Genomic DNA, 57,671 nt, shown 5'->3' on the forward strand with positions numbered 1-57,671 from the left:
CATATACGCCGGCGGGGTCAAATACCTGCTGCTCTCTGCCCTCCTCTATGCCCCCGGTGTGCTCTTTTTCGCCAAAGCCAAAATCGAGGCAAAAAAGCCGGTATTTACTGCTGTGGAGAAGATGATTTTTGTCACCGTTCTTATCGGCGCTCTTATAGCAGCGTGTGGGCTATATGACGGCTTCCTTACCCTATAACGCTTTATTGGCTTGATATTTAAAGGATAATCTCAATGCTCACAGAAAATGTTAAATTCGGCGTCCATTCCGAATGCGGAAAACTTCAGAAAGTCCTGGTGTGTTCTCCCGGCCTGGCGCATCAACGATTGACGCCTTATAACTGCGACGCCCTATTGTTCGATGATGTGCTATGGGTGGCCCAGGCCAAGCGCGATCATTTTGACTTTGTCACCAAAATGCGCGAGCGCAATATCGATGTTCTGGAAATGCACAATCTGCTGACTGACATTGTCGCGATGCCTGACGCGCTAGACTGGATTCTTGAACGCAAAATCACTGCCAACTCGGTTGGCCTGGGTCTGGTCAATGAAGTCGCTGCCTGGCTACGTAGCCTGGAGCCACGCAAGATCGCCGAGTTTCTGATTGGCGGTGTTTCGGCTGATGACTTGCCGGACAGTTTCGGGGGCCAGGCCATTCAAATGTTGCGCGAGTTTGTGGGTCATTCAAGTTTTATCCTCCCGCCGCTACCGAACACCCAATTTACCCGTGACACCACCTGCTGGATTTATGGCGGCGTGACGCTGAACCCTATGTACTGGCCGGCACGTCGCCAGGAAACCTTGCTGGCGGCGGCTATCTACAAGTTTCACCCTCAGTTCACAAGCGCCGACTTCGAGATCTGGTACGGCGACCCGGATCAGGATCACGGAAACGCCACACTTGAGGGGGGTGATGTTATGCCGATCGGCAATGGCGTTGTATTGATAGGCATGGGCGAGCGCTCATCCCACCAGGCTATCGGCCAATTGGCGACCCGTCTTTTCAAGAGCAAAGCGGTAGAGCGTGTGATCGTTGCCGGCCTGCCCAAATCCCGCGCGGCAATGCATCTGGATACGGTGTTCAGTTTTTGCGATCGCGACCTGGTCACGATATTTCCGGAAGTAGTGAACCAGATCGTCGCCTTTAGCCTTCGCCCAGATGAAAGAAAGCCAGGTGGCATTGATATACGCCGCGAAGAAGGCACGTTCCTCGACACGGTTGCCAAAGCCCTCAACCTGAAGGCGCTACGCGTAGTGGAAACGGGAGGCAATAGCTTTGCCGCCGAACGCGAGCAGTGGGATGACGGCAACAACGTTGTGGCGCTTGAGCCTGGCGTAGTAATCGGCTACGACCGAAATACGTACACCAACACGCTGTTGCGCAAGGCAGGAGTGGAAGTCATCACCATCAGTGCCAGTGAGCTCGGCCGCGGCCGCGGCGGCGGCCATTGCATGACTTGCCCGATCATTCGCGACGCTATCGATTATTAAACCCGGTCACTGGCATGCGATTTTAAAGCCGCATCCAGGCTGACAATCCAGATTGAGGATATCCAACATGGCTTTCAACATGCGTAACCGCAGCCTGCTCTCTCTCATGCACCACACCCCTCGCGAGCTGCTGTACCTTTTGGACCTGTCCCGTGATCTCAAACGTGCGAAATATACAGGCACCGAGCGTCAGCACTTGAAGGGCAAGAACATTGCGCTGATATTCGAGAAAACCTCAACGCGTACCCGTTGCGCCTTTGAGGTCGCCGCCCACGATCAGGGGGCTCACGTCACCTACATCGACCCTGTGTCTTCACAAATCGGCCACAAGGAAAGTATGAAAGACACCGCTCGCGTACTCGGGCGGATGTTTGATGCCATCGAGTACCGAGGGTTTGCACAGGAAATTGTGGAAGAGCTGGCTGATTTTGCCGGTGTGCCGGTGTTCAATGGTCTGACCGCCGAGTTTCACCCGACGCAGATGATTGCAGACGTACTGACCATGCGCGAGCACAGCGATAAGCCGCTGCACGAGATCAGCTTCGCTTACCTCGGCGATGCGCGTTACAACATGGGCAACTCGCTGTTAATGATCGGTGCCAAGCTGGGCATGGATGTGCGTATTGCAGCGCCTGAAGCACTTTGGCCACACACTGATTTTATTGCCCAGTGCAAAGCCTTTGCTGAAGAAAGTGGCGCGCGTATTACGATCACCGAAGACCCGCTGCACGCCGTCAGAGGCGTGGACTTTATTCACACCGACATCTGGGTGTCCATGGGCGAGCCGGTAGAGGCCTGGGACGAGCGTATTGGACAGTTGCTGCCCTATCAGGTGAATCCGCCGATGATGAAAGCCTCTGGCAACCCGCGTGTAAAGTTCATGCACTGCCTGCCTGCCTTTCACAACAGCGAAACCAAGGTCGGTAAAGACATCGCAACGCGCTATCCGAATCTGGCCAATGGCGTTGAAGTGACCGAGGACGTGTTTGAGTCGCCCGCCAATATCGCGTTTGAACAGGCGGAAAACCGCATGCATACCATCAAGGCCATTCTGGTCTCGGCGCTCGCCGATATTTAAGCGTCAGCCCCTCAGCCACAAAACTGTCCAGCTGCGTCACACCTCTCATGCTGCAGTGGCTCTTGAACTCTTACAGGACTGTACTTATGCGTATTGTCGTAGCGTTGGGCGGTAATGCTCTGCTTCGCCGTGGTGAACCGATGACGGCGGAAAACCAGCGTGCCAATATCCGGGTCGCCGCTGAACAAATCGCCAGGATCTATCCCGGTAATCAACTGGTCATCGCACACGGCAACGGACCCCAGGTAGGTTTGCTGTCTCTGCAAGCTGCGGCCTACACACCTGTCTCGCCCTACACACTCGACGTATTGGGTGCCGAAACGGAGGGCATGATCGGCTACATGATCGAACAGGAACTGGGCAATCTGCTGGACGTCGAAGTGCCCTTCGCTACCTTGCTCACGCAGGTCGAAGTGGATCCTGCAGATCCGGCGTTCAAGCACCCTGGCAAACCTATCGGACCGGTATACACCCGGGCTGAAGCGGAACGACTGGCAGCCGAAAAGGGCTGGGCCATCGCTCCGGATGGTGACAAATACCGACGTGTAGTGGCGAGCCCACGACCCAAACGCATCTTTGAAATTCGCCCTGTCAAATGGCTGCTTGAGAAAGGCTGCATCGTTATCTGCGCGGGCGGTGGCGGCATCCCGACCGTTTATACCGCGCCTGGCAAACTGGAGGGTGTCGAGGCCGTAATCGATAAGGATCTGTGCTCGGCAATGCTGGCTGAAGAACTCGACAGTGATTTGCTATTGATCGCCACTGACGTCAATGCGGCCTACGTTGATTTCGGTAAACCAACCCAGAAAGCTATCGGTCAGGCGCACCCTGACGAAATGGACAAACTAGGGTTTTCCGCAGGCTCCATGGGCCCAAAGGTTCAGGCCGCCTGCGAATTCGCACGCCATACCGGAAAAGTCGCGGTGATTGGTTCACTTGGCGATATTGAAGCGATCGTCCAGGGGCACGCAGGTACGCGCATCAGTACCGGGCAACCCGGTATTAACTACCGGTCAGCAACCTGACCTTTTTAAGCAGGTCATTCATTGTTTATCGTTTAAGCATCTGTCGAATATCTGCAAGTGCCCTATTGGCAGGTACGTTGAACTTGATCGATACATGGGTACTTTCCGATCCTGCTGGAAAGTGCCACAACGCGATAGTATCCGGCAGATGAGTCACATTGCCTTAACGCCACTGGAGTGTTGCAGATGACTACGGATGAAGAGTTGTACCAGCAGGTAATGGCAGAGCTGGACTGGGATCTGGCTTTGGAGGCAAAGCGTATTTTGGTGCATGTCAGAGATGGAACGGTAACGCTTTCCGGCGAGGTGAGCAGTCATGCCGAAAAATGGCACGCTGAAGAAGCCGTCTCCCAAGTATCAAGAGTAGTAGCGCTGATAAATAATATTGAAGTGATCGTCTCTTCTAATCATGTTCGCACCGATAACGATATTGTGTCGGCAGCGGTTAATGCGCTGGAATGGAATACCTCACTCGCCGGTCATGAAATAAGCGTCAATGTATCAGATGGCTGGCTGGTGCTCTCCGGCGAAGTGGGGTCTGACCATCAGCGACAAACTGCCGGTTATGCCGTGCGATACCTGCAGGGTGTCAGAGGGATTAACAACGATATCACCGTAAATGCTCATGCTTGCCCTGATACGATCAAGGCGGATATCGAGTCGGCATTCAGGCGCAGAGCCAGTATTGACGCTCATGGTATAGAGGTTCTGGTCAACCACGGCGAGGTCACCCTGACCGGGGCGGTAGCGTCACTTCCCGAGCTGGAGATGGCACGCTCGACTGCATCGGGTACTGCCGGAGTACAGAGGGTCGTCTCTCGCCTGATCGTCTCATCGCACCGATAAAGGTCGCTGCATCACCGAGCCAACGCGCTTGCCTCCAAGGCAAGACGGGCCAGCTCAGGGATAGATTTTGCCTCCGTTCGCAACATAATTGATGCTCTATGCTTTTCAACAGTCCGCTGACTGATGCCCAGGTTGACGGCTATATTCTTGCTAGGCTGGCCAGCCAGTACCATGGCCATGATCTGACGCTGACGCACGGTAAGATGAGCAATATGGTCGATCGCTGATTGGCGGCTGGCTCTCAGGGTTTCAGTCTTTTTATACGTAAGCAAGGCGTTGGCCACACGGGTCAGCAAGTCCTGGCGACGGAATGGTTTTTCTATAAAGTCGCAGATCCCGACGTTCATGGCGTCCACGACGGATGAAATGCTGCTATGACTGCTGATCATGATGATTGGCAGCTCGTCACCATCAGCCCTTAGTCGCCTGGCCAGTTCCAGTCCGTTCATACCTGACATATGAGCATCTACAATCAGACAGGCTTGTCGGCCCGGAGAATAACTGGCGAGGAATTCCGCACAGCCAGAATAATCCTGAACTTCGTAGCTGTCGGCCTCCAGTGACGTGCGTAACGTTGCTTTTAACAGCCCGTCATCGTTCACCAGAAATACAATCGGCGGGCGATCTGACTTTGCAGATAATTCGATCTTTTCCTGGAGCGCTGTCCTCAGCAGTGCGCTGATGATAAAGGTGAGCATATTCAACCCGACGGGCTTTCTAAGCAGCGTGCAGTTACCTGCCCAAATCAGCTGACACACCCGTTCATGGTTCTCTGTGCTCAATACGATCGCAGGTATAGCCCTATGGAACTGCTCGCGCATTTTTTGTACAAGCTGTACACCGTCTATCTGCTGCCCAAGTGCGTAAGCTGTCAGGATGAGGTCCGGCTGGACGCCCGAGTGAGCGATACACTCAAGAGCAGTGCATGCGTTGCTGGCAGCGGCAATCTGGTAGCCAAGCTTGCCAAGGGCGAAACTCAGCAACTCCCGCAAGCGATCATCGGGTTCAACGATCAACAGCATGCCGCTCGACACACGTATTTCAGGTTTTTCAGAATTTTTGTAGCTGATCAAGCGAGTGTGTGAGCGCGAAAGCGGAACGCTGATGGAGATGAGCGTCCCTTTTTCCGGCTGCGTCTTGACCCGCAACTGGATGCCTGGAATGTACATGCTTCGACTGTCGGAGACTCCGCCCATGGGGCCTTCCCCATATGGCGTGGACAACATTCTTAATGCGTCAGCGCGCTTTCCCTGTCCCGTGTACCTGAGCTCAATGTCCACCCATTCAGAGTGTCTTCTGCACCCCAGCGACAGTCGCTCACAGCTGATATGGCTGATGATATTGAACATCACGTTGCCCAGTATCCTTGCCAGTCCATCCGGGTAACTTCTGACCCGCACCTTACTCGCGACTATTCGCGCCCTGATTTTCCGTACTGACGCCAGAGGCCAGAGATCCCTGATCAAGCCGTCGAATATGTCCTGAATTGAAAAATCCAGTGCATCCGCAATGTGTATGTCCTCGTCTTCACCAGTCGTTTCCGGTTGGGTGCCAAGACGACCGAAAAAAACCTCCATGTGTTCACTCAACTGCTCCACCAAGCCAAAAGCTGAACCGTCAGGCCCGTATTGAGTCGCCGCGAGCTGACCTGCAATGAGGGCGACGGCTTGCGCAGACTGGCGAAGCTTTTGATCCGAGGAGTTCCAGCGCCCCAAACGGGTTAGGTGCTGGCGCGATGCCTGCTCGTAAACACTAGCAAGTGTACTGCCCAGGCGACGCTCTTCCGTCGTTTCGGTGAAAACCACCACCACTGCATTCTTTCCGCTTTCCCACGGCGGACATTGCGTGATGACACAGTCGAAACAACGGCCATTACTCAATGTGATAAGCGTTGTGCAGGCTGCCCCGCTGTTTAGCGTTTTCTGAACTTCGGACAACAGATGGATGGTCGTCATCCGGGAGCAAAGATCAGCCAACGGACGGCCTATATCGCTGGGCAACATATTGAACAAGAGCGTAATTGCCGGCGTGAAAAATACTATATTCAGGTCGCTGTCGAGAAACAGAACCGGCGTAGCTATTTGGCACAGCACCTCTTGTATCGAGCGTTGATTGAAATCATTACTTTGATACAGCGCCTTCGAACCCGGGGGCTTGTCGTCAGGGTGCGCGCTCGACAGGACGGTTAGCGATGTTGATCCTTCGGGGATGGATCGGTTTACGCGCATGCTGAATATTCCTGACAAGACCTGCTGCGGATTGACGCTGCCGCCGATACTACGCCGTTTCTGTCTGGATACCCCTTGTCGTTGACTTTTCACCGCTGGCCGGTCTTTTCAGTCCGGCAGGCTTGGCCTGCCAGCCTGCAATAGCAGGTGAGCACGGCGGGTATGAGTAGTTTCCGACTCTGGCAGCGAGCCAGTGTCGGGTACAAGGTAATGGAGTCATTGCAAGGCGAAACAGGTGTTCAAACCCGTAGCTTGCTGATACTCCATCCTCACTCAAGGCACCCGTTATGGCCTATACGACGATCAATCCCTACAACGGCAAGTTACTCGAACAGTTCGAGACGCTGAGCGATCAACAGCTTGAGCAAAAGCTCACAACGGCGGCGGGATGCTACCTGTTCTGGAAAAATCAGACGTATGCACAGCGTGCCTTGATCATCGCCAAAGCCGGTGAGCTGATGCATGAGCAATTCGATATGCTGGCGCGCAAGGCGACTCTGGAAATGGGCAAGCGCCTGAACGAGGCCAGAGGCGAGGTAAAATTCAGTGCCGCCATTCTGGAGTACTACGCCAGTAACGCTGAGCATTTTCTTGCGCCGGAAGTCCTTCACCCGTCGCAAGGTGACGCGCACATGGAAAGTAGCCCTATTGGCGTGATTTTCGGGGTCGAGCCCTGGAATTTCCCGTTTTATCAGCTGGCACGTGTTGCGGGCCCACACCTCATGGCTGGAAACGTGCTGGTAGTCAAACACGCGGGTTGCGTTCCTCAATGCGCAATTGCTTTTGAGCAGATTCTTCTTGATGCAGGCGCCCCGGCAGGTCTTTACACCAATCTGCTGATCTCCCACGAACAGTCCAATAGAGTGGTCGATGATCCACGTGTCAAGGGTGTCGCGTTGACTGGCAGTGTCAGCGCCGGTCGTAGTCTGGCTTCGCGGGCCGGGCAAAATCTGAAACCCTCCTCTATGGAATTGGGAGGCAGCGATGCGTTCATCGTTCTGGAAGACGCCGACCTAGAACTCGCAATCAAATGGGCGATCTGGGGACGGATGTATAACTGTGGTCAAACGTGCTGTGCCGCAAAGCGTTTTATCGTCGTAGACGGGTTGGCTGACGCGTTTCTGGATGGGTTCCAGGCCGGTCTGGAGCTGTTGAAAGCCGGTGACCCAATGGACGAGAAAACGACCCTGGGCCCGCTGTCCTCGGAAGAGGCGTTAGTGCAATTACTGGCGCAAGTGCAGACGGCCATTGACCATGGTGCCAAGGTACTACTGGGAGGCGCGCGAATGGATCGCCCAGGCGCCTTCATGGCGCCGACCATTCTGACTGAAATATCCCCTGACAACCCTGCATACCGAGACGAGTTCTTCGGGCCCGTTGCGCTATTTTTTCGAGTGGCCGACGAAGAAGCCGCGATTGCTCTGGCCAATGACTCCGATTTTGGCCTCGGTGGTTCGGTGTTTACTCGCGATCTCGCCAGAGGCCGTCGTGTTGCCAGCCGTATCGAGACCGGAATGATGTTCATCAACAACATCAGTTGGAGCGATGCGGAGCTGCCGTTTGGGGGCATCAAGGACTCGGGATACGGCCGTGAGCTTGGCGATATGGGCATTCAGCAATTTGTAAATAAAAAACTCGTGCGTTACGTGGACGCTCAAGCGCCTGCCTGAGGTCTCGCATCCAGAGATATTCCAGGTGTCCGGCACTTGCCGGATATTTCCCCGAAGGAGCGCACGATGTACGTCAAAGTTGCTGTATTGAAAGAGACTCACCCGCACGAACGACGTGTGGCATTGATACCGCCCCTCTGCGAAAAGTTGCGTGCGCTTGGTGCCCGACTTCATATGCAGTCGGGAGCTGGTGATGCCAGCTTCCTCCCGGACACGGCTTATCAGGACGTTTCTTTTCTGTCCGGCGCGGGACAACTGGTGCACGAAGCCGACGTCGTGCTGGCCGTGCAGGCGCCCTCTCTGGAAGTCGTGGACAAAATGAAACCAGGCTCAGTCCTTTTGTGCTTTGTATACGCGCAAAAGAATACTGCACTGGTACAGCGATTATTGGAGCGCCGCATCACCTGTTTTGCCATGGAGCGTGTGCCACGCATCACTCGCGCTCAGTCAATGGATGCCCTTTCAAGCCAGTCCGCCTTATCGGGTTACTACGCGGTGCAACTCGGGTCGGCTCATATGACACGCATCCTGCCCAAGCTCACCACTGCGGCAGGTATTGTCGGACCCGCATGCGTGCTGGTACTCGGCCTGGGGGTGGCCGGTCTTGAGGCCATTGCCACTGCACATCGCCTGGGCGCCATCGTGGAGGGCTATGACGTCAGACCGGAAACCGAGGAGCAGGCCAAATCACTGGGCGCCAGCTTCGTCAATGTAGGCGTCGATGCTCGCGGCAAAGGTGGCTACGCACGCGAGTTGAGCGCGGCGGAAAAAACCGAGGTTGCCCGAGTCCTGACTGAGCATATCCAGAAGGCTGACCTGGTTATCACCACGGCAGCCATACCGGACCGCCCTTCTCCGCGTCTGATTAGTGCCGAGCAGCTGGCAGGCATGAAACCCGGAGCTGTCGTGGTCGACCTGGGTGCCGAAGGCGGTGGTAACTGCGAAGGCTGTGTGCCCGGGAAGACCATCATGATCGGTCAGGTCACCTTGATGGCACCGCTTAATCTGCCCTCTTCATTGAGTCAGGACGCCAGCACGCTGTATGCGAAAAATCAGTTCAACCTGTTGGCCCTGATGCTGAAGGACAACGTCATCCGTATCGACTGGGATGATCAGGTTCTGTCGCAAACGGCCCTGACCCATGCAGGCAAACTCGTGCATCCGCCGGAGAAAGTCGCCGCAGACCTGAACGCCATGGCTAAGGAGCAAGCCTCTTGAGCATTGTCGGCTTCGTAGGACTTTACATTTTCATGCTCGCCGCATTTACCGGCTGGGTCATCATCGGTCGGGTTCCGGCCATTCTGCACACGCCCTTGATGTCGGGCTCCAACTTTGTTCATGGCATCGTCGTGGTCGGCGGTCTTATTGGATTGCTCGGCGCGGCGACAGCTGCCGAGCAGGTCGCCGGTTTCGTCGCGGTATTGCTCGGTGCAGCCAATGCTGCGGGCGGGTATGCCGTCACCGTTCGAATGTTGGCAATGTTTCAAACAAGCGCACCTGAGATCAAGCGGCGCAAAGCCCATCATTCCGCTACCAAAAAGCCTGAAAAGGCCTGAGGCACAAGCATGCTTATTATCACGTCGCAATGGCTGACAGGGATCGTGTATCTGCTTGCTGCCTTTCTGCTCATCTATGGGTTGTGGCGGATGTCTTCGCCGGTGACTGCAACTGGAGGAATCCGCGTCGCTGGTTGGGGCATGATGGCCGCCGTATTGGTGAGTTTCCTCTACGCTTTTTCGGTCAGCGAGGCCGCTCGACCCGCCCTGCCCGTCAATATCAGTCTGGCCCTTCTGGCGTTACTGCTGGGTGGCGGAGCTGCGTGGTGGAGCGGACGCAAGGCGGCAATGACATCCATGCCGCAAATGGTCGCGCTCTACAACGGTGTAGGTGGTGGTTCAGCGGCCTCCATAGCCGCCATGGAACTGCTGGGCAGTCGAGTACATGATCTCACTGCAATGACCGGAACGTTGCTGGGAGCGTTGATAGGCGCAGTTTCGTTATCGGGCTCCCTGATCGCCTGGGCAAAGCTGGATGGCCGGATCAATAAGCCACTGCGTATCAAAGCGCTGCAACTGATCAATGCGGTGCTGATGCTTGTGACACTTGCCGTGGGTGGCTGGTTGATTTTCGTCATGCGGGAAACTGGCGCCGCGCCAGGCGTCGCTTTCTGGCTTATCGGTCTGTTCTTCGCCTGTGCGCTACTGTTCGGGATTCTCATGACCCTGCCTATAGGTGGCGCGGACATGCCAGTGGTCATCTCCATCTACAACGCATTCACCGGTCTGGCGGTCGGTCTTGAAGGGTTTGTACTGCAGGTTCCGGCGATGATGATTGCCGGCATGCTGGTAGGGGCAGCCGGGATTTTGCTCACGTTACTGATGGCCAAGGCCATGAACCGTACGGTGGCCCATGTGCTATTCGCCCGCTTTGGTGATCAGCCCATCAAGAAAGGCATCGCGATCAAGGGCGAGCTCAAGCCTTCGGCTTCAAGCGACGCGGGCGTCGCCATGCGTTACGCCAGCAAGATCATCATCGTTCCAGGATATGGGTTGGCTGTCGCTCAGGGTCAGCAGAAGCTCTACGAGTTCGTGAAATTGTTGCAGGCGGCTGGCGTGCTGGTGCGCTTCGCCGTACACTCGGTTGCCGGGCGGATGCCTGGGCAAATGGACGTGCTATTGGCAGAGGCCGGCGTGCCCTACGACCTGATTTTTCAGCTGGAGGATATCAATGCAGACTTTCCCGACACCGACCTGGTGCTGGTAATCGGTGCCAACGATGTGGTCAATCCGGCTGCACGCAGTGACAAGTCGTCCCCCATTTACGGCATGCCCATTCTCGATGTCGACAAGGCCCATCACGTGTACGTGGTCAAGCGTGGTGAAGGCAAGGGTTATGCCGGCATCCAGAATGCGCTGTTTTATGCAGACAACTGCAACATGGTTTACGGCGACGCGCAGGCCGTACTGGTGAAGATGATCGAAGCGGTCAGAGGCTTGGGTTAAACGTATTCGATCACAGTTTTTTTGCCGGGCTGGCATTTGCTGACCCGGAAAGCACCACTCATTAGAGGGAGCGTAATGAAAAATACAATGAGAGCGGCGGTTGTCGAAGCCTTTGGAGAACCCTTGGTCATTAAGCATCTGGACATACCCTCCCCAGGCCCCGGGATGATTCTGGTCAAGGTTGAAGCATGCGGTGTGTGTCACACGGATCTGCATGCAGCGCACGGTGACTGGCCTTCGAAGCCCGGTTTACCTTTTACACCGGGGCATGAAGGTATCGGCACGGTTGTGGCGCTGGGCAGCGGAGTAACCGCTGTTCAAATGGGCGAAAGAGTCGGTGTGCCATGGCTGTACTCAGCGTGCGGTCACTGCGAATATTGCCTTCAGGCATGGGAAACCGTTTGCGCGAAAGCAGAGTTCGGCGGCTACACACGCAACGGAGGATTTGCGGAGTACATACTGGCTGATCCGGACTATGTCGCGCACATACCAGCCGGACTCGATCCCTGTGAGGCTGCGCCCATTATCTGCGCCGGGGTCACAACCTACAAAGGCATCAAGGAAGCCGAAGTTCGCCCGGGGCAATGGATTGTCATTTCGGGCGTTGGCGGGTTGGGACATCTTGCCGTCCAGTACGCCAAGGCAATGGGCTTGCGTGTTTGCGCTGTAGACATTGACGAGCAAAAGCTGGCTCACGCAACCGCACTGGGTGCTGAGGCGGTTGTGAATGCCAAAGGCGATGATCCTGTGTCGGCAGTCATTACGGCTACGGACGGTGGTGCTCATGGTGTGCTGATCACGGCGCCATCATTGGGGGCATTCAAGCAGGGTGTAGCGATGACCAGGAAGCTCGGCACGTGCGTTCTGGTAGGTCTGCCTCCCGGTGATTTTCCCATGGCTTTATTTGACGTGGTCGCCAACTGCATCACCGTGCGAGGCTCATTCGTGGGTAACCGTCAGGACATGGCCGAAGCCCTGGCGTTTGCCGCCGAGGGGAAGGTCAAGGCGGACATCGAACGCCAGCCGCTGTCGGCTATAAATGACGTATTTCGCAGGCTGGAAAAGGGTGATGTGGCGTCCAGAGTGGTGATCGACTTCAGCCTTGGCTGATGACCCTCAACGCGGCGTCAGTTCATGTGCGAAGTATCTTTGATCGAAGGCGAGTGCCTGGCCTGCGCCCTTCTTGCCGGCCGGGCACTCGGTCGGTGCTACAAAGGACGGCCTTATGTTAAGAAGTATGCAAGATCTTGAGGACTACATGCTTATTGCTACGGACGGTGACATTGGTAAAGTCAAAGACTTCTATTTCGATGATGAAGCGTGGGTCATCCGCTACCTTATCGTTGACACCGGTTCACGGCTGTCGAGTCGCAGTGTATTGATCTCGCCACTTTCAATCCGACGGCATGATTGGGCGTCCCGACAATTACTCGTCATGGCCGACAGGGACCGCATCAAAAACAGTCCGAGCGTCGGTACCGACGAGCCCGTGTCCCGGCAACATGAAATACAGTACCTGGACTATTACGGCCATCCCTATTACTGGAACGTATCAGAGGTCCGTTCGTCTGCATTCCACCCTGCAGACAATCCTGCACAGGAAGGCAGTCCGGATCATACAAATGCCGAGTGGTCGGATCATCAGGACAACGACCCCCATTTACGCAGTTGCAAGGCGCTCATCGGTTATCACATAAAAGCCACGGATGGCGAGGTCGGACACGTCGAGAGCCTGCTGATCAACGAAGATACGTGGGCGGTTCAGTACCTTGTGGTCAATACCCGGAACTGGTGGGTTGGACAGCACGTACTGATTGCGCCCGAATGGATCGACAGGGTCTCGTGGCAGGATAAGTGGGTGTCTCTGGATCTGGATTGTGCCGCTGTCAGGTCCTCACCCTATTATGAATCGTCCGAGCAGCTGAATCGTGAACGAGAGGCTGCTCTGCATGCGCATTACGGGCGCGTGGGTTATTGGCACGTGTAGGCACCTGGATTGCACTGAATGCCATCGCATAGCGTTAATCCATCGAGCAGCGCCCGCTCCAGCAAGTTGACTACTGGTTTGAATCCCCTCCCCCCGTATGTTGCCGCGATCAACCGATAGCGGCAATGTCGTTGCAGCTGCACCGGCGATAACACGTTATTCCTGATACATATTCGGATGCTTCATGCGGCCAACCATGGCTCTGATCTGCATCATGTCCACTCCAGCGATAATCATCACAATGACACCAGGGTATCAAGCACCTGCAACTGTCCGATTGAATATTGGACGGACCAAACCGGATGATCTTCGAGGTCATTGTGACTGACTCAACGTGTCTGATACTGATCGCATCCCTTCTTCACGAGCGAACACCCGCTTTAGAGCGCGCTATTGCACTAGTGAACGCGGGGCGTAACACCTTGGCCGTAATAGTTCATGATCACCTCAAGTCAAAAAAAATCGACGGTTTCACCCAAGACACCGCTGTCGGTGCGCGCCCTCTCTCACGTCATACCGACGCATTACAGGGCTGGATCGAATCCCTGGCCGCAGAGGAGCGAAGCCTGGGACTTGATGTCAGTGTGCTGAGGATAGAGGGCGATGGAGCATGCACGGCTACAGGGAGTTATATCAATACCATCAGGCCTGCCATGGTGATAAAAGACATTCATCATGAACCTTCGATCAGGCGATATTTCTTGTCTCCGCTGGACTGGTATTTACTGCGTCGATGCCTGTGCCCTATCCAGTTTGTAGCGGGAAGATCACACCGCCTGCCACAAAAGATTCTGGTGGCGGTGAATCTATTCCGCATTGACGATAACAACCTGCACTTCAACGATCAGTTACTCAGGAATGCCTCACGTATGGCTGAGTTATGCCTGGCAGGTCTGCACGTTGTGTATGTGTACGATTGGTCGTCGATTTACGCGTCTGCAAAGCCGGTGTTCGGCCCCCTGCCGATCGAAAGTGAATTTCAACAGGCGTTGAGCGACGGTCTTGAAGCGTCTTTGGTGCAGCTCTGTGAACGCCGCGGTATTCAACAGGATAACCGTCACTTCCTGGCGGGCTCTGTGACGTCAACGCTGCAAGCGTTTGCCGAACGTGGGAATTTTGATCTGCTGGTCATGGGGATCCTGCCCCCCCGTAATGTCAGGAAGGTCATTGGAGGTACCGCAGAGGCCATACTGGTTCATGCGCCGTGCAGCGTGCTGGTGGTGAAGCCCTCAGTCAAAGCGCCCTGAGGCCGTGGTCCCGACCATTAATAAGTGCGCGTAAACTCACAAGGTCGAGGATTTCCACTGCTCGCCCGGAAATCCTGACGATGCCGTGCTCACGCAAATTCGCGATAGCGCGACAGATTGTTTCCAGACGTAACCCCAGGTACGAACCTATGTCTTCCCGGGTCATTCGCAACACAAACGCAGTGTGCGAATAGCCTCGTTTGGCCATGCGGTCCGACAGGTTGAGTAAAAAAGCTGCCATGCGTTCGTCAGCATTTAGGTTGCCCATCAGCAACAACATTTCATGGTCACGGACAATTTCCTGACTGAGTACGCGATTCAGATTGTGTTGAAGTGAGGGAAGCTCGCGGGACAGGCGTTCAAGCTGCGGGAAATGAATAGGGCATACTTCGCTGTCCTCAAGCGCAATCGCGTCGCACATATGTCGGGAATGGCTGATTGCATCGCAACCCAGTAACTCCCCGGACATTTGAAAGCCCGTCAGTTGATCACGGCCGTCTTGCGACGAGAGGGTCGTTTTAAAAAAACCAAAGCGAACCGCGTAAAGTGATAGGAATGGATCACCTGCGTGATAGAGCGCCATGCCCTTCCTGACCTTTAACCGTTGAGGAATAATGGCCGATAAACGATCCGTGTCATTAATGCTCATTCCCACTGACAGGCACGAATCACCGACGCTGCAGTTGGAACACGCTGCCTTGATATATGAAGCTGGAGCGAAGACCTGATGGGCTGTCATATACATATCCTTATTTAATTAAGTCGGCGGCGTGATCGTTGCCGGTTTGCGCTGTCGTTGAACACTTTCCGGACGCTCGACAGTGGGCATGCTCAAACTGACCGTCGGTGCCAGACGTGACGCCTGCACCGCGCTCAAGATCAGAACAGGACAGGACAGGACAGGACAGGACAGGACAACAATATTGTTCTGCACACGTTTAACGCCTGCAGTACTCCATGCCGTAAGCATGGCCAGTTCACGCTCAGTAACATTAGGCGGAGGACTCGCCATTGGGTAGCCTCGGAAACTACCTATGGCTCAACTTACGACAGCGCTGGTAGCCGACTGGGATTCTGCATATCACGGGCTCAGTAGCTCGTTGAGAAGCGCTACGATGCCCTCGACAAGTATGATGCCCCGCTTCTTCGCCTGAGACAGGCTTCGATACGCTTGATGATCGCAGTGAATCATCACGTCTCGCCCCCTGCGCCCAGGAAGTTTGACAGTTACGTCCAGCCCCCTGGGCACCGGGTTTTTCTTTTTGCCCCAGATAAAGTGTATCGTCGCTTTTGTACCATCTGAATTGACATACAGCATGTCGTCTGCGCGTCCGCGTTTTTTACTCCTACTGTCTGGCCTTCACTTCAGGTTACTTAAAAAGAACATGCAGTGGTGCATGCCTGCACAGTAGCCATCTGTCTGCCCCCCAAGGCAGGGTCGGAATGTACCTACAAGAAACGATCACGCCGCGACATGACTGCTCGCCAGCGTCAGACCCTGGATAGGGTCCTCAAAGCCGGCCGACAAAAAACCGAGTCAGAAATCAGCAACCTTGCCCCAGGCAGACGACTGAAAGCGGTCCGGGTGATAAGGCCGCGGGTCGACAATAGGAACAGCACCGCTGACGATGTCGGCGATCAGGTGGCCGGCGCCCGGACCAATTCCAAAGCCATGCCCGCTGAACCCTGCCGCCAGCACCAGGCCTGGCAAACTGGACATTTCGCCGATCCCTGGAACACCGTCAGGCGTGCTGTCAACGTAGCCTGCCCAGGCGGCTTTCACAGATGACGCTTTCAACAACGGGATGAGCTCTACCGCACGCTTGTAGGTCAGCTCGACAGCAGAAGCATCCGGCTTCGGATCGAGAATTCGCATTCTCTCCATCGGCGTCGGCTGGTCCAGCCGCCAGCGCTTCCAGCTTTCATGACCCGAACGCAGCCCATCCAGCCCCCCAGGTGCCAGGTTGCGCCATCTGCGCTGAAACATCGGCAGAAATTGCGTGGCGAAACCGAGTAACTGGGGCGTCAGGTCAACACGGCCACGGCCACTGATGGCCAGCGTGTAGCTGCCATCGAAACGGCGTGTCATCGAGACGCCAGCCGTGTGCAATGCGCTGGGTATTTCTCCGTTCGGTGGTGATACGGAAAGTACGGTCTGACGAATGCTCGCCTGCGGAAAGCGAATACCGTATTGGCGGCAGAAGGACGAGGCCCAGGCGCCAGCGGATAGCACTGCGGTCCTGGTGCGGATCGTGCCTTTTTCAGTCACCACCGCAGACAATCGACCGCCTTCGGTCTCGACGCCACGAACAGCGCAGCCCTGATGCACGGTGCTGCCCAGAGCCATGATTGCGCGCGCGACCGCTGGCGCGGCACGCGACGGGTCAGCAGTACCGTCGGACGGTGAAAACACCCCGCCTTTCCAGTGTTTCCCGGTCGCCCTGCCGTGTTCAGCGGCTTGCGCAGCGCTTAGCATGTGGGTCTCGACGTTGACGGTGCGGGCAAACTCGCCCCATTTCGCCCAGCCGGCAAGTTCCTTTTCGTCGTTGCTCAGATAGAGCAGGCCGCAACGCGTGAATCCTGTCTGCTCACCTGTTTCCGCGCCGAATTGTTCCCACAAGTCCAGGCTTTTAGTGGCCATCGGCAGCTCACGCGCATCGCGATTCTGCTGACGACACCAACCCCAGTTACGACTCGATTGCTCGGCACCGATGCGACCCTTTTCGACCAACGCGACCTTCATGCCACGTTTGGCGAGGTAATACGCGGTAAAGGCACCAATGATGCCGCCGCCAATCACCACTACATCAGCCTCCGTCGGCAGATCGGGAGAGGTTTCTACAGAAATCAAAGGTGCTGGCATCTTCTGGGTATCCGTTGAGAATCTATGTCGGTGATGATGGCACCACATTGTTTTGAACCGGCTCAGGCTCAACTCGGGCAGCCGGCACCATTGCAGTGCAGCACACGAGCCTTCGATCCCGTTCCCTGAACGTATTACAACACCATGAAGCCATACGCGGGAGGTGAAAATAGGGGGCGTGGTGGCACGATCCACCGTTTGGCAAACCAGCCTCGGCATACTGTGCGGAAGAGACTGGTCGGCTGACTGCACATCGGTAACTCTGGCGTTGGCCTCTTTCATGCTGCGCCGAAGATCTACGCAAGGCTTGCTGATTTCGCCGTCCTCAGGTGCACGTTGCAGCACCGTGTCTTCAACTGGCTCGTTTTCTTATTCGAGAACAAGTGTGCCGAGATATTTTTGACCTTGTTAGTCTCCTGTTTATATGGCGTGATTGCAGTTGGCTACTTAATGAGGGACATGGCAAATGCATTGCAAGACACCGGGTAGACATGCCCAACAGAAACGCCCAGAAAACAGAATGACGGAACAGCAAGCCGTAATGATCAAGGGGGCGAGCTGATGTTTCACGTCATGTTCAGCCTGCCTTGCCTGTATGTCATCGTGCGTTATCTATGGCCAATGCCATGGGCGTCACGGACCAGAATTGCCGTCGCCCTGCTGCTGGTCCTTGCCTCGCAATACCACCTGTATTGCCGATTTTCGTCCGGCAGCGTCTTTTCACCGGAATTTCCACGCGACGTTGTGATGTTGTTCAACTGGGCATTTGGCGCGATTCTATTGCTCGCCGTGCTGCAAATCATTGTCGACCTGGGCACGTTGCTGACCATGCTGGCCCGGCGGCGATGGCTGACTGTCCCGACAAAACTGCGCTATGGCATCGGCGTGGCTGCCTTGCTGCTCGCCGCGATCGGCGTTCAGCAGGCCGTGCGTGTGCCGCCGGTGAAGGATATCGAGATCGCAATCAGGAACCTGCCCCCGCAGTTCGATGGCTACAAGGTATTGCAGCTGACGGACATGCACATCAGCCGACTGTTTGATGCGCCGTGGACGCAAGCCGTGGTCAAGGCATCAAACGCTCTGGGGGTCGATCTGATCGTCATCACGGGGGATCTGATCGATGGCTCGCTCAGCAACCGCAAACAGGATATCGATGCCTTGCGTAACCTGCGTGCGCCGGACGGCGTTTATGTGATACCCGGCAACCACGAGTATTTCTTCGATAATCAGGCGTGGATGCAGCATTTCGTCTCCTTGGGAATGGTGCCCCTCGCGAACAGCCACACCCTGATCGAACGCGACGGCGCCCAGATTGCACTCGCTGGCGTCACGGATGTGACGGCACCGAAAACCGGATTCCCCGCTCCTGATGTTCAAAAGGCCATAGCCGGCATAGCGCAGGACATGCCGATCATCCTGCTCGACCATCAACCAAGGAACGCGCGGGAAACAGCCACTCAAGGAGTGGCGCTGCAACTCTCCGGCCATACCCACGGTGGAATGATCTTTGGTCTTCACCGACTGCTGGCCCTGGCCAACGGGGGATTTGTATCGGGGCTTTATGATGTCGACGGTATGCAACTGTACGTCAACAACGGCACCGCACTCTGGCCCGGATTCGCCATCCGCCTCGGCCAACCCTCGGAGCTGACACGTATTACGCTTCGAAAGGCGCCGGAGGCATAATCACCTTGAGCAATCAGTAGACCAAGGCAAGGTACGGACTGTGCCAGGACGCAGTAATGCCTGACAGGCAGGCATCTGCGCCCTACTCTCAGCCTCGCTCAAACTCGATCAGCACCTTGCCTAGGTGGTTCGCGGCTGCGAAATAAGCATATGCCGAGGGTGCGTCATCGAACTTGAAGGTCTTGGCGACCACTGTTTCTATAGCGTTTGCTTCGACTGCGCGAATCAGGTCGACGAACATCTTGCGGCTGCCGTTGGCAATACCCCGGATGGTCACGTTTTTGATGATAAGGGACAGGTAATCGGGAATCGGAGAGTGCTGGCCGGGTGTCACAGCTATCACTGCAATCCGCCCGTTGACGGCGGCAGCTGCGATGGACTGGCCCAGGGTGTCCTGGCCTCCGGTTTCGATAATGATGTCGGCTCCGGCGTTATCGCTGAGCGCCATGAGCTGCGCAGCCCATTCAGGGTGCTTGCGGTAATTGATGGTGAAGTCCGCACCCAACTGGCGGGCAATTTCCAGCTTCTCGTCACTTGATGAGGTGATCGCTACGCGCGCGCCGTTGAGTTTGGCGAGCTTAAGGGCGGCCAGAGCCACCCCGCCGGTGCCCAGACAAAGGACGAGCTCGCCCGGCTTGACCTTGCACACCTCGATCAGAGCGTTCCATGCGGTCAGGCCAGCAGATGCAAGCGCGGCAACATCTTTATCGGCCAGCGATTCCGGCACGCGAATCAATGCAGCGGCGGGCAATACAACTTTTTCAGCCAGCCAGCCGTCGTGTGTTACGCCGACGTCATGAGCGAAAACGCTGCTCCGGAATTCACCTTCCAGCCAGTTTGGAAAGTGACCGCAGATAACCCGGTCGCCCGGTTTGACCTGGCTGACGCCCTCGCCGACAGCGATGACCTCACCCACGCCCTCGGACATGGGAATGCGCTCGGGTGCCTGCTTGGCACCGTATACACCACGGAGAATTTGAACGTCCCGGCTGATGAGACTCACCAGGCGAGGGGCTACAACAGCTTCTCCTGGCCCGGCAATCGGTTCAGGTCGAGTGGTCGGAGTCAGTGCATCCAGGCCTTGTTGAGATCCGATCTGAAAAGCTTTCATCAAAATAACCCTTATATCGTCATCGTCGTCACCGCTGTTCAATTACCACAGCAGGACGGGAAATATATCGCTACGCGTCTCGATGACTATACAGCACTGCTTTGCTCTCTGATCGGCCCGACAAGCTGGTTCGTTGACACTAAGGCAGTCACCTGACTGCCTGTCCGACCAATTACAGCTAGCTCGAACGCTGATTAACAAAACGGCTGACGGCGGTTACTACAGTGTTTGCGCCTTGCTGGATCTCCTGAATGACACGGTCTGCGTCGTTAGCCAATACCAGTGCCTCGGATGCCTGTTCGGTACTGCGTACAATGACGGCCACGGCCTCTGACGCCAGGCTTTGATTCTTCTTCACCACGTTGACAATTTCTTCCGCTGCCTTGGTCGTGCGCGAGGCCAGCTGGCGTACTTCGTCGGCCACTACCGCGAAGCCCCTGCCCTGTTCGCCCGCCCTGGCGGCTTCAATGGCTGCGTTCAATGCCAGCAGATTGGTTTGCTCGGCGATCCCGCTGATGGTTTTTATAATCGTTCCGATGACCTGACTTTGAGCGTCCAGTGCCTCGATGCCTTGCGTGGCCTCCTCCATCGAGAGGGTCAGTTGACCTAATGTGTGCAAGGTGTCGTTGATGACCTTGCGCCCCTGCCGGGCACTGCTGTCCGTATCAATAGACGTCTGATAGGCCATGTCCGATGCTTCAGCAACAGCTTTTTCGCGTTCAACCTGTTCAGTAATAACCGTCGCAAACTTGGCAATTTTGTAGAGCTTGCCGTTGGCGTCGGTTATAGGGTTATAGGACGCCTCCAGCCAGACATCACGGCCAGACTTGTCAACTCGTCTAAAGCGATCAACGATAAATTCACCGCGACGCAGTCTTTCCCAGAAATGGGTGTAGGCGTCAGAAGTCGACTCTTCAGGCAAACAGAAAATCTTGTGATGTTTTCCCTTTATTTGATGTAACTCATAACCCATCGCCTTCAGAAAATTATTATTGGCGCCAATGACAATTCCTTCGAGGGTAAAGTCGATAACGGCTGTAGACCGTTGCAACGCATTGACCAGCGCCTCATTTTCACGCGAGGCTTCAATCGTTCGGGTCAGAACGCTTGAGTACAACGCGATCTGCTCCACGCCGCCCGTTTCATTTTTAAAGGGGACTACCACCGTCCTCAGCCAGACCCTGGCCCCTGTCTTGCTGATCAGCCGCAACGTGCCGCTAAAATGCTTGGCGTCCCGAATTGCAGTCAGAGCGCGCTTCTGATGAGCATCACCGCTCAACTCTGGCGGGCTAAGTTCAGACAGACTACGACCCGCAATCTCGCCTTGTGAATAGCTCATCTCGGTTTCGAACAGGCCGTTGACAGTCTGTACCTTGCCCGACGCGTCCAGAACGACGGCAACGGTCTCCAGATTCAGGATTTGCCCGGCTTGTTCAAGCATGGCAAGGCGGCGCTCCAATGCCTGGTTGGTCTTTTTCAACTGAGAATTAAACATTGCGGCTATCCGATACAGATGGGGGTTGCAGTCTTCATCGGTCATCAAATAACAATCTTGAGTATGGCCATCAAACTTAATACAAAAATAGCGTGCCTATCATCCGATAGGCGAGTATGGGATCCAAACTTTATATCCGAATGATTAAAAAATAATTCATCTATTAACGGACGGCAGTGGCATGAGCTCAATAAGTGTTTTTCAACATGAGTGGTCACTGTGGACGCTGGCGGCTTGCATATTCTCCATTCAGCCTGTCCATAAACTCTTCACGCCGCTTTTTATCCGCCTCCTCTTTCGCCAGCAACCCAGGCAATAACTCAGTGGCCTGCTGTGGACTCAGGATAAACACCCCGTCATCGTCGCCAATGGCAATATCACCCGGATTAACGATAACCCCACTTATATTGACCGCCCCGTTAAGCTCACCGCTCTCTCCCAGACTGCGCGTCGTCACGGCGCTGATGCCACGACTGAACACCGGCAGGCGGTGTTCGCGTATAGCTGCAACGTCTGTCACGGCCCCCGACACGACCACCCCAGCCAACCCCTTTATCAGCCCGGCCAGGGCACGTAACTCGCCCCAGCAGGCGCAGTGTTCATCACCAACGCACTCGATTACCAGCACGTCGCCGGGCAGGCTGTTCAGCAATGCGTCGCGGAGAATACTGCCGTCTGGCAACTGGACTTTTACGGTCACCACATTGCCGACCACTCGAGCACCGTCGAACAATGGCCTGATACCGCGCAGATAACCGCTGTCGCTCAGGTGGCCTATGGTGGATGCTGCAATGCCACGGAATTGCTCGATGACGGCATCGCTGAGTTGTTGTTGACGGTGTGCAATCTGTTTGTTCATTGACATTTCTTTGGCCTCAACAAAGGGCAGGTAGAGCAGTATTCGACGGGGTTGCTGGCATCGTAATAAAAGCAGCAAGTACGACGGAAACGGATACTTTTGCCCTCAGCCTCAAGCAAAACCGGCGGGCGTCTGAAGTGTTTAAGGGGGTTGTAACTTAATCCGAACAGCGACGGTTCGGCCTCATTCAACAGCCAGTCGAAATCGGCCTGGTAACGCTCGCGAATGACCGGGTCTTCAACGTTGTCCATGCGTTTGTCGTACAGCGAATAAACGCGCACTGCAGTGTTTTCCCAGAGAATGCGTCGGGAAATACCGCTGACCCGATTGAAGGTTTCCCACAGCGGCTGGAGCAAATCCCGAAACAGAGTGCCAACAATCGTTTCACGCCATGCCTCGCGTTCACCCGCGCCGTGACACATAGGGGTTATGTCAGCCAAAGGCATGCAAGAGGTCCAGAGGCCATCATCGTGACCGTACTCAATAACGCTGTTGTCCAGCGACAGGATCAGGCCCTTGTCGTAAATCGACATGGCGTACAGACAGGCGCCGGTGCTCAGGAAGGAAAAACGTTTGGCCAGCAGTGACGCGGTGATCGCCAGGGTTGGCGAGCCGATGATCGGCCCCAGGGTGTTGAGCATTTGCTCGCACACTTCATCGTCCAGCAACGCACTGGCTGGCAATGAGCGAGGATCACGCTCATCCGCCTGCCTGAGCCGCAGAGCACCGGACAGCAGCGCCCACTCCGATTCGCTGAACGTGCTGGCCAGGCTCATTGCGGCAGTTCCCGGCCAAAGGGAATGCACAGCGGTGTACCGAAGAACGGATCGGCGATGATCCGGCAATTGAGGCCGAACACCTGCTTGACCAATGCTTCGCTGAGGATATCTGCGGGACGGCCCTGAGCGAATGCGCTGCGCTGGTGGACCGCGACCATGTGATCGGCGTAGCGGCACGCCAGGTTCAGGTCATGCAACACCATGACGATGGTTTTGCCTTGCTGGCGATTGAGGTCGCGTAGCAGGTCCAGCACTTCGATCTGATGGGCCAGGTCGAGAAAGGTCGTCGGTTCGTCGAGAAGCACGAGGTCGGTGTCCTGTGCCAGGGTCATGGCAATCCACGCACGCTGACGCTGGCCACCTGACAAGGCATCCACCGGCCGCTCGGCGAGGTCCTGCATGCCGGTCTGCGCCAAGGCCAGCTCAACCATGGCTTCATCCTGCACCGACCATTGCTGCATCCAGTTCTGATACGGATAGCGCCCCAACGCTACCAGCTGGCGCACGCTGATCCCCTCGGGTGCGCTGGGCATCTGCGGCAAAATCGCCAGTTCGCGGGCGACGGTGGCGGTGGACTTCTGATGAATATCCGCACCATTGAGCAGCACGCTGCCCTGCTGCGGCTTGAGCAGGCGCGCCAGGGACTTGAGCAAGGTACTTTTGCCACAGCCGTTGCTGCCGATCAACACCGTCACCTGGCCTGCGGGCAGTTGCAGATCGAGGCTGTCGATGATCACCTGGCGCTGGTAACTCAGGGTCAGGTCATGGGTTGCGATGGACGCCATCCGTAATTCCTTAATGCCGCTGGTTAATCAATAGATACAGAAAAAACGGTGTGCCCAACACCGCAACAAAAATCCCGGCTGGCAGATCCAGCGGCAGGAACAGCGTACGGCCAGCCAGATCGGCGAGCATGACCAGATTGGCACCGATCAGCGCGGCCATCAGTGCCTGACCGGTAAACCCCGGCGGCATCAGGCGCTTGGCAATGTGCGGCGCGATCAGCCCGACAAAGGCAATCGCCCCGCCCCAGGCAACCGCCAGACCGGCCAGTGCAACGCTCACCAGCAACAACCCGCCACGCAACCACTGCACGCGTACGCCAATGCCCTGGGCCAGATCGTCATCCAGTTGCTGCATGCGCACTTGGCGGGCGAGCAGTACCAGCAGTGGCAGGGTCAGCAACAGCCAGCCTGCCAGCGCGCGTGGTTCCGGCCAACTGGCACCATACACGCTCCCGGTCAGCCAGACGTAGGCCGACAAGGTGGTGGTCAGCGGGCTGAACACCAGAATGAACGTGGTGACCGCCGCCAACAGCGCAGACACCCCGACCCCGATCAATACCATGCGCAACGGCGAGGCGCCCTGATTCCAGGCCAACAGGTAGATCACCAATGCGGCGAGACCCGCACCGGAAATGGCCGCCAGCGGCAGGAATTGTGCGCCCAGTGCAGCCGAAAAAAAGGACAGATACAGCACCGCCGCGGCGCTGGCACCGCTGGTGATACCCAGCAGGTCCGGCGAGGCCAGCGGGTTGCGGATGATGCTTTGCAGAATCAGCCCGGACACCGCCAGTGCCGCGCCCACCAACGCTGCCAGTGCCAGACGCGGCATGCGCAGTTGCTCGACGATGAACACCAGGCTGGGGTCGGCGTGACCGGAAAACACACTTATCAGGGTGGCAGGCGACAGATTGATCTTGCCCACCGCCAGCGAACCCAGTGCCGTCAGCGCTGTGAGCGTGACGGCAACCGCCAGACGCATCACCACGGTCAGGCTGAACTGCCGGGAGAAGCCGCGATAACGCAGCGTGAGGTGCTTATCCATAACGCGCACCCCGGCGTACCAGCGCAATGAAGAATGGCGCGCCGAACAGCGCGGTCATGACGCCGACCGGCACTTCCTGAGGCACAATCACTACCCGCGCCAGCGTGTCGGCGAGCAGCAACAGGGTGGCGCCCAGCACCGCGCAGCCGGGCAGCAGCCAGCGATGATCGATGGACAGCGTCTTGCGTACCATGTGTGGCACCAGCAGCCCGATGAAACCGATGCTCCCCGCCAACGCCACGGCGCTACCGGCCAGAACGATGATCACCAGACTCATCAGCAAGCGAATCAGACCGGTCCGCTGGCCCAGAGCGGTGGCGATGGCTTCGCCGGTATTGAGCACGTTGACCTGCCCCGCCAGCACCCACGATCCGCCCAGAGCGAGTACCACACACACCAGCAGGGGCGCCGCCGTGGCCAGATCACGTTCCGAGAGAGAACCCGCCAGCCAGAACAGCACGGTGTCCAGACCGTCCTGATTGACCACCAGCAATGCCTGACTGAACGCTGTGAACAGTGCGGTAATGGCAGCACCTGCCAGCACGATCCGTAACGGATTGAGACTGCCCTGCCCCCGATTGCCAATCACCCAGACAAGGGTCCCCGCCACGGCCGCGCCGATAAAGGCGCACCACAGCCACTGGCTCATTGACGTCAGGCTGAGCAGCGAAGAACAGGCGATGATGGCAAACGTCGCCCCTGCATTGATCCCGAACAGCCCCGGCGAGGCCAGCGGGTTGCGGGTCAGGGCCTGCATCAGAGCGCCTGCCACTGCCAGACTTGAACCCACGGCTATGGCCATCAGGGTGCGAGTCAGCCGGGTATCGAGCAGTACATGCTGAACAGGATTCAAGACATCAGGCTGCCAGAAGCTTGCAACAATCGCAGACGGCGAGATCCAGACGGCCCCGGTTGCCAGGCTCAACCCCATGCACAGCAAAAGCAGCAAGGCACCCAATACCAGTTTTACCGATAAGGTCATGAGGTGCTGTCCGCCATCACCACACGGGAGATTTCGTCGAGCATGCGGTTGGCACCCAGGATACCGCCGGACAGGCTCCAGGCGACTGCATCGACGCGCCACACTTGGTGCTCCTGAGGAGCGCGCAACTGTTGCCAGAATGGGTGCTGGACCAGTTTGTCGTAGTTTTGCTGCGCGGTTTTACTGTCCGCGCGCTGGAAGATAAAGAACAGGTCGGCATCGACCACAGGCAAACTCTCTTTGCTGCTGAGTTTAAGGGATACGCCCTGTGCCTCGCGGGCGGCGGGCGTCCAGGCAAAACCCAGTTCGCTGAGCACCGAACCGGCAAAGCTGGCAGGCAGATAGCTGCGGATATGGTCTTCGCGAATATCGAGCACCGACACTGTGATAGGCCAGCGACCGGCAAATTTCGCCTGCAACTGGCCGCGCAGCTCCGCGACACGCTGCTGCCACTCCCCGAGCAGTTGCATGGCTTGCGACTGCCGATCAAGCGCTGCACCCATCATCGCCAGCGTGCGCTTGAATTCGAACACCTCTTCGAGCATCAGCACCGGACCTATCTGCTCCAGCAATGGCGCAATACGCTGATGGCGAAAGCGTGATGCGACGATCAGGTCCGGCTTGAGCAAGACGATGTCTTCCAGACTCGGCTGGGTTTCCAGCCCCACGTGCGGCACCGCCGCCAGCGCCGGGCGCAGGTAGCGGTACATCGGTTTTTCGCTCCAGGAATCCACAATTCCACAGGGCGTCACGCCCAATGCCACTGCGCTGTCGGAAGCCCCCTGGAACAACGTGACTATTCTCAAAGGCCTCAACGGCGCTGCCCAGGCAAGCCCGGGCAACGCCAGTAACCCCAACGAAAGGCGCAACACCGTGCGCCGCGAAGGATGTAGGGACTGCTCAGGACTCACGGCGTAACCTGTGGAACGGGTTGACCACCTCGCCCTTGCCGAACGGCATGCTGCCCGGCCCGCCAGCACGCTCGATCATCGGCGTGAGCAGCAGTTTCTGGGGCCAGTTCGGTGCGTCGAACAGTTGATGGCGGATCATGGCGCGAGCCTCGTCGTCGAATTCGATGGTGGTGACCAGATTATCCAGAACATCGCGCAGCACAGTCCACAACGCCGTTACCGGCACTTCGTAAACCTGGGCAAGTGTATCCATGATTGCCCGCACGTTGACCTGAATACCCAGGGTCTGCAGCCAGAACAGCAGATCCTCGGGGCGCTCATGATAAAGGGTATTGGCATGACCTTTCTTGATTCGATATTCCGGGTCATGCATGCCATTGCGCTCCAGCCACGGCACGAAGATACGCAATGAGTCATGATCGCGCAGCAACAACCCTTGTGCCTGACCGGCTTTCCAGACCATGACTGCGTTTTGGCCATGCACCTCGCCAAGCATGCCGAGGCGGAACATGCGCAGGTTGATGTCGAAGAAACTGTGGCTCAATTCGCGGAACAGGGTCAGCACGGAGGCCTGATTGCACGGCAGGTCGCGATACTCCATCCATTCATCGAAGAAATGCCGATTGCTGCCCGGTAACGGCGTGCCCAGCGCGGCCATCGGTAGTAGACGGCACTCCGGATCGTCCAGCAAAGCCGATGGATAGCGACGGACCATTGCCGACAGGTGCCGTGGCGCCTCGTCGAACAGGGTCGCTTGCGGCGGCATGAACGCCCACCATTTGCCCTCGTCGCACAGGTGCAGCGAGCGGCTCAGGGTTTCGTCCTTGTCGACCACCTCACGCAGCAGTTTCTCGCTCAGCTCGCCGTTGATCATCTTCACGGCGGGCAGGTAACGGGACGCACCCAGGGAATAGATAGCCATCGGCAGCTTGAGGTAATCCGCGCTGTCGAAGCACGGCGTCATCGAACGCAGCGATGAAGTGGCATACACCGTTGCCTGGGTGAATGTAAGACGCTGGCACTCGCCCTTGGCGAACACATCGCCGAGTTGCGCCTCCAGAACGTGCTCGAACTGCCAGGGATGAACCGGCAGCGCCACGTGGCTGCTCGCGATGCCACGCTGTTGCAGCTCTTGCTCGAGCTCGGCTTGCAGGTTTTGCGGCAATAGATAGCGTGCCGGGAACGAGGCATTTACATCACCTACACCGCCACCGCATTGCAGCAAGTTCTTGTCGACGGCAACCCAGTTCAGCGCCACCGGTTGGGCGAACTCGGCCTGATACTGACGGTATTCCTGCTCGTTCAGCCCCTGCTTGGCCTTGGCCAGCGGATGATACGGGCGATCGCGCAGCGAGGCCCACTGTTCCATGGTGCGGAAGAAGGTTGCACCGTCCTGCGCCATCAGGTCGTGGTGGTCGACTTTGTGATCCTGTGATAGTGCGGTCTGCCAGACGCTGATTCGCAGGACGTCGAGAAACAGCGCAATGCCTTTTTCGTTTTCTTCGCGCTGGCTGGCCTGAAGCTGCGTTGCCTTGCCGGCAAACACCCACTTCATGAAATCTTCCGGGGAGAGCTGCATCCAGCGCTCATCCTGACGACCGAGCACCGGGGTGCCGGGCACTTTTTCCCACTGTTGGGTAATGCCGGGGCGCAACGCGATGCTGATGAAGCGCTGTTCGGACGCATCGCAACACCATTCCCAGACTTGCTGTGCGGCGCTTTGCTCCGCCAGTTGCGGAGCCTGCGGGTGACGCGCTTGCCAGTGAGCCGTGTCCTGCAGACTCAATGGCTCGCGGCCAAAAAAGTCTTCAGCCAGCAGGCAATCGACCAGATCCTGCATGACCAGGTCAGCGGCGAGTGAAATGAAGTTCATCGGATTATTTTCCTTCTGCTGAAATTTGAGTCAAACGGGCCTGCAACGCACGAAACGCGATACCGCGCTCATCACCAAGAACGAAGGCGTTGACACCGCGGGCCTGCCAGCGGGCTGCATCGCCGGGCTGACGGGGAATGCTGCAATAAGGAATGCCTGCCGCCTGCGCCGCCTGCCAGGTGTCAAGCAGCGCCTGCTGCACCTCGGGCTGGTCGATCTGCCAAGGCATGCCCATGGACTGCGACAGATCTGCCGCACCTTCAAGGATCATGTCCAGCCCAGGAACGCTGGCGATCTCGGCGGCACGGCGCACGCCTTCGGCGCTTTCGATCATCGCCACGACCATGATTTGCTGATTGGCCGCTTCCACGTACTGCGCCAGGCTGTGTTTGCCGAACGAGCCCGGCCGACCGGCATTGAGGCTGCGTCGGCCCAGCGGGTGGTACTTGCAGGCGGCAATCGCGTCGGCCAGTTGCCCGGGGCTTTCGATCATGGGCAACACGATGCCCTGCGCGCCGCCGTCGAGCAGGCGCAACAGGGTTTTCGGGTTGAGATCGGCGACCCGCACCAAAGGCGTCAGGCCATAGCTTTCTGCCACGCGGATCATGTTCTCCACGGTTTCAGGGTTGATCAGCACGTGCTCCATGTCGATGATCACGAAGTCGAACCCGGCCTCGGCAATCAGCTCGATGGCCGCCGGGGCAGGAATCGAACTGATCAGCCCGTACACCGTCTGGCCGCTGCCGAGTTTATCTTTGAGCGTATTGGTCCTCAGCATCATTGCGGCCTGTAGGCGTGCAGTGGATTGGGTACTGAGCGGAAGCGCCGCTCGCCGTCACCCAGCAGGCGGCGTTTGGTCAGTTCTTCCACTTCATAGGTGGGTGCGAACACGTCGAACAGGCCGAAGCGGTCGCGGTGCTGCGGGTGAGCCTGCTGATAGCCGAGGATCACATCTGCGGTCATTTTCCAGAACAGCGCCTCGTCCAGCTGATACTGCTGACGCAGGAAAATCGCCATTTCCGCCAGGCAGATGAAGAAGAAACAGTCACAGGAGAAATCGCGAACTGCGTTCACGTCATCGGTGATGATGAACGAGTTGCGATTGAGTTTCGCGTGGCTGGCAGGCAGCGGAACCAGTTCCGGGCATAGCTCGGGACGACCCAGATGGTCAGGCGAATAGCGCACACCGTCGTGGAAATCCTTGAGCGCGATACGCTGTGGCCAACCCTGTTTGACGATCAGCACGATGTTCTGCCCATGGGACTCCATGCCGATGCCTTCGGCGTAGAGCATGTGAATGATCGGCGGCACGGTGACCTGCAACAGCTGGCGGGTCCACTCCTTGAGGCCATACTGGCTGACCCAGGCGTCTATGAAAGGCGTCTGCTCACCATCGCCATAGCGATTTTCCACATGGCTCAGGCCATTGAACGGCACTGCCTGTTCATCGTCCTTGAGGTATTGATGCAGGCTTTCCCGCCAGATCGCCCCCAGCGTGCCGTAGGTCTGTGCCGAGCGCGATTCCGGCAGGTGGCGGTAGTCGTAGCTGACTCCGGCGACCTCGCCAAGAATCACGAAATCCAGCGCCTTGGCCGTGCTGTCGGTGGCAATCAGCCGGTGCAGCCAGTCAGTGATGATCGGGCCGTTGAGCACCGTATGCCGCGCTAGAATCCGCGTGCTTGAGGTGTTGGTCATGCTCATCGCCAGCTTGACGTAAGGTCGCTGCGGCTGGCTGGCATTGGCCAGCGTGCGGATCGATTGCTGCGCTTTGTAGACATCGGCCGAAGTGCCCAGATAAATCAGCTCGCCGCTGGCCAGTTCAGGGTAAAAGGTCGACACCGTGACGTTATCCCACTGCCACGGATGGACCGGCATCAACTGATAGTCATCTATCGACTTGCCTCGTGCAGCCAGCTCGCTGGCAAACTCCTGCCAACGTTGCGCGCCCAGCTCTTCTCGAATAAATGCCTGGAAATCCATGCTGCGCGCATGCCCGACCGAAGCGCTGGAGCGGGCAACTGCCAGCCAGACCAAGGCGAACGGCGTGGCAAATTCGGGCCCGTAGTGGCGGTTATCGGCCAGGGAAAAGCCGATCCGCGATTTGTAGCACGGGTGGTAGCTATGGGCGTCCATGAAGTGCTGTTCCAGCGCATCCACGTCCAGCTCGTGTGCCGGTCTGGCGGGCTGATAACCCTGATTGCGTGCTTGCAGGTCCTTGAGTTGGGTCTGCTCGATTTCCTGAATGAAACGCACCAGATGCGGGCTGTCCTTGAACGCAGCCAGCAGTTCGGTGAGGGCCAGGTGCAGGTCAGGCGTCGAGCGCTGACCTGCACTGTCGACGCGCTCAAGGCTGGCGTGATCCAGGCGGATCAGCTCGAAACTGGTGCTGAGCAGCCCGTTGCAGTGGTACTCCACGCCATCGCCGAGCGCCACGGTGAAACGGTTTTGATGCTCGCCCAGCGGCTCACAGCGGTAAGGCAGCGCAGCTTCGTACAACAGGGTTTGCAGCAGTTGCCCGATCACCCGGCGCTGTACTTTTCCGTAGCGCGCCGTGTCGATATCCGCCAGCCAGGCACCGGTGGCGTTTGTTGTTGATGAAGCGTGACGTTGCAGCGGTAAAGGGGTAGCCATGTTCATACCTCGAACGAAAAATTATCGGGGTTAGACCGCGCCAGGCTGAGCCTCGGCGCGTTCGTCGTTAAGGGGGAAACGCCAGGCACAGGGCAGTGCCAGCAGGATCAGCAGGCCGGTGACGATGAACACTTCGCTGATGGCCGAAGGCGTGGCGAGCGGCCCGGCCGAGTTCAGGCGGAATTCCAGCCACAGCGAGGCGATGACGATTGCCAGCGAAGCGACCAGGCGGCGCGAAATGTTGTTCATCGCTGCGCCTTGAGTGACCATCGGCTCGGGCAAGGCATTGAGCCCGGCGGTGGTCACCGGCATGTAGGAAAGCCCGAGACCCGCGCCACGCAGCATCATCAGCACGAACACCACGCCAATCCCTGCGTTGGCATTGAGCATGCCCAGCGCCAGCGTGGAAACACCGGTGAGCAACAACCCGATGGCGACCACCGTGCGGGGGCCGTGACGGTCCAGCGCCTTGCCGCCCCATTGCCCGAACAGGCTGGCGAAGGCTGCGGTACACAGCAGTGCCAGGCCGGTCCAGATCGGGTTGTAGCCCAGCACGGTCTGCACCAGCAGCGGCAGCAATACCAGGCATTCGAACATGCCGACCGACTGCACCACGGCGATGATCACGCTCAGCCGGTAACCGCGCAGGTTGAACAGACGCAAATTGAGTAGCGGTGCTTCACGCCGTAGCTCCACGCGAACAAACGCGATCAGGCAGGCCACGGCAACCAGCACCATGCCTTGATTGAGCGGATCGAGCAGCGCTGCGGCGTGATGCATGCGGCTGATGGCGATCATCAACAGACCGATGCCCGAGGCGATCAGCAAATAGCCGATCAGGTCGAACGGCTTGCGCTCGGCAGGTTCCGAATCCGGCAGCACGCCAATGCCCAGCAGCAATGCCAGCAGCCCGATAGGCACATTCATCAGGAACAGCGAGCGCCAGCTGAACCACTCCAGCAACAGGCTGCCGCACAGCGGACCCAGCGCCGGAGCGAGCATTACCGCTGCGCTCCACAGCCCGGTCACCCTGCCCCGTTCATGCTTTTCATACACGGAAAATATGATCGCCAATGACAGGGGAATCATCAGGCCGCTGGCGACGCCCTGCACCACTCGTGCGCTGATCACCATGGCAATCGAGCTGGCCAGCGCACCCAGCAGCGAACCGCCGACGAATAGCGCAACGCCCCACAGGTACAGACGTTTGCGGCCAAACCGCTGACTGAGAAAGCTGGTCAGTGGCATGGTCATGCCCATGCTGGTCATGAACCCCGCGACGATCCAGGTGGCCAGCAGCGGACCGATCCGGAAGGCTTCCATGAAGGTCGGCAGCGCCGGGTTCAGCGAACTGTTGCTCAGGCTGACGGTGAGCGTCCCGAGCAGCACATTGATCACCACCCAACTGCGTGGGACTTTCCAGCTCATGTCCTGACCCGTTCGCCGTTGCGCACGAAATGCTGCGGCGGCCTTGGATGGCAGAGGAAGTCAGCGTGCGAGATGTTGTAGCCATACGCCCCGGCCAACGGCAGCACCAGCAGATCGCCAATATTCACGTTTTTGAAGGGCTGGCGGCGACTCAGTACATCCTTGGGCGTACAAAGCTGGCCGACCACGGTGTACGCCTGTTCCTGCGACGCAGGCTTTAGCGGCACATTCGGCACGTGGATCACCGGATGATCGTGTCCCTGTGCTACCGGCAGACGGAATTGATGAGTACCGCCCCGACAGACCAGAAAGTGCTCGCCGTGGCTGGTTTTGCTGTCCAGTACCTCAATAACGTAATACCCGCAATAGGCGCTGATGAAACGTCCCGGCTCGAAACGCAGGATCGGTGCGTCCTTCTGTTCGCCCAGGCGTTGTTCCAGATAGAGGCACAGGCGCTGCCAGTCGAACTGCTGGCTGTTCAGGTAATCAACGCCGATACCGCCGCCAACGTTGAAATGGGTCAGTTGCTCGGGATAGCGCGCCAGTGCTTTCCACGTTTGCCAGCGCTGTAGATAGAAGTCCAGCAATTGCTCATGACGCTCGACCGACATCTGATGCGACATGGCGTGCACATGAAAGCCCTTGAGCGTCAGGTGCGAGGCATCGTCCACGCGGCGCACGGCATTGGCCAGATCCGCTTCGTCGATGCCGAATGGCGTTGCTGTCCCGGCCATCGCCAGTTTGCTTGATTGCTGTGCAGGCAGCTGCGGGTTGATGCGGATGAACACCGGCTGCACGCGCCCGGCCTGTTCGGCCAATTGTTGCAGGCGCTCGATTTCGTTGAGGCTTTCCAGGTGAATGGCTTCGACCTTGTTCAGCAGCGCCGAGCGCAGGTCGGAATCGAGTTTGCCAGGGCCGGAAAACACATAGGGTTTGCGGGTCGGACAAGCCATTACCCGCTCGATCTCGCCGCCGGACGAGATTTCGAAGCCGCTGACCAGTGGCGCCAGGGTTTCCAGCATGAGTGCTTCGCTGTTGGCCTTGATTGCGTAGTACAGCTCGACGCCAGCGGGCAGCGCCGCCATGACCTTGCTGACATGTTCGCGCAGCGCATCCAGATCGTAGATGAACGCGGCCAGCGGGTCGCTTTCGAGCGCGCGGGCCTCCTGGATGGCGGCCAGTACCGTGTCTGGAATGTTATGCATAACGCGCCTCCGTACCCCACGGTGACGCAAGGCGCACGTAATTCGCCTCACGATCGGCCTTGGCTGCCAGACGCACCTTGAGGTTGGTCTTGCAGGCAATCGAATGGCCTGCGATCAGCGCATCCAGCTCCGGGGCCGGACGCACCAGCTCATCGCGAATATGCCGCAGTTGCTGTTCGACTTTCTGCCACATCAACGGTGCCAGATGCGGGCGCTCCCAGCTCAGGGCCAATACGGCCTCGGACAGGTTATTGATCATCAGGCAGTAGGTAATGCGGCTCCAGCCCTGTTCGCGGCTGTAAAGCAGCGACTGACGAACCCGTGGATGCAACCCGACCTGAATGGCATCGATGCCCAGTTCATCAGTCAGCTTGACGCCTTCGAAGTCGCGCAACAACAGTTGCTGCGGCTGGCCGTTATCGTGAATCAGCACAGCGTTCTGCAGGTGCGGCTCCATCACGATGCCATGGTTGAAGAACAACGCCATGACCGGGCGCAGCAGCAGAGCCTGATACGCGTCGAACCAGTTGATCAGGTCGTCGTCTCCCAGCTCGCTGCCTTTGAAACGCTGAAGGAAATCATGCACCAGCGGCCTGGAACGCAAGTCACGTGCGAACAGGGTGCCAGCCATCACGCTGCACTCGGCACCGGAACGGCGACAGAAGTTTTCCCGCAGAATCGCCCCGGTCTGTTCACGAAACCAGTGTCCGTCCGCTTCGCTCACACCTTTGGGAGCCCAACTCATCGAACCGGGCTCGGCAACCGTCGACAGTCCACCCAGGGTTTCCGGCCGGGTCTGCTGCAAGCGCTGGAACAAGTCGTCGATGATCAGCGTGCTTTCCAGCTCGTACCAGGCGTTCTTCCTGACACAGTTGGTAATGCGCACATTCAGCGAGCCCTTGATGAAGTAGTCGTGGCCTTCGATGTACCAGGTGCGCATCGAGGCGGTCGGGCTGGCCAGCAGGCCGCTGGCCCCCAGATCCGAGATATCCCCCATTTCGAGCAGACGCTGCACACGGCGGTCCTGCATGAACAGCTGCGCCTGTACCGGGTGCATGCAGATCAACGCATGACCGGGCCGGGCTATGGACTGATCGGCGAAGCCTGACATGACTTCCGCTTCGCTCAAGCCATTGGCGGTAATGCGCAACCCCTCCAGAGGGACTTCAAAGAGGTGCAGCGCAGTCTGTGCCTGAAACTCGGGCGCGTAGGTTTCCTGAGCCAGATGCGCAGGCCACAGGCGCGCCTTGGGCGCCGGGTGGTTGGGATGGCCGAACCACAAGCCCTGCTCGCTGGCCAGATAACCACTCAGTGGCGCGGGATGCTGGCCAGTCATGTTGTGCGCCACGATGGCAGCGGTCAGGTGCTGGCTTTGCAGCACTTGGTCCAGCAATTCGTCGTTGCTGGCACGGGTCATGTGTTCACAGGCGCTCAGCAATTGCCGGGCGAATTCGGCAAACGCCAGGCAGCGCCAGGTGCCTTGACCACTGCGCGCATAAACGTCGGAGAGGTATCGGTGACTGCCTAGACGATCCTGACGATCCACCAGCACGAAGAACTGCTGTTGATTGGGCAGGCTGATCGTCAATGGAATACCTTTCCAGTGCCCGCCGTCGACAAAGCTGCCCGGTGCAATACCCTGCATGTCTTGCGGCCACGTGTAGTGAAGGCAGTTTTCAGGCAGTGCGAATTCTTTGATAAGGCAATTGAGTAAGGCACGTGTCGTCGCCAACTCGCTCACCATATTTGATAAAACGGTGCGATCAGTATTGGTCATGTCTGCTCCACAGTCGCTGTACGCTTACTGTTTTAAGGGCGCTGCAACAGTTACTGATTTCAGTGCCTGCTGCCTGACAGCTGAACTGACTGCCTGAGGGGTAAAACGGCCAGGTGCCGATAAACCTTTCAGGTGAGTAACGCTGTCTGTTTATTAAACGTGCTTATCGAGTGCCGGGTATTGGCTCAACCCGGTGTCGCACTTATTGACGCAATTGAAACAATGCTGCCTTGAGCGCTTCTTCAAATCGGTGAATAACCAGTTGGCATTGTTCCTCGGTAATAATCAGCGGCGGCAATAGCCTGATCACATTACCGTTACGGCCGCCGCGCTCAAGCAACAGGCCCTGTTTGAAGCAGTGCTGTTGAATGACCACTGCCAGTTCCGGGTCTGTCGGAAAGCAGCCGAGACGGTCTGCTGCCTTGCGCTCATCGACAATTTCGATGCCCAGCATCAGGCCGCGTCCACGCACGTGGCCCATGGCGGGATAGCGCTGTTGCAAGTCTTTCAGTTGGTCTTTCAGCCACTGCCCGCGCTTCGCGGCCTGGCCGGCAAGGTTCTGGCGTTGCAGCACTTCAAGGGTGGCAAGCCCGGTGGCCATCGCCATCTGGTTACCGCGGAAAGTACCCGCATGATTGCCGGGTGCCCACGCGTCGAACTCGCGTTTGAAGCCCAGCACTGCCAACGGCAGGCCGCCACCCACCGCCTTGGACATGACAATCACGTCGGGTTCGATCCCGGCATGCTCAAAGGCGAACATCTTGCCGGTGCGGCCAAAACCGGCCTGCACTTCATCGAGAATCAACAGGATGCCGTGCTTGCGGGTGACTTCACGGATCTGCCGCAGCCAGGCGGACGGAGCCGGATTGACTCCGCCCTCGCCCTGCACGGCTTCCAGAATCACGGCTGCCGGCAGCGACACGCCACTTTCGACATCTTCGATGAACTGGGTGAAGTAGTAGCTCAGCGCATCGATTCCGGCCTCGCCGCCAATGCCCAACGGGCAACGGTATTCGTGCGGGTACGGCAGGAACTGCACGCCGGGCATCAGGTTGGCGACGGCATTTTTCGGCGCGGTGTTACCGGTCAGCGCCAACGCGCCGTGAGTCATGCCGTGATACGCGCCGGAAAAGCTGATGACGTTGTGCCGACCGGTTGCGGTTTTCGCCAGTTTGATCGCGGCCTCGACGGCATCGGCACCCGACGGCCCACAGAATTGCAGGCAGTAATCACGACCCTGACCCGGTAACAGACGCAGCAGCGCTTCGCTGAATGCATCCTTGACTGCCGTGGTCAGGTCAAGGGTATGCATCGGCATGCCTGACGTCAGAAAGCTGTCGAGACTGGCCATGATCGCTTCATGGTTATGACCCAATGCCAGTGTTCCGGCACCGGCCAGGCAATCAAGGTACGTGGTGCCTTCAACGTCCGTTACCCAAACGCCATGTGCCTTGGCAATCGCCAACGGCAACTTGCGCGGATAACTTCGTACATTGGATTCAAACTTGCTCTGTCGGTCCAGGTAGTTGGCATTGGTTTTCGGCGACGTAGTAGAGTGCAATAAGCCATCATTCAACATCAGTTAACCCTCGCTAAGTTCGGGATGCAAACTATTATCATTCAGTCAAAAGTGCAACCTGTTGTGTCGAAAAAAAACATGAAACTAAAATAAATAACTTATAACGTTTCGGGTGCGCGAAAGCCCCGAAGTTTTCATCGGAGTTATTCAAAGTGCCATTAATTAAATGAGCGCTTCAAGGGATAAACAGCCACTGCCAACAGCAGTTCTGTTAAGTCTTTATTCAGTTACGCTCTACGTATTCAGCTATTTATGTATACAGGTTATCCCTCATAAAGGACTGGCCAAGTGTGATATGTCCACCCTGCGGCCCTTCCCTGGGCCGGGCAATCAACTGTATTCAGAAACCGATGGTTGCTGACAGCAGGTAGGTCCTCGGGGTCGCCAGCGTCAAGCCGGGCTCGCTGTCATCCGAGGCTCCGGCGGAGGCCCAGTAACGCTTGTCCATGACGTTTTCGATATTAGCTCGCAGTGTGATGTCCTTCTGGTCGACCTTGAAGGCGTAACGTGCACCCACATCGAAACGCTCGGAAGAGTCGATACTTTTGCTGTTGGCCTGATCCAGATACTGCGAACTGGTGTAGATGCCCCGCCCGGTCAGGGTCAGGCCCTTGACCTGCGGCACGTCCCATTCGGCACCCAGGTTGACGTTGTATTCGGGCGTGGCAGGTGCACGGTTGCCATCGAACTGACCGTTGACGGTATTGGTCAGCTTGCTGTCGATGTACATCACCCCGCCCAGCAGGCGGAAGCCTTTGAGGGGTTCGCCGAACATGGTCAGCTCGGCACCGTCATTCTGACGTTTGCCATTCGGGCCGAAGACCCGCGACGTGGTATTGGTCTCGTAAGCCGGTTGCTTGATACGGAACACACTGGCGGTAAACGCATACGATCCGAGATCATACTTGGCACCGACTTCAACCTGACGACTGACAAACGGCGGGAATATCTCGTCTTCGTTCACAGAGGTCGACGGCGCGATCTTGCCTTGGCTCAGACCTTCCATGTAGTTGGCGTACACCGAGAAGTCGTCGGTAACCTTGTACAGAATGCCACCTGAAGGCGAGACTTTCTCCTCGTCGTAAGCCGTGTCTCCCTTGACGTTGTCAGTCCAGTCATCAACCTTGACCCGCTGCCAGCGGGCACCAAGCGTCAGCAGCAGGCGGTCATCGAAGAAGCCCATGGTATCGGTCAAGGCCACACCGCTGAAACGGTTTTCGGTATAGACCTTGGAGTCAGATCGAGTCGGATTCGAGGGGGTCGGCGTCTCGATCGGGTCGTACAGGTTGCTCGGCGAGGAGGCATAGCGTGCGCCGCCATTCTCGAAGTCCATATAGAAGTAGCTGGCAGCGAGATTGACCTCGTGACTGACCGGCCCGGTATGAAACCAGTTGCGCACCCCGACGTTGGCAGTCCGGACATTTTCGTCACGGGTGAAGTCGCGTGGCTGTACGCTGAAATCGCCCGCATCGTTGGTCACCGACACCGCATGGCGCAGGAAATCATGGTTGCTTTTCCGCGCACCGACACCGCCATAGAGCATGACCGAGTCATTGACGTCGTACTCGGCATTCACCGCACCGAAGGTGTCCCGGGTGCGCGCCTTGCTCCAGGCCTGCGCATAGTTGTCGCGCACATCGTTGGCATTGGGTACTTTGGCATTGGCGCCGACCTGCACGCGCTCCTGCGGTGCGTCGGTGTCACGTTCGGTGTGACCTATATCGGTCGACAGGCGCAAACGCTCGCCGCGAAAATCCAGGCCAAGCACGGCCATATCGCGATCAACGCTCTGATGGTCCCACTCGGTATCGCCAGACTGCTTCACGCCGTTGAAACGAATACCGAATTTGTCGTCTTCACCAAACCGGCGAGCCACATCGACTGCGGCACCGACCTGCCCCTTGGAGGCATAGCTGGTGGTGAATTCGGTGATGGGCTTGTCGGTCGCCCGTTTCGGCACCACGTTGATCCCGCCGCCGACACTGCCGCGCGGCGAGATGCCGTTGATCATCTGGCTCGGCCCCTTGAGGATGTCGACCCGCTCGGCCATTTCCATATCGATGGTGTAGGTAGGCAGAATGCCGTAAAGACCGTTGTAGGAAACGTCACTGTTGAACAGGCTGAAACCACGAATGGTGAACTGTTCATAACGCCCGCCCGCCGGGTTGGTGGAGCGCACCGACGGATCACTGGCAATCAAGTCGCCCAACGTGCGGGCCTGCTGGTTTTTCACCGCATCCTTGGTGTAGGTGGTCATGCTGAACGGCGTTTCCATGAAATCCCGCGCGCCGAGCATGCCTTGCGAGCCTTTGCGCGCAACCTGACCGCCTGCATATTCCTGACCGTCGGTGGAGCCGCCGTCGCCGACAATCGACGTCGGCGCCAGCTGCATGCTCGTGCTTTGAACAGCAGGAATCAGCGTGTACGCCTGATCGCCAACGGATACCAGTTGCAGACCGGAGCCCTGCAACAGTCGCGCAAAGCCTTCTTCGACTGCAAAGTCGCCCGACAGCCCGGCGCTGTTGCGTCCATTCACCAGCGCAGGGTCTACCGACAGGTTGACGCCGGCCTGCCCGGCAAACCGGGTCAACGCTGCACTCAGGGTGCCAGCCGGTACTTCATAGGCGCGTCTGGTCGCGGTGTCGGCCCAACTGGTCGAGATGAACAGCGGACTGGAGCTCAGGGTCAGCAACAGACTGAAATGCAAAAGCGGACGTAAACGATGGGGAGAAACTGCAGACATAAAGGGAAGCTCTCGTAATTTTGTTCACTACCTGTAATGACCAGTGAGACGAAAAAAAGGGACAGGCTTCACGCGTTATTTTTTTGTGGTGTGTTTTTGCGAGGGGCCAGAGTGACCCAATAGCGGGTACGCATGTGGATCTCTACCGGCAGACTGGCGGCCAGCAGCGACAGGACCCGATCAGTGTTATCGAGCTGAAAACTGCCGGTTATCCGCAAGGCTTCAAGCTCGTGTTCCCAGCGCAGCAGACCGGGGCGGTATCGGCTGAGTTCGCGCAGAAAAGTGCCCAGCGGCTGGTTCTGCGCAGTCAGCACGCCGTCACGCCAGCCGGGCAATTGCGCGTCGAAGGCCGTAACCGGTCCTGCGCCGCTTCGTTGCAGACTGATCTGCTGGTGCGCCTGCACGACCAGCGCAGAGCCTCGCAACGGATGGACCTGTACCGAACCGCTGACCACCGAGACCCGGCAGTCGCTCTCGTTAAGCCGCACACAAACTTCACTCTGACTGACCACAATGCGCCCGTAAGGGCCGTCGATGGTCAACGGCGCGCTGCCCGGCACTTTGAGCGCGATCTCTCCGCGCACCAGCGTTATCTGTCGGGAACCCAGATCGACGTTGACAGCACTGTCGGTGTTCAATTGCAGGGCGCTGCCATCGGCCAGTGTCAGGCGCCGGTGTTCGCCGACGGCGGTGTGCAGGTCGGCACGCCAGACCTCCAGCGGCAACTGACGCCCCAATAGCCAGACCGCCGGAGCCAGCGCGGCAAAGCCGAATGCCCGTTTCAACGCGGCGCGGCGAGCCTGGTCAGGACGGTCCAGCGTCGCCATTGCCAGATTGGCGGGCAAGGCCGAAAAACGCTGGCGCAGTTGCTGGGCCTTCTGCCAGGCGCGCTCGTTGCCAGCCGCACTGTCGCGCCAGTGCTGAAGCATGGCGTGATCTTCATCGCTGGCACCACCGGACTCCAGCAGCGCCAGCCATTGTGCAGCTCTGCGGACCACCTCGCGCTCTTCGTTCGAGGGTGCCGAACGAATCACCAATCCACCAACAGGCAGTGCTCATAGGCTTGTGCCATATAGCGTTTGACGGTGCGTTCGGAAACCTGCAAGCGCTGCGCAATGTCGCGATATCCCAGGCCTTCGAGCTGGCTCCAGAGAAACGACCGGCGTACCGGTGCAGGCAGACCGTCCAGCAACTCATCGAGCGCCTGAAGGGTTTCCAGCAGCAACCAGCGTTGTTCGGGAGACGGCACGCTGTCCTCAGGCAACTGGGCCAGCGCCTCAAGATAAGCCTGTTCAAGACTGCGGCGCGTGTAGAAATTGCTGAGCAGGCGCTTACCCACGGTCAGCAGATACGCCCGTGGCTCCTGCATGTCGGCGATCTGTTGCGAGCTCGACAGCACGCGTAAAAAGGTATCCTGACTCAGGTCAGCGGCATCCCAGGCATTGCCCATACGCTTGCGCAGCCAGTTTTCAAGCCAGCCGTGATGATCGCGGTACAGGGAATGCAGGGTCTGCGGAGGTAGGGTCGCTGTGTCAATCATGACAAGAGCCTTGAGCGATGGATGCGCCAAATGAGACTGATTCTAATTAGTGTTATATCCCGAGTCCATGCTCTTTTTTTCAAAAAGCCCGTTTTCATTGCGAAAACCGGCCGTCATTGGCTCGCAAGGCAGGGTTCTACGCCGCGTGCAGGCAATCTGTTAGTGCCACCGCTCGAAGACATTTATCCGCACGCCATGCTCATGACATACGTTGCCCTGGCGAGCATCCAGCCGCTGCAATCAAACCCTGCGCGCAAAGCCGACTTGTGCACGCACGGGACACCTGCGCAACACGCCCACCAACAGCAGCGCTATCACTGAAAACCAAGCACTCACCAGCAGAACCGGCTGGGCGTTGTCGCCTGCAATCCATTGCGACGCCAGCAGCGGTCCAAACGCACAGCCCAGCAATTGCATGCCGGGGATAAGCCCGGCGATTCTTCCGGATGGGTCGATCTGCAATGCAATGCGCACCTGAAAAGGCGTCAGCATCAGATAGACCAGCGCGAACAAGCTGCACAGCCCGAGGAATACCGTTACACCCTGATCAGCCGCCACATACATACCTAGCGCAATGCTGGCGAGCAGGAGTGCGACAACTGCCAGCATCGAATAGTCAGGAACTCTGCGTACCAGCAAAACCCCCAGGCATCCGCTCACCACCTGCATGAACAGCATTGCCGAAACCAACAGCTGCGCCGCTTGAGGGGCAAGACCGGCATGGGTTCCCAATGGCTCCAGATACGCCCAAAGCGCGCCGATAGCCGACAGTTGCAGGAATACCAGCATCAACAGCAACACTTGCTTGAAACTCCAGCGGAAATCCGACGCATCGGTTTGTTTGTCTGGTTCGCGCGCCAGCCGTTTCGGCAGCCAGGCCACTAACAGCACTGAAACCGCCGTCAGTCCGCCCAGAAACACGAAGCCGGCATAAACGCTCTGGCCGGGCAATACCCAGAACGCCAGCGCTGCCGCTATCAGAGCCTGCGCCAGTGTCTGGACCACCATGAACACGCCCGCCACCCGGTCCGGCGCAGGCCCCTGAACGATCAGGCTCACTGCACCCCATAGCAACAGCCCCTCCGCGAGCCCCGCCAGCGCCCTGGCGGCAGTCAAAGGACCATCGCCAGTGACATTGGCCGTCAGCAGGTCCATCCCGGCCGCCGAAAAAATAGCGATGACGGTGAGCAAACGCAGGTTCAGCCTTGATCGCAGCAGGTCGCCAAGCACCACGCCCAGTCCAAGTGCGACGATTTCCCCCATCGCGACGAGCCCGACGCCTTCCAGTGAGACGTGACCTTGCGCGAGCAACTCACCCAACAGCAGCGGTTGCAGGCCCACCATCAGCACCGCGACCGAGCCCAGGGCCAGTGCGGCGCACAGATGCCTGCGAGTTACAACGGAAGACGTTTGCATGCCATGCGCCTCTTCGGAAGTCTCAATAACCGCGGGTTTCCGGCGGAATCCGGCCATCGGCAAAACACAGTGCCGCCCGCTTTTCGTCTTTCATCAGCCTCCCGTTTGCCACCAGCACCACCCACCATGGCAGTAACGTGAGTGGTTTACCGCAGGCCCTGGCCAGGGTGTAGGCCTTGGCACATTTTTCAAACAGCTCCGCGTTGAGTGCCATGCGAGCGCCAGTAGTCCCCATGATGACTGGCGTGCCATCGATCAGCGCGCCATTTCCGCCACGCTTCAAGGTATTCACCAAGGGCTGATCCTGTTTGCCGGGCGTGCCCATATGACCGATATGACGCGCTTGTTCATCAAAGAGCATCGGCATGACACCGCCAAAATCCACCAGACTTTTTGCGAACGTTCCGCCGCCTACCAGAATGGCGCCTACGTCCATACGTGCCCTGTAAATAGAAGCATGAGGCTGACTGCCCTCCACGGAGGAAGCGGACCAATCGACCGCCTGCGGTGCCAGGTCATCCAGTTTTCCCAGCCACATGCCCTGCTCGCCCGGCAAACGCAGGGAAATGCTGCTGTGTGAATCGACCTGACCTATCAGGCGTTCACGCAGGTCAAACCATTGCTGTCGAAGTAGATCGCGCATCACGCCCTCCTCACACCAGTTGAAATACAGCGTCGAAGCGTTCGAGGGCGTCATCGATGACCTCATCGGTGTCCGCCAGGCTGGTGTATATCCGGCTCCCCGCCAGGGTGATCAGGCCATGAGCGGTATACGCAGCGCCCATCTCTTCCATCATGTGTTTGCGGGTCTTGGCTTCGTTGCGTGCGCGCAACAGCTTCAGCGGGTTGCTGGTGTCGAGCAGCAATACACCGGAGGTCTGCAAATGCACGATGGAGCCCATGTTGTAAGCCACATAGGGCAAACCGCGTCGATTGATGATTTCCTCCAGCCCGGCGCGCATGCGGTCGCCTGCCCTGCCCGCCAGTGCCGGTGCGTCCAGACGACGTGCTTCAAGCAGCGCGTAATACCCCGCAACGCATGACAGCGGGTTGGCCGACAGTGTCCCGCCGACGAACGCCCGCCGTGACGATGTACCAATGCCACCGGCAAGCAGTTGCATGACGTCTCGACGTCCGCCAATCGCGCCAGCCATGGGGTAACCACCAGTCAGGCATTTACCCAGCACAGTGATATCGGGCATGACATTGAAGTACGCCTGCGCGCCGCCCAGCCCCGCACGAAACCCGGTGACCACTTCATCGAAGATCAGCAGCGTGTCGAACTCGTTGCACAGTGCGCGCAGCTGGCGGTTGAAGTCAGCATGTACCGGACGGGTACCGCTTTCCGGACCGAAGGGTTCGACCATCACCGCTGCGGTACCGCCTCGCAGGCGATTGATCTGCAACCGGCGACGCAAGGCGTCCAGATTATTGGGAGGGCTTTCCTGTGTGTTCGCCGTGGCGCCTCGCGGAATACCCAAGGCTTCCATACGACCGGTTCCCGGCAAACGCATGCCGTAGACAAGCTGATCGCTCCAGCCGTGATAAGCCCCGCCGATCTTGATCACCCACTTCTTGCGGGTATACGCACGCGCCAGGCGCACCGCAGCCATTACCGCTTCGGTGCCAGAACCCAACAAGCGCACCATGTCGATACCCGGCATCAACTCGCACACCAGTTCAGCCAGCTTGACCTCGTACTCATGCAGCAGCCCGGTTACCGGCCCGCACTCGTCAAGAATGCGATTGACCTGCTCGCGGATCGCCGGATGGTTCGAGCCCAGCAAGGTCGGGCCGCCCGCCTGTAGAAAGTCGGTGTAACGATTGCCGTCGACATCCGTCAAATGCGCACCCCTGGCCTGGGAAAAGGCCAGCGGAAACGGGTAATTGAATGCAAGGTTGTGTTGCACACCTCCCGGTATGACCTTCTTCGCAGCTTCGGACAGGCGCTTTGAACCCTGACAACGCTCATCGAAATAGCCCATGACCTTGCTCATCGCATCGCGCTTGATCGGGCGGATGGGCTGCTTCACCAGCGCGTCGAAACGACGGTAGAGCAATTCGACGTCAGGCCACTGCGAGACGGCTGAAGTCGGGACCGGAGGCAGGCTGGCAAGATCAAGAGGTTTGTTCATGGGTGGGTCTCCGAGAAGGTCTGAGGACTGAGTGCGTGCGGGCTGGAAAGCGCCTTGATCAGGCGGGCTACTGCGGCGCTGGACTCCGGTTTGCTGGAGGCATTGGCCTTGATCTGATTGACCAGATGGTCGCGACAAAACTTTTCCAGGTCTTCCAGTCGCGCCAGCGTGGTTTCTATGTCCGGACCGCAACACAGCACGCCGTGGTTGCGCATCAGATAGGCGTTGTGGTCCGGGCGGATGGTCTTCTCCAGTTTGCCGGCCAGCCAGCCGGAGCCGGACGGTGCGTAACCCACCAGCGGAACGCGTTTACCCAGCGATGCCCATAACGGTGGGTATGGCACTTCCAGTGGTTTACCGAACAATGTGCATGCGCTGGCCAGTGGTTGATGGGTATGGATACTGCAATTCACATCGGGGCGGCAGCGCAGGACTCGCGCATGCAACTCGCTCTCGACCGAGGGCGAGCGCTCTCCCGAGAGCTGTTTGAGGTCCACCAGCCGTAACACGCAGACATCTTCGGCACGCATGCTGAAATAATCGGTGGCGGACGGGGTGACCGCGATGTGCTGCGCGTCGATACGCAGTGCCAGGTTGCCGCCGGTGGCGGCAAAGAAGCCACGGCGTGACAGATGCCGCGACAGTGCGACGATCTGCTGTTGAACAGAACTCATGATGTCGTCTCCTGTGATGGGTTCAATCTGCGATACAGCGGTGCCAGGCGCTTGCGAACTTCCTTGAACGTGGCGAAGCGGTCGTCATACAGGCGACGGGTTATCGTGGACGGCTCGTACAGCCGATGCGGTCGTTGCAGCGCCGGAAGGTCGGAGAACTGCAGTTTTTCCAGCGCGACGGCGGCGATCAGGGCCGCGCCACGGGCATTGGTCTGGATCGGGTTATGCGGTTGCTGGATCACCCGCCCGCAGACATCCGCCATGATCTGGCACCACACATCCGATTGCGCACCGCCGCCGGTGGCCACGATTACGCCGCTGGACTGGCCGATGAACTGCGAGAACGGTTCGAGCATCCAGCGCGTGTTGTGTGCAACGCCTTCCATGAAGGCGCGGATGATGTCTTCCCGGGAATGTTCGAGTTTCAGGTTGAACAGGCCCGCGCGAAGGCTGGGATCGCCAATCGGCGAACGCTCGCCGCACAGCCATGGCGTGTAGATCAGACCTCGCGAGCCAGGCGGCACGCGGGCGGCAATCCGGTCGAGCAACGCGTAGACATCCGGTTGCTGTTCATCGCTGAGCAGTTCGTCCGGGTGGTACAACACCTTGTCGCGCAAAAACGACAGATTCGCGCCCGCTGCCGATTGCATGGCCATCGCCAGGTAGCGGCCCTTGACCGCGCTGGGCACTGCCGCAATGTGGTGACGAACACTGGATTTCTTGAACGGCACATGCGCACCGACCCAGGATGAAGTACCCAGATAAAGGTGCGGCGCAAAATCGCTCACTGTTGCGCCTACCGCCACTGCCGAGGTGTCCACGGCACCTGCCACCACTGGCGTCGAGTGCGGCAGCCCCAGTGCATCGGCCAGTTCCGGCTGCAACGTCCCGATGACTTCGGTAGACCCCACCAGTTCGGGCAGTTTGCCTGCATCGATGCCCAGCGCCCTGATCAGGCTGTCGTCGTAACGGATGCGGTGCGGGTCGCGGTTATCGGTGATCCAGGCGGTCAGCATCGAGTCGCCGGTGGCACAATAACGACCTGACAGGCGCAGGTTCATGTAGTCCAGTACGTTGAGGAATTTGTGGGTCCTCTCATACCTTGCCGGATCGTGATCGAGGATGTAGGCCATGTGCCCCGCCGAGTCCATGCCTGACAGTGAGGCCACGCCACCGGTCAGGCGCAGCGAGCGCCAGAGCTTGAGTGGTCCGTAGCCGCCCAGGTTGCACCACCCGCCGCCCATGCGCTTTTTGATGGAGTCAGCACCGCGCTTGTCCAGCCACAACAGCGCGCGCCCCAGCGCCGAGCCATTACGGTCGACGCATACCGTGCCTTCGCTCTGAGTGGAACAACACACAGCCACCACTTGGCGTCGCCTGAGCAAATCAGCCCCCAGCAGCTCGTGGGCACCGCGCAAAAATGCATTCCACCAGTCTTCGGGGTCCTGCTCCGCACTCAAGCCACTGACGTAAAGCGGTACGCCATGGAACGCCCAGGCCCGAATGTCACCCTCCATGGAGACCAGTGCACACTTGCAGCCAGACGTTCCGAGGTCGATGGCGAGGACGAGTTGCTCCAGACCGGTGACCGCCTCAGGCGTCCGGGAGATGAAAAGCGAAGTCATAAAGGTCTACTCAGAATGTGCGGGAAATCGACGCTACCCAGCGATTGTCATCCGTGGCCCGCACATGCCCGTCGTCTTCGGCCATGTACAGTTCGCGGGCCCGGGTCTTGGTGGTCACCCAGTCAAGCCCCCAGTCAAAACCCCACCAGCGATGCACCAGGCCTGCGCCATAGTCGGCAAAGTCGGCTTCCGAGAAGTTTTCGATCTGTTGATAGCCGGCATGCACCTTCAGGTTGGTGTTGATGCCCAGCGCGTACTTGTAGTCCAGGTCGTAAAGCAGGCTGCCGCGCGAGTTACGGTCGCCCTTGGCGTAGCATTCCAGGCCTTTGGTCGGATCGTCGCGGAACTGCAGTTGCGCGCCGCACACCCCGCCACTATTGGCCCCCCGGTAGTTTTTCGAGAGCACTCTGGCGACTCGGCCTTCGAGCGCGCCATAACCTATTTCGAGCACGGCAAACTGACTGTTGTAATGGGTGGAGTGCTCTTCACCCGGCGTGAAGGTCTGGAAATCGAAGCTATTCGGCGCCTTGAATTGCGCGCCAGGGAACATCTCTGCAGCAAGCCCCACACCGTAGTGCCAGGCGTCTGGATCACCAAAGCGATAGCCGCCGGCAAGCAGCACGCCTGCGCCATCGCCGTCGAGAAACTGCTTCTTGCTGACCGTGGTAAATTCGGCGAGCGCCACCAGGCCTGATTCATGAGCGACCTGAAGGGTGACTTTGGCACCGGGGCGATTCAACGAATCGGAGATACCCCGGGTACGAATGTCTGAACTGGCCTTGGCCGTGACATCCACCGCATAGCTGGACATTTCATCTGCCAGTGCCAGCGTCGGACAGGCTATGGAGCACAGGGTGACCGCCAGTGCACAACGGGTTGTATGAGTACGCATGATTCTCTCCCACGCTAAAGGGCCGGACTTACAACGTGCAAACCGGAGCAGGAGGCAGTGTGTCGATACGTTCGAACTGCTCTGTCTTGCCGAGTATCTCGGTGCCGACGAAAGCCCTCACATTGAGGCGACCGTCCTTGACGCGAACAGCGCCCTTGTATTTTTTCTGGTCACGCGGGTCATACACCCAGCCATCGCGCCAGGCATCCTTGTCATAGCGGGTCAGCTGCAGGATTTGCACACCGCAGTCGCTGGACGCCGAGGTAACATCCTTGACCCAGACCACCTGTCCGCAGATGGCGCCTGCCTGATCCTTGCAATCGTCCAGTCTGACCACTGCATCTTTTTCCGCAGTCAGCCAAAGGCCCTTGGCCTCCAGAGGACCTGTTGCAGCATGAATGCCGGTGGAGCACATCAGAACCGAGGAGAAGAAAAGCCATTGCTGTACGTTCATAGCGGCACCTTTTTATTTTTTTTAACAGACCGTCACATTAACGACGCTTCAGTTATGATAGTCATCGCTACACAGTAGTTATAACTATCATTTTAAAGCGCAGCAACTTTTATTTCGCCACACAGGCACCTCACCCTTTCGACAGGTACGTATGGCCAGGCTGAAAACTGAAACAGATCCAGCACAGATCGCGGGAAAAACCGCAGAGCGCAAGAAACTGCCCGCGCAGCAACGCGCCACTGAAACCTACGAGCGCATTCTCGTGGCCACCGCACAGACCCTGTGTGACGTCGGAGTGGAGCGCTTGTCCACTAATCTGGTCTGCGAGCGTGCAGGTCTTACACCGCCTGCGCTGTATCGCTATTTCCCCAATAAATACGCGCTGTTGACGGTGCTGGGTGAGAGGCTGCTGGAAAAGCAGAACGAGCGGATCGATTACTGGATCACGGCGGAGCTGCTCACCGGCACGCCGCAGGCTTTGGAAAAGGCGCTTGCCGATCTGATTCTGGACACTTATGAGGTCACCGAGGCAACGCTGGGCGGCATGTGGACGCTCAAGGCGTTAAGGGCCGTTCCGGCTTTGGAGCACGTGAGGCTCGACTCGCACCGCCGGGTGGCCACCGCTCAGGCTGCAATCATGACCAGTGCGTTCCCTGAGGCTGATCCCCAGCGCATCGCCATGGTTGCGCGAGTCGCGGTAGAAATGATTCACGCGACAATCGAGCTGCTGTTCGACGAGCCCATGGCCCCTGAACAGGTCTGCGCAATGGTGGCGGCGATGATCGTCAGCCATCTGGATCGTTTGAGCCCGCTGCCTGAAGCCGGCGATTAACCGGCCTGGCTTTATTTCCGGGCTTTACTTGCCTCCTTACACAGACAGTCCGTCTCCACTCATTATAAAAAGCAGCTACAGGGGCATTGTCATGAACCAGCAAGCACAGATTCAGCCTCCCACGACGTCTTCCGCTGCGGCGCTCACCGAGCTGTTGGCAGCTCAGCAGGCGGCGGTTCGCGTTCAGGGCGTGCCCGGCTATGCACAACGGATTGCCAGCCTCGACGCCGTTTTGCGCATGGTAAGCAGCAATCAGGACCGCTTGCTTGAGGCCGTCTGTGCAGACTTCGGCAACCGCTCCTTCGCCGAAACCAGGCTTGGCGAGTTGATGCCGATCATTAACGGCATCAAGCACATCCGCTCGCACCTGAAAGCCTGGATGCGTCCTGCACGGCGCAAGGCAGGGATCGTGTTCAGACCTGCGAGTGCCAGGGTGATCTACCAGCCGCTGGGTGTGGTCGGCATTCTTGCGCCCTGGAACTACCCGCTGACATTGACCCTGGTGCCGTTGATCGAAGCACTGGCGGCTGGCAATCGGGTGATGATCAAACCGTCGGAACTGACACCGAGAACCTCCGAACTGCTCAGGCAACTGCTCGGCGAAACGTTCCCGGCAGACCAGGTGACTGTGGTCACCGGCGACGCCAGGCTGGCCAGCCAGTTCAGCGAGCTGCCCTTCGACCACCTGCTGTTCACCGGTTCGACCCAGGTAGGCCGTCAGGTCATGGCCGCCGCAGCGCGCAACCTGACGCCAGTGACCCTGGAACTGGGAGGCAAGTCACCGGTAGTGGTCTGCGCCGACTTTCCGCTCAAGAAGGCCGCGCGAATCATCGCGATCGGCAAGCTGTTCAATGCCGGCCAGACCTGCGTAGCCCCGGATTATGTACTGGTGCCGCGCAACCTCGTGGACCACTTCGCCAGCGAGTGGCTGGCGGCCGCGAAAAAGCTCTACCCGACACTGGACGGCAATCCGGACTACACCTCGATCATTTCGCCACGTCATTACGATCGACTGTTGGCCATGGTCAACCAGGCTGTCGCAGCCGGTGCACGAGTCTGGCAGCACGATGCGCTGCCAGCGAAAAACGATCGCAGGATCGCGCCAGCAGCGTTTACTCAAGTGCCACTGACTGCGGACATCATGCAGGAAGAGATTTTTGGCCCGTTACTGCCCATCCTCGCTTACGACACACTGGATGAAGCCATCGCCTTCATCAACGCCCGGCCGACACCGCTTGCCCTGTACTGTTTTTCCAATCAGCAGGCGTCCGTGGACCATGTAGTGAACCGGACGCGCTCTGGCGGCGTAACCGTCAATGGCACCATGCTGCACGCCACTCAGGATGATCTGCCTTTTGGCGGCGTCGGAGAAAGTGGCACCGGTGCTTATCACGGTTACGAAGGCTTCGTCCGTTTATCCCATGCACGCAGTGTGCTCACACTGAGTCGCTTCAACCTGTCCGATAAAGTCTCGGCACCCTACGGGCGGCTGACGCGGCTAGTGACACGGCTAATGCTCGGTAAATAACTGATTTCTACCGGTCACTTACTCTGATGAACAGGCATCACCGGGTTTGGTTTTGCCTGCCAGAACAGCTTATTCAGTGATAATCACTGCTTGTGATGACGAAGTATTTAGGTAACATCAAGCCGTTATGATTTGCTGTAGTTAATACTAGTCGTGCTCTAAGCGCTCATCTAACGTCACTGTTCAGTCGTAACAATCCTTACGACCAAGTTGATGTGACTGACTTGCTTTTGCCGCGTCTACACTGCAGTCAACAGCTTTTGATCTCATGGACGACCTCATGCCTCATACACTACTGCCCCACATTGGCCGGGCCATTGCCAGCATTGGCAGCGGCCATTTTTCCAGCCTGTTTCACACCTTGATCGACAAGCAGCTTGCAGTGGATGCCACGCACCTCTCTTCGCTGCCGCAGCCCTGGCAATCGCCGCCTGCCTCGGAAGTACCGGTTTTCAACGAAACGGTGACGTCGTCGCGTGGCACGCTGTTGCTGAGTGACTCGATCCACCTTTACCCGGTTCAGGCATCGGAAAGTTTCTCCTGCAAGATCACGGTGTTCCGCGCCCTGCCCGCTCAGGCATTTTCGCCCAGCGAGCGTCGGCAACTAAGCGATATCACCCCCTTGCTGTTCTCGATACTCGAAAAACACGTCAATGCGCTGCAACTGGCGATGCCCAGTAGTGAACTAAGAAAAACCGAAAGCCTGGAGGAGCGCTTTCAGGAACGACTGCGCGAAACCGGCCTTTCGCTGTCCGAGCGGGAAACCCAGGTCTGCCTCGGGTTGCTCGCCGGGCATACCGCCCTTGAGCAGGCCGAGCGGCTGATGCTTAAGGTCAACACGGTCGGCAGCTACCAGCGCAGGGCAGCCATCAAACTTGGAATCAGCGGTCGAAACTCGCTGATGCGCTGGATGTACGCCTCTTCCGAAGGCGTCTTTTCGGCCTGTTGATTGCCGGTCTGCCGTCCCTGGCAATAACCGCAGCCAACGCCATTGCTGCGATATCCATAGCGATATCGCAGCAGTGGAGCCGCTGACTAAAACCGCCTCATAGCGTCTCTCCCACGCCTACCGCCTGCCTGTCGTACCACCAGGCGGCCAGGCTGTAGACGTCAGGCGCCTTGAGGACGCTGAAGTGATTGCCCGGCCCTTCCCATAACGCGAGTTGCGGCAACAGAGTTTGCCACCCGGCTGCAGCAGAAGCCTGTTCAAGCTGGTTGTCCAGCGCATCCAGGGTCGGATCGTCGACCAGCACCAGACTGACCCGGCCGCTGTAGCCACCGGTTTTTGGCCGGTACACGGTGCGCAAAGCACTGGCAAACGTGCGGACGATGCCTTGCAATGCCTGCGGAGCCATACGTGGCGGCAACATGCCGATCCTTACCATGGCGCTTTGTAACAGGCTCAGTTGCGTGGCGTAATCGCAGTCGGCAAAGGTTTTCGGATTGATATCCAGATCTTTGCCGCTGGACAACTGCAAGGCCTCGATCAAGCGCTCCAGCGCCGCCGTGGCGGTATAAGGTTTGCTGCACAAGCCGTCTCCGCCAGGTGCTTCGCTGTCGATCAGGGTCAGTGAAGCCACCTCGCGACCACGTGCCTGAAGCTTCGCCGCCATGGCATGCGCGGCCCAACCACCAAACGAGTGACCGACCAGGTGCAAGGGACCTTGCGGGTACAGCGCCTCGATTGCCTGCACATGACTTTCCGCTGCCGCTTCCACGCGGCTGTGCGGCACGTTGCGGCCGTCCAGCCCACGCGGTTGCAGGCCGTAAATCGGCCAGTCCGGGCCCAGTGCTTCGGCAAGGCCAATGAAGCTGGTCACACTGTCACCGGCACCCGGTACGCAGAACAACGGTGCATGCTCGCCCTGCCCGCTCTGGATTGCCAGCAGCGACTGGTGAACCATTGTTGGCACAGGCGTGGCAGGCAAATCGGCCAGTGTCTGGCCAATCGCACGGCCGAGAACAGTGACGTGCGGCGCTTGCATCATGCTCATGTGGTCGCCGGGGACATCGACGCACTGCAACTGGCCGGTCGGCAGAATTTCGCCCCAGCCCAGGGTCGCAGTGGTGCCGCTGGGTGACATCGGGCGCTGCTCGGCACAGAACAGATGCACCGGCAGGTTAAGTGACTCCAGTTGGTAGTGGGCCAACGCGTGACCATGCGCCACCTCTCGCTCCAGGTAATGGCGCAATTGCGCGTCGCTGGCCTGCGCCAGCTCCTCGTACAGCAGGTGTTCCTCGCGGCACAGTTGCAACAGCGCATCGAAGTCGGGCAAAGGTGCCTGCTGTTGCAGTTCGTTCAGACGACCCAGCGCCGTCATGCCGGTTTCGTGTTGCTCTTGTGTCTGCTGCTGTGCATATGCCTGCCAGTGCGCGGTGCAATGTGTGAGCAATTGCCGCTCAAGCAGGTCTGACCCTTGCCAGCGCGCCTTGCCCTGATCGGTCAGACGCGGCACATAACTGTCGATCAGGCCGAGAAAGGCAACGGCCTCGTCCATACCCAACAATTGGGTCGCGACTTCATACGCCAGCACCCCGCCAAACGACCAGCCTGCCAGGCGATAAGGCCCGCGTGGCTGGACCTGACGAATACGCTCGACCATGCGTGCCGCGAGGCATTCGAAGGTGCGCAATTGTTGCTGGCCCAGCCCGATGCCCGGCAGGCCGTAGATCGGGAAATCGCCTTGCAGGTGTTGTCCGAGGACGGGGAAATAGGCGTCCAGCCCGGTGAAATCATGGATCAGGAACAGCGGCGATTCGCTTCCGCCCGCTCTGACGGTGATCACTTCCTGAGCCTCGACCGACTGTGCAGGGCGCTGGTCGAGCAACCCGGCCAGCGCGGCGATACTCGGATGCTGAAACAACTCGGCCAGTGTCAGCGACAAACCGGCCTTTTGCAGCAGACTTACCAGGCGGATTGCTGACAGCGAATGGCCGCCCAGTTCGAAGAAACTGTCGTGACGACCGATTTTGCCGATCTCCAGTACGTGCGCCCACTGCTCCGCCAGACGCTCTTCCAGTGGCGTTGAGGGTGGTTGATAGGTCGCGTTGCTGAGTGCATCGACATCCGCTGCTGGCAAGGCCTTGCGGTCGACCTTGCCGTTCTGGGTCAGCGGCAGTGCATCGAGACCGACGTAAGCCGCGGGCACCATGTATTCAGGCAATCGGGCCAACAGATGAGCCCGCAGCGTGGCGCTGTCCAGCGTCGGGTCGCGCCGGGTGTAATAAGCCACCAGCCGCACGCCGCCATCGTCCAGAACCTGAGTGGCAATCACCGCTTCGCCAATGCCTGGGCACTGCGCCAGATGCTGCTCGATCTCGCCCGGTTCGATGCGTATGCCGCGTATTTTCACTTGATCGTCGTTACGCCCCAGGTACTCAAGCGTACCGTCAGCCAGCCAGCGCACCAGATCGCCGGTGCGGTACATCCTGGCGTGCGGCGCTGTGCAGAACGGATCGTCGAGGAAGCGCTCGGCGCTCAGCTCCGGCTTATTCAGATAGCCACGTGCCACGCCTGTTCCACCGATATACAACTCGCCTGGCACACCAAGCGGTACCGGTTGCTGACGCGAGTCCAGCACGTACAGCGCAGCATGGCTCACCGGTTTGCCGATATGCAGCACACCGCCCGGCTGCATGGCGCCGGAGCTGGCCACTACCGTGGTTTCCGTCGGTCCGTAGTTATTGATGACGGCAAAACCCGGATCACTCTTGAAATGCCGCAAGCGATCACCACCGATCAACAGGGTTTTCAGCGTCGGGTGACGCAATTCGCGGCTGAACGCGTATTCAGCCACCGGAGTCGGCAGGAACGCGAATTGCAGCGGTTGAGCCAGCCACCAGTCGAGCAGCGCATCGAGCTGTTCGTTGCCGATCTGTGCCGGCGGCATGTGCAACACGGCTCCGGCACACAGTGCGGGCCAGACTTCCCAAGCCATGGCATCGAAGCCAAATCCGGCCACGCTGGCGGTATGGCTGCCCGCGCGCAGGTCGAACGCGTCACAGTGCCAGTCGACCAGATTGTTCAGCGTGCGGTGTTCGACCATGACGCCTTTGGGCAGCCCGGTCGAGCCCGAGGTGTAGATGACATAGGCCAGATGCGCCGTCGTCAACGCCATCACTTGCGGATTTTCGTTGCGCTGTGGCCATTGCGGACGGTCCAGCGCAATCAGCGGCACCCGCACGTCAGGCAAGCGCGGCAGCAGATCGAATTGCGCCAGCACCGCAACCGGAGCGCTGTCTTCCAGCAGATAACCGATGCGCTCGTCTGGATGTGCCGGATCGACCGGCACATAACTCGCCCCGGCCTTGAGCACTGCCAACAGCGCAGTCAGGGTCTCCAGTCCGCGACGCGCGACCACGGCAACACGGTCGTCCGGGCGCACGCCAAGGCCGATCAAATGGTGAGCCAGCGCATTGGCGCGCGCGTTCAGTTCGCCATAGGTCAGGCGCTCGCCGCCAACCTGCGCGGCCAGCGCATCTGGCTGCTTCAAGGCCTGCTGTGCAATACGCAAGTGAACCGGCAGCGCGCTTTCGGCCGTTGTCAGGACAGGATTGAAGCCGTGCAGCAGCTCGTTGCGCTCGATATCGGGCAGCATGCCCAGCGATCGAATCGCGGTGTCCGGTGCCTGCTCAAGGGCGATCAGCAGATGCTCTACCGCACTGGCCATGTAGGCGCAGATGCGTCGTGCATCGATGCCCACCGAGGTCAAGGCAGTCAGGTCGAAGCCGGACTGGTGCTGGCCGTCAGCGACACTGCCCAGATCATCCACGCTCAACGTCAATGGATAACTGCTGCGCTCGGCGGCTTGCAGCAATTCGATCCCGTTCCAGGCCTCGCTGGCCGCAGGGTCATGAGCCTCCGCTGTCGAGCTATGCCGGTAGTTCAGCAACGCGCTGAACAGCGGCGCGCCAGCCGGCAAGGCACTGCAACGCTGAGCGAGTGCCAGCGAAGCGTGTTCATGCGCCAGCAGACCGGTCAGGTGTTGATGGGTCTGCAATACGGCGTCACGTGCCGTTTGCTCGCCCAGATCGATGCGTAGCGGCAAGGTATTGATGAACACCCCGAGCGTGCGCTCCGCCCCCTCGTTGCTGGTCAGTCGACCGAGCAGCACGGTGCCGAATACCACGTTGTCGCGACTCGACAGGCGGCCCAGCACCTGAGCCCAGGCCAGGTGCATCAGGCTGGCCGGACTGACGCCCAGTTTACGGACCTGATCACGAATACGCTGACTCAGTGCTGCGTCCAGCCGCTGCCGGGCTTCGCCAGGCACGTCAGGTCCTGGCAACCACGTCTGGCCGTACGCAAGGGTCGGCTCATCGATATCGCTCAGTTGTTCACGGAAATAGCGTTCATGCACGCCGTCGACCGGCCCCAGCAGGGTATGCGCAATGTAATTGCGATACGGCACCGGTTCGGGCAGTTGCGCCTCCTGATCAAGCAGCACGGCCTGCAATTCATGACTGAGCAAATCGAGGGCGACGTGATCCATGATCAGGTGATGGAACAGCAGCACCGCAACGATCCTTTGGTTGGCCGGGTCATCGGCATGCACCAGGCGCAATAATGGCGCGCAGGTGAGGTCCAGTTGTCCGGGGTCGTTCAGTGCCGCCAGCGATGCTTCGACGACAGGCAGTTCCGCGTGCCGCCAAACCACTTGCACCGGGGTTTCCAGGCCTTCCCAGCACAGCGAAGTACGCAGCACGTCATTGCGTGCGATCACGCGTTGCAGCGCCTGACAGAAAGCCTTCAGCCGCGAACGGTCAGCAAACGCAAAGCGCGCCTGCAAGCGATACGGGTCGTCCTCGGTGGCGGACAGGTAATGATAGAAAATCCCCGCCTGCAATGGCCCCAGCGGATAGATGTCCTGAATGTTGGCTGCGCCACCGCTGACGCTGGCAACCACTCGGTCGATACTCGACTGATCGAGGGTCACCAGCGGCAATAGGTCCGGAGTGATCTGCGTACACTCTGCGCCGATCAGGTTGGCAGGTACTTTCACCTGGCTGCCGCTGCCAATCGCGCTCGCCAGCGCCGCAAGGGTTGGTTGAGCGAACAGCGCCCGCACATCGGCGTCCATGCCGCGACGGCGCATGCGAGCGATCAGCGTGACCGCCAACAGCGAATGGCCACCCAGCTCAAAGAAGTGATCGTGACGCCCTACCACCTCGACCTGCAGCAACTCGCTCCAGATTTCTGCCAGCGCGATTTCGACGTCACCTTGCGGCGCTTCGAAATCACGGCCTGGCAGCGCT

At 58.4% G+C, this 57,671-nt stretch carries 44 protein-coding genes and 2 pseudogenes (2 of these 46 cut by a window edge); 16 read left to right on the top strand and 30 right to left on the bottom strand.

Translation table 11 applies throughout. The annotated features are described in order from the left end of the window. The 5 genes from arcD to N018_RS13940 form a co-directional block, all read left to right on the top strand. Window positions 1-196 carry the 3' end of an arginine-ornithine antiporter gene (gene arcD / locus N018_RS13920; RefSeq protein WP_024643777.1) on the top strand. Its footprint begins 1,232 nt before the window's first position, so 196 of the gene's 1,428 nt are visible here — the last part of the coding sequence; the start codon falls outside the window, past its left edge; the stop codon is at window positions 194-196. A 35-nt stretch (window positions 197-231) separates the two neighbouring features. After that, window positions 232-1,488: an arginine deiminase gene (gene arcA / locus N018_RS13925; RefSeq protein ID WP_024643778.1), complete on the top strand. Its 1,257-nt coding sequence runs from the start codon at window positions 232-234 to the stop codon at window positions 1,486-1,488. Window positions 1,489-1,555: 67 nt separating this feature from the next. Further along, window positions 1,556-2,566 (top strand): ornithine carbamoyltransferase, encoded by a 1,011-nt coding sequence (locus N018_RS13930; RefSeq protein ID WP_024643779.1) that lies wholly within the window; start codon window positions 1,556-1,558, stop codon window positions 2,564-2,566. A gap of 86 nt (window positions 2,567-2,652) precedes the next feature. Continuing rightward, window positions 2,653-3,591: a carbamate kinase gene (arcC, locus tag N018_RS13935; RefSeq protein ID WP_024643780.1), complete on the top strand. Its 939-nt coding sequence runs from the start codon at window positions 2,653-2,655 to the stop codon at window positions 3,589-3,591. 186 nt (window positions 3,592-3,777) lie between these two features. Next, a complete protein-coding gene (locus tag N018_RS13940; RefSeq protein WP_024643781.1) occupies window positions 3,778-4,437 on the top strand; it encodes a BON domain-containing protein in 660 nt (219 codons plus the stop codon). A gap of 11 nt (window positions 4,438-4,448) precedes the next feature. Here the strand turns inward: N018_RS13940 and N018_RS13945 are convergent, their stop codons facing one another. Beyond that, window positions 4,449-6,665, bottom strand: coding sequence for a response regulator (locus N018_RS13945; protein ID WP_024643782.1), 2,217 nt, complete (start codon window positions 6,663-6,665; stop codon window positions 4,449-4,451). Window positions 6,666-6,952: 287 nt separating this feature from the next. Here N018_RS13945 and N018_RS13950 point away from each other — a divergent pair, with 287 nt between their 5' ends. From N018_RS13950 to N018_RS13980, 7 genes are all read left to right on the top strand, one after another. Continuing rightward, window positions 6,953-8,335: an NAD-dependent succinate-semialdehyde dehydrogenase gene (locus N018_RS13950; RefSeq protein WP_024643783.1), complete on the top strand. Its 1,383-nt coding sequence runs from the start codon at window positions 6,953-6,955 to the stop codon at window positions 8,333-8,335. A gap of 66 nt (window positions 8,336-8,401) precedes the next feature. Continuing rightward, entirely contained in the window at window positions 8,402-9,553 is a 1,152-nt protein-coding gene (locus N018_RS13955; RefSeq protein ID WP_025389987.1) for an NAD(P) transhydrogenase subunit alpha, read from the top strand. Beyond that, entirely contained in the window at window positions 9,550-9,891 is a 342-nt protein-coding gene (locus tag N018_RS13960) for an NAD(P) transhydrogenase subunit alpha (RefSeq protein WP_024643785.1), read from the top strand. Before N018_RS13955 ends, N018_RS13960 begins: the two co-directional genes overlap by 4 nt. Before the next feature lie 9 nt (window positions 9,892-9,900). Continuing rightward, window positions 9,901-11,337 (top strand): NAD(P)(+) transhydrogenase (Re/Si-specific) subunit beta, encoded by a 1,437-nt coding sequence (locus N018_RS13965; protein WP_024643786.1) that lies wholly within the window; start codon window positions 9,901-9,903, stop codon window positions 11,335-11,337. 75 nt (window positions 11,338-11,412) lie between these two features. Next, window positions 11,413-12,447 carry an alcohol dehydrogenase AdhP gene (gene adhP / locus N018_RS13970; RefSeq protein WP_024643787.1) on the top strand — a complete coding sequence of 345 codons (1,035 nt, stop codon included), beginning with the start codon at window positions 11,413-11,415 and terminating at the stop codon, window positions 12,445-12,447. A 115-nt stretch (window positions 12,448-12,562) separates the two neighbouring features. Further along, window positions 12,563-13,324, top strand: a complete 762-nt coding sequence (locus N018_RS13975; protein ID WP_024643788.1) for a PRC-barrel domain-containing protein — start codon at window positions 12,563-12,565, stop codon at window positions 13,322-13,324. 302 nt (window positions 13,325-13,626) lie between these two features. Further along, on the top strand, window positions 13,627-14,571 hold the full coding sequence (locus N018_RS13980) for a universal stress protein (protein WP_024643789.1): 945 nt from the start codon (window positions 13,627-13,629) through the stop codon (window positions 14,569-14,571). Here N018_RS13980 and N018_RS13985 read toward each other — a convergent pair. Together N018_RS13985 and N018_RS13995 are read right to left on the bottom strand one after the other, a co-directional pair. Then, entirely contained in the window at window positions 14,558-15,310 is a 753-nt protein-coding gene (locus N018_RS13985; RefSeq protein ID WP_025389988.1) for a helix-turn-helix domain-containing protein, read from the bottom strand. The genes N018_RS13980 and N018_RS13985 overlap by 14 nt on opposite strands. A 798-nt stretch (window positions 15,311-16,108) precedes the next feature. Continuing rightward, window positions 16,109-17,434 (bottom strand): NAD(P)/FAD-dependent oxidoreductase, encoded by a 1,326-nt coding sequence (locus N018_RS13995; protein ID WP_024643792.1) that lies wholly within the window; start codon window positions 17,432-17,434, stop codon window positions 16,109-16,111. A gap of 561 nt (window positions 17,435-17,995) precedes the next feature. On the opposite strand from N018_RS13995, the gene N018_RS14000 reads away from it, so the two are divergent. Then, on the top strand, window positions 17,996-19,120 hold the full coding sequence (locus tag N018_RS14000; RefSeq protein WP_025389989.1) for a metallophosphoesterase: 1,125 nt from the start codon (window positions 17,996-17,998) through the stop codon (window positions 19,118-19,120). Between the two features lie 88 nt (window positions 19,121-19,208). Here the strand turns inward: N018_RS14000 and N018_RS14005 are convergent, their stop codons facing one another. The 26 genes and pseudogenes from N018_RS14005 to N018_RS14125 all read right to left on the bottom strand — a co-directional run bounded on the left by N018_RS14005 (window position 19,209) and on the right by N018_RS14125 (window position 49,056). Next, the gene (locus tag N018_RS14005) at window positions 19,209-20,231 is read right to left on the bottom strand and encodes a zinc-dependent alcohol dehydrogenase family protein (RefSeq protein ID WP_025389990.1); all 1,023 of its coding nucleotides are present in this window, start codon (window positions 20,229-20,231) and stop codon (window positions 19,209-19,211) included. A gap of 178 nt (window positions 20,232-20,409) precedes the next feature. Beyond that, window positions 20,410-20,919 carry a methyl-accepting chemotaxis protein gene (locus tag N018_RS28620; RefSeq protein ID WP_418903481.1) on the bottom strand — a complete coding sequence of 170 codons (510 nt, stop codon included), beginning with the start codon at window positions 20,917-20,919 and terminating at the stop codon, window positions 20,410-20,412. A 30-nt stretch (window positions 20,920-20,949) separates the two neighbouring features. Continuing rightward, window positions 20,950-21,771 (bottom strand): annotated as a pseudogene (locus tag N018_RS28625) (PAS domain-containing protein); the annotation flags it as partial. 169 nt (window positions 21,772-21,940) lie between these two features. After that, entirely contained in the window at window positions 21,941-22,585 is a 645-nt protein-coding gene (locus N018_RS14015) for an RraA family protein (protein ID WP_080265605.1), read from the bottom strand. Then, window positions 22,582-23,361, bottom strand: coding sequence for an IucA/IucC family C-terminal-domain containing protein (locus tag N018_RS14020; protein WP_025389991.1), 780 nt, complete (start codon window positions 23,359-23,361; stop codon window positions 22,582-22,584). The genes N018_RS14015 and N018_RS14020 overlap by 4 nt, the downstream gene beginning before the upstream one ends. After that, a complete protein-coding gene (locus N018_RS14025; RefSeq protein ID WP_025389992.1) occupies window positions 23,358-24,149 on the bottom strand; it encodes an ABC transporter ATP-binding protein in 792 nt (263 codons plus the stop codon). The genes N018_RS14020 and N018_RS14025 overlap by 4 nt, the downstream gene beginning before the upstream one ends. Window positions 24,150-24,159: 10 nt before the next feature. After that, on the bottom strand, window positions 24,160-25,191 hold the full coding sequence (locus N018_RS14030) for a FecCD family ABC transporter permease (RefSeq protein WP_025389993.1): 1,032 nt from the start codon (window positions 25,189-25,191) through the stop codon (window positions 24,160-24,162). Further along, window positions 25,184-26,173 carry a FecCD family ABC transporter permease gene (locus N018_RS14035; RefSeq protein WP_025389994.1) on the bottom strand — a complete coding sequence of 330 codons (990 nt, stop codon included), beginning with the start codon at window positions 26,171-26,173 and terminating at the stop codon, window positions 25,184-25,186. The genes N018_RS14030 and N018_RS14035 overlap by 8 nt, the downstream gene beginning before the upstream one ends. Then, window positions 26,170-27,084: an ABC transporter substrate-binding protein gene (locus N018_RS14040; RefSeq protein ID WP_024643801.1), complete on the bottom strand. Its 915-nt coding sequence runs from the start codon at window positions 27,082-27,084 to the stop codon at window positions 26,170-26,172. Before N018_RS14040 ends, N018_RS14035 begins: the two co-directional genes overlap by 4 nt. Beyond that, on the bottom strand, window positions 27,074-28,957 hold the full coding sequence (locus N018_RS14045) for an IucA/IucC family protein (protein ID WP_025389995.1): 1,884 nt from the start codon (window positions 28,955-28,957) through the stop codon (window positions 27,074-27,076). Before N018_RS14045 ends, N018_RS14040 begins: the two co-directional genes overlap by 11 nt. A 4-nt stretch (window positions 28,958-28,961) precedes the next feature. Beyond that, complete coding sequence (locus N018_RS14050; protein ID WP_024643803.1) at window positions 28,962-29,735, bottom strand: HpcH/HpaI aldolase family protein; 774 nt, start codon at window positions 29,733-29,735, stop codon at window positions 28,962-28,964. After that, window positions 29,735-31,588, bottom strand: coding sequence for an IucA/IucC family protein (locus N018_RS14055; protein ID WP_025389996.1), 1,854 nt, complete (start codon window positions 31,586-31,588; stop codon window positions 29,735-29,737). The genes N018_RS14050 and N018_RS14055 overlap by 1 nt, the downstream gene beginning before the upstream one ends. A gap of 30 nt (window positions 31,589-31,618) precedes the next feature. Next, complete coding sequence (locus tag N018_RS14060; protein WP_038401305.1) at window positions 31,619-33,016, bottom strand: DHA2 family efflux MFS transporter permease subunit; 1,398 nt, start codon at window positions 33,014-33,016, stop codon at window positions 31,619-31,621. Next, window positions 33,013-34,221, bottom strand: coding sequence for a type III PLP-dependent enzyme (locus tag N018_RS14065; RefSeq protein ID WP_025389997.1), 1,209 nt, complete (start codon window positions 34,219-34,221; stop codon window positions 33,013-33,015). The genes N018_RS14060 and N018_RS14065 overlap by 4 nt, the downstream gene beginning before the upstream one ends. Beyond that, window positions 34,214-35,998 carry an IucA/IucC family protein gene (locus N018_RS14070; RefSeq protein WP_025389998.1) on the bottom strand — a complete coding sequence of 595 codons (1,785 nt, stop codon included), beginning with the start codon at window positions 35,996-35,998 and terminating at the stop codon, window positions 34,214-34,216. Before N018_RS14070 ends, N018_RS14065 begins: the two co-directional genes overlap by 8 nt. Before the next feature lie 202 nt (window positions 35,999-36,200). Next, window positions 36,201-37,577 (bottom strand): diaminobutyrate--2-oxoglutarate transaminase, encoded by a 1,377-nt coding sequence (locus N018_RS14075; RefSeq protein WP_024643807.1) that lies wholly within the window; start codon window positions 37,575-37,577, stop codon window positions 36,201-36,203. 340 nt (window positions 37,578-37,917) lie between these two features. Further along, window positions 37,918-40,320, bottom strand: a complete 2,403-nt coding sequence (locus N018_RS14080) for a TonB-dependent receptor (protein WP_024643808.1) — start codon at window positions 40,318-40,320, stop codon at window positions 37,918-37,920. Between the two features lie 68 nt (window positions 40,321-40,388). Next, window positions 40,389-41,354 carry a FecR domain-containing protein gene (locus N018_RS14085; RefSeq protein WP_025389999.1) on the bottom strand — a complete coding sequence of 322 codons (966 nt, stop codon included), beginning with the start codon at window positions 41,352-41,354 and terminating at the stop codon, window positions 40,389-40,391. Continuing rightward, a complete protein-coding gene (locus N018_RS14090; protein ID WP_025390000.1) occupies window positions 41,351-41,860 on the bottom strand; it encodes a sigma-70 family RNA polymerase sigma factor in 510 nt (169 codons plus the stop codon). Before N018_RS14090 ends, N018_RS14085 begins: the two co-directional genes overlap by 4 nt. A gap of 240 nt (window positions 41,861-42,100) precedes the next feature. Continuing rightward, entirely contained in the window at window positions 42,101-43,276 is a 1,176-nt protein-coding gene (locus N018_RS14095; RefSeq protein WP_024643811.1) for an MFS transporter, read from the bottom strand. Between the two features lie 22 nt (window positions 43,277-43,298). Beyond that, the gene (locus N018_RS14100) at window positions 43,299-43,919 is read right to left on the bottom strand and encodes a hypothetical protein (RefSeq protein WP_024643812.1); all 621 of its coding nucleotides are present in this window, start codon (window positions 43,917-43,919) and stop codon (window positions 43,299-43,301) included. A 10-nt stretch (window positions 43,920-43,929) separates the two neighbouring features. Continuing rightward, the gene (locus tag N018_RS14105; RefSeq protein WP_025390001.1) at window positions 43,930-45,411 is read right to left on the bottom strand and encodes an aspartate aminotransferase family protein; all 1,482 of its coding nucleotides are present in this window, start codon (window positions 45,409-45,411) and stop codon (window positions 43,930-43,932) included. Continuing rightward, window positions 45,408-46,085 carry a class II aldolase/adducin family protein gene (locus N018_RS14110; protein ID WP_025390002.1) on the bottom strand — a complete coding sequence of 226 codons (678 nt, stop codon included), beginning with the start codon at window positions 46,083-46,085 and terminating at the stop codon, window positions 45,408-45,410. Before N018_RS14110 ends, N018_RS14105 begins: the two co-directional genes overlap by 4 nt. Then, the gene (locus tag N018_RS14115; protein WP_025390003.1) at window positions 46,082-47,710 is read right to left on the bottom strand and encodes a xylulokinase; all 1,629 of its coding nucleotides are present in this window, start codon (window positions 47,708-47,710) and stop codon (window positions 46,082-46,084) included. Before N018_RS14115 ends, N018_RS14110 begins: the two co-directional genes overlap by 4 nt. A gap of 10 nt (window positions 47,711-47,720) precedes the next feature. Further along, window positions 47,721-48,602 (bottom strand): TorF family putative porin, encoded by an 882-nt coding sequence (locus N018_RS14120; protein ID WP_024643816.1) that lies wholly within the window; start codon window positions 48,600-48,602, stop codon window positions 47,721-47,723. A 28-nt stretch (window positions 48,603-48,630) separates the two neighbouring features. Continuing rightward, on the bottom strand, window positions 48,631-49,056 hold the full coding sequence (locus N018_RS14125; protein ID WP_025390004.1) for a DUF2147 domain-containing protein: 426 nt from the start codon (window positions 49,054-49,056) through the stop codon (window positions 48,631-48,633). Window positions 49,057-49,207: 151 nt separating this feature from the next. On the opposite strand from N018_RS14125, the gene N018_RS14130 reads away from it, so the two are divergent. From N018_RS14130 to N018_RS14140, 3 genes are all read left to right on the top strand, one after another. Beyond that, the gene (locus N018_RS14130; protein ID WP_025390005.1) at window positions 49,208-49,888 is read left to right on the top strand and encodes a TetR/AcrR family transcriptional regulator; all 681 of its coding nucleotides are present in this window, start codon (window positions 49,208-49,210) and stop codon (window positions 49,886-49,888) included. A 91-nt stretch (window positions 49,889-49,979) separates the two neighbouring features. Next, on the top strand, window positions 49,980-51,416 hold the full coding sequence (locus N018_RS14135; protein WP_025390006.1) for a coniferyl aldehyde dehydrogenase: 1,437 nt from the start codon (window positions 49,980-49,982) through the stop codon (window positions 51,414-51,416). A gap of 280 nt (window positions 51,417-51,696) precedes the next feature. Further along, the gene (locus N018_RS14140; protein WP_024643820.1) at window positions 51,697-52,365 is read left to right on the top strand and encodes a helix-turn-helix transcriptional regulator; all 669 of its coding nucleotides are present in this window, start codon (window positions 51,697-51,699) and stop codon (window positions 52,363-52,365) included. A 97-nt stretch (window positions 52,366-52,462) separates the two neighbouring features. Here the strand turns inward: N018_RS14140 and N018_RS28395 are convergent. Then, window positions 52,463-57,671, bottom strand: a pseudogene (locus N018_RS28395) (amino acid adenylation domain-containing protein); it runs 12,610 nt beyond the window's last position.

This window comes from Pseudomonas syringae CC1557, from assembly GCF_000452705.1.
Lineage (GTDB): Bacteria > Pseudomonadota > Gammaproteobacteria > Pseudomonadales > Pseudomonadaceae > Aquipseudomonas > Aquipseudomonas syringae_F.

Excerpts from the sequence above, each read along its gene's own strand:
- N018_RS14125 (WP_025390004.1), bottom strand. The coding sequence starts at position 49,056 with ATGAACGTACAGCAATGGCTTTTCTTCTCCTCGGTTCTGATGTGCTCC.
- N018_RS14115 (WP_025390003.1), bottom strand. The coding sequence starts at position 47,710 with ATGACTTCGCTTTTCATCTCCCGGACGCCTGAGGCGGTCACCGGTCTG.
- N018_RS14065 (WP_025389997.1), bottom strand. The coding sequence starts at position 34,221 with ATGCATAACATTCCAGACACGGTACTGGCCGCCATCCAGGAGGCCCGC.
- N018_RS14135 (WP_025390006.1), top strand. The coding sequence starts at position 49,980 with ATGAACCAGCAAGCACAGATTCAGCCTCCCACGACGTCTTCCGCTGCG.
- N018_RS13955 (WP_025389987.1), top strand. The coding sequence starts at position 8,402 with ATGTACGTCAAAGTTGCTGTATTGAAAGAGACTCACCCGCACGAACGA.
- arcA (WP_024643778.1), top strand. The coding sequence starts at position 232 with ATGCTCACAGAAAATGTTAAATTCGGCGTCCATTCCGAATGCGGAAAA.
- N018_RS13940 (WP_024643781.1), top strand. The coding sequence starts at position 3,778 with ATGACTACGGATGAAGAGTTGTACCAGCAGGTAATGGCAGAGCTGGAC.
- N018_RS28620 (WP_418903481.1), bottom strand. The coding sequence starts at position 20,919 with ATGGCCTATCAGACGTCTATTGATACGGACAGCAGTGCCCGGCAGGGG.
- N018_RS13930 (WP_024643779.1), top strand. The coding sequence starts at position 1,556 with ATGGCTTTCAACATGCGTAACCGCAGCCTGCTCTCTCTCATGCACCAC.
- N018_RS13945 (WP_024643782.1), bottom strand. The coding sequence starts at position 6,665 with ATGCGCGTAAACCGATCCATCCCCGAAGGATCAACATCGCTAACCGTC.
- N018_RS14105 (WP_025390001.1), bottom strand. The coding sequence starts at position 45,411 with ATGAACAAACCTCTTGATCTTGCCAGCCTGCCTCCGGTCCCGACTTCA.
- N018_RS14140 (WP_024643820.1), top strand. The coding sequence starts at position 51,697 with ATGCCTCATACACTACTGCCCCACATTGGCCGGGCCATTGCCAGCATT.
- N018_RS13965 (WP_024643786.1), top strand. The coding sequence starts at position 9,901 with ATGCTTATTATCACGTCGCAATGGCTGACAGGGATCGTGTATCTGCTT.
- N018_RS14050 (WP_024643803.1), bottom strand. The coding sequence starts at position 29,735 with ATGCTGAGGACCAATACGCTCAAAGATAAACTCGGCAGCGGCCAGACG.
- adhP (WP_024643787.1), top strand. The coding sequence starts at position 11,413 with ATGAAAAATACAATGAGAGCGGCGGTTGTCGAAGCCTTTGGAGAACCC.
- N018_RS14070 (WP_025389998.1), bottom strand. The coding sequence starts at position 35,998 with ATGACCAATACTGATCGCACCGTTTTATCAAATATGGTGAGCGAGTTG.
- N018_RS14060 (WP_038401305.1), bottom strand. The coding sequence starts at position 33,016 with ATGAGCTGGAAAGTCCCACGCAGTTGGGTGGTGATCAATGTGCTGCTC.
- N018_RS14130 (WP_025390005.1), top strand. The coding sequence starts at position 49,208 with ATGGCCAGGCTGAAAACTGAAACAGATCCAGCACAGATCGCGGGAAAA.
- N018_RS14120 (WP_024643816.1), bottom strand. The coding sequence starts at position 48,602 with ATGCGTACTCATACAACCCGTTGTGCACTGGCGGTCACCCTGTGCTCC.
- N018_RS13995 (WP_024643792.1), bottom strand. The coding sequence starts at position 17,434 with ATGCCAGCACCTTTGATTTCTGTAGAAACCTCTCCCGATCTGCCGACG.
- N018_RS13980 (WP_024643789.1), top strand. The coding sequence starts at position 13,627 with ATGATCTTCGAGGTCATTGTGACTGACTCAACGTGTCTGATACTGATC.
- N018_RS13975 (WP_024643788.1), top strand. The coding sequence starts at position 12,563 with ATGTTAAGAAGTATGCAAGATCTTGAGGACTACATGCTTATTGCTACG.
- N018_RS13950 (WP_024643783.1), top strand. The coding sequence starts at position 6,953 with ATGGCCTATACGACGATCAATCCCTACAACGGCAAGTTACTCGAACAG.
- N018_RS14080 (WP_024643808.1), bottom strand. The coding sequence starts at position 40,320 with ATGTCTGCAGTTTCTCCCCATCGTTTACGTCCGCTTTTGCATTTCAGT.
- N018_RS14005 (WP_025389990.1), bottom strand. The coding sequence starts at position 20,231 with ATGAAAGCTTTTCAGATCGGATCTCAACAAGGCCTGGATGCACTGACT.
- N018_RS14100 (WP_024643812.1), bottom strand. The coding sequence starts at position 43,919 with ATGCGCGATCTACTTCGACAGCAATGGTTTGACCTGCGTGAACGCCTG.
- N018_RS14000 (WP_025389989.1), top strand. The coding sequence starts at position 17,996 with ATGTTTCACGTCATGTTCAGCCTGCCTTGCCTGTATGTCATCGTGCGT.
- N018_RS14110 (WP_025390002.1), bottom strand. The coding sequence starts at position 46,085 with ATGAGTTCTGTTCAACAGCAGATCGTCGCACTGTCGCGGCATCTGTCA.
- N018_RS13985 (WP_025389988.1), bottom strand. The coding sequence starts at position 15,310 with ATGACAGCCCATCAGGTCTTCGCTCCAGCTTCATATATCAAGGCAGCG.
- N018_RS14015 (WP_080265605.1), bottom strand. The coding sequence starts at position 22,585 with ATGAACAAACAGATTGCACACCGTCAACAACAACTCAGCGATGCCGTC.
- N018_RS14045 (WP_025389995.1), bottom strand. The coding sequence starts at position 28,957 with ATGAACTTCATTTCACTCGCCGCTGACCTGGTCATGCAGGATCTGGTC.
- N018_RS14035 (WP_025389994.1), bottom strand. The coding sequence starts at position 26,173 with ATGACCTTATCGGTAAAACTGGTATTGGGTGCCTTGCTGCTTTTGCTG.
- N018_RS14055 (WP_025389996.1), bottom strand. The coding sequence starts at position 31,588 with ATGGCTACCCCTTTACCGCTGCAACGTCACGCTTCATCAACAACAAAC.
- N018_RS14095 (WP_024643811.1), bottom strand. The coding sequence starts at position 43,276 with ATGCAAACGTCTTCCGTTGTAACTCGCAGGCATCTGTGCGCCGCACTG.
- arcC (WP_024643780.1), top strand. The coding sequence starts at position 2,653 with ATGCGTATTGTCGTAGCGTTGGGCGGTAATGCTCTGCTTCGCCGTGGT.
- N018_RS14020 (WP_025389991.1), bottom strand. The coding sequence starts at position 23,361 with ATGAGCCTGGCCAGCACGTTCAGCGAATCGGAGTGGGCGCTGCTGTCC.
- N018_RS14075 (WP_024643807.1), bottom strand. The coding sequence starts at position 37,577 with ATGTTGAATGATGGCTTATTGCACTCTACTACGTCGCCGAAAACCAAT.
- N018_RS14030 (WP_025389993.1), bottom strand. The coding sequence starts at position 25,191 with ATGGATAAGCACCTCACGCTGCGTTATCGCGGCTTCTCCCGGCAGTTC.
- N018_RS14025 (WP_025389992.1), bottom strand. The coding sequence starts at position 24,149 with ATGGCGTCCATCGCAACCCATGACCTGACCCTGAGTTACCAGCGCCAG.
- N018_RS14090 (WP_025390000.1), bottom strand. The coding sequence starts at position 41,860 with ATGATTGACACAGCGACCCTACCTCCGCAGACCCTGCATTCCCTGTAC.